Annotated in this window: 40 protein-coding genes and 2 pseudogenes (1 of these 42 running past the window's edge); 16 read left to right on the top strand and 26 right to left on the bottom strand. The window is 49.7% G+C overall.

Annotated features, from left to right (window positions below):
* Positions 1–71: 71 nt before the first annotated feature.
* Positions 72–308: pseudogene (locus D5398_RS12550) on the top strand (integrase); the annotation flags it as partial.
* Positions 309–390: 82 nt separating this feature from the next.
* Here D5398_RS12550 and D5398_RS12555 read toward each other — a convergent pair.
* From D5398_RS12555 to D5398_RS12575, 5 genes are all read right to left on the bottom strand, one after another.
* On the bottom strand, positions 391–1,350 hold the full coding sequence (locus D5398_RS12555; protein WP_119822454.1) for a 5'-nucleotidase: 960 nt from the start codon (positions 1,348–1,350) through the stop codon (positions 391–393).
* A gap of 300 nt (positions 1,351–1,650) precedes the next feature.
* Positions 1,651–4,779, bottom strand: coding sequence for a DEAD/DEAH box helicase (locus D5398_RS12560; RefSeq protein ID WP_120507942.1), 3,129 nt, complete (start codon positions 4,777–4,779; stop codon positions 1,651–1,653).
* Positions 4,776–6,104: an EH signature domain-containing protein gene (locus D5398_RS12565; protein WP_120507943.1), complete on the bottom strand. Its 1,329-nt coding sequence runs from the start codon at positions 6,102–6,104 to the stop codon at positions 4,776–4,778. The genes D5398_RS12560 and D5398_RS12565 overlap by 4 nt, the downstream gene beginning before the upstream one ends.
* A complete protein-coding gene (locus D5398_RS12570; protein ID WP_120507944.1) occupies positions 6,101–6,964 on the bottom strand; it encodes an OmpA family protein in 864 nt (287 codons plus the stop codon). The genes D5398_RS12565 and D5398_RS12570 overlap by 4 nt, the downstream gene beginning before the upstream one ends.
* Positions 6,964–8,997 carry a hypothetical protein gene (locus D5398_RS12575; RefSeq protein ID WP_120507945.1) on the bottom strand — a complete coding sequence of 678 codons (2,034 nt, stop codon included), beginning with the start codon at positions 8,995–8,997 and terminating at the stop codon, positions 6,964–6,966. The genes D5398_RS12570 and D5398_RS12575 overlap by 1 nt, the downstream gene beginning before the upstream one ends.
* Before the next feature lie 367 nt (positions 8,998–9,364).
* Here D5398_RS12575 and D5398_RS12580 point away from each other — a divergent pair, with 367 nt between their 5' ends.
* The 4 genes from D5398_RS12580 to D5398_RS12595 all read left to right on the top strand — a co-directional run bounded on the left by D5398_RS12580 (position 9,365) and on the right by D5398_RS12595 (position 18,549).
* Positions 9,365–11,728, top strand: coding sequence for a type I restriction-modification system subunit M (locus D5398_RS12580; RefSeq protein ID WP_120507946.1), 2,364 nt, complete (start codon positions 9,365–9,367; stop codon positions 11,726–11,728).
* A complete protein-coding gene (locus D5398_RS12585) occupies positions 11,728–13,077 on the top strand; it encodes a restriction endonuclease subunit S (protein WP_120507947.1) in 1,350 nt (449 codons plus the stop codon). Before D5398_RS12580 ends, D5398_RS12585 begins: the two co-directional genes overlap by 1 nt.
* On the top strand, positions 13,074–16,322 hold the full coding sequence (locus tag D5398_RS12590) for a type I restriction endonuclease subunit R (protein ID WP_120507948.1): 3,249 nt from the start codon (positions 13,074–13,076) through the stop codon (positions 16,320–16,322). The genes D5398_RS12585 and D5398_RS12590 overlap by 4 nt, the downstream gene beginning before the upstream one ends.
* 139 nt (positions 16,323–16,461) lie before the next feature.
* Entirely contained in the window at positions 16,462–18,549 is a 2,088-nt protein-coding gene (locus tag D5398_RS12595; protein WP_120507949.1) for a GmrSD restriction endonuclease domain-containing protein, read from the top strand.
* 151 nt (positions 18,550–18,700) lie between these two features.
* Here D5398_RS12595 and D5398_RS12600 read toward each other — a convergent pair whose 3' ends face one another.
* The 9 genes from D5398_RS12600 to D5398_RS12640 all read right to left on the bottom strand — a co-directional run bounded on the left by D5398_RS12600 (position 18,701) and on the right by D5398_RS12640 (position 30,408).
* Entirely contained in the window at positions 18,701–19,279 is a 579-nt protein-coding gene (locus tag D5398_RS12600; protein WP_120507950.1) for a type VI secretion system baseplate subunit TssG, read from the bottom strand.
* Positions 19,279–19,515, bottom strand: coding sequence for a type VI secretion system baseplate subunit TssG (locus D5398_RS12605; RefSeq protein ID WP_162940758.1), 237 nt, complete (start codon positions 19,513–19,515; stop codon positions 19,279–19,281). Before D5398_RS12605 ends, D5398_RS12600 begins: the two co-directional genes overlap by 1 nt.
* On the bottom strand, positions 19,515–21,290 hold the full coding sequence (gene tssF / locus D5398_RS12610; protein ID WP_120507952.1) for a type VI secretion system baseplate subunit TssF: 1,776 nt from the start codon (positions 21,288–21,290) through the stop codon (positions 19,515–19,517). The genes D5398_RS12605 and tssF overlap by 1 nt, the downstream gene beginning before the upstream one ends.
* Positions 21,291–21,303: 13 nt before the next feature.
* Positions 21,304–21,426 carry a hypothetical protein gene (locus D5398_RS25775; protein ID WP_279635006.1) on the bottom strand — a complete coding sequence of 41 codons (123 nt, stop codon included), beginning with the start codon at positions 21,424–21,426 and terminating at the stop codon, positions 21,304–21,306.
* A 3-nt stretch (positions 21,427–21,429) separates the two neighbouring features.
* A complete protein-coding gene (locus D5398_RS12615) occupies positions 21,430–24,399 on the bottom strand; it encodes an ImcF-related family protein (protein WP_120507953.1) in 2,970 nt (989 codons plus the stop codon).
* A gap of 6 nt (positions 24,400–24,405) precedes the next feature.
* Positions 24,406–25,437: a hypothetical protein gene (locus D5398_RS12620; protein WP_120507954.1), complete on the bottom strand. Its 1,032-nt coding sequence runs from the start codon at positions 25,435–25,437 to the stop codon at positions 24,406–24,408.
* Complete coding sequence (locus D5398_RS12625) at positions 25,430–25,669, bottom strand: PAAR domain-containing protein (protein WP_120507955.1); 240 nt, start codon at positions 25,667–25,669, stop codon at positions 25,430–25,432. The genes D5398_RS12620 and D5398_RS12625 overlap by 8 nt, the downstream gene beginning before the upstream one ends.
* Position 25,670: 1 nt before the next feature.
* The gene (locus D5398_RS12630; RefSeq protein ID WP_120507956.1) at positions 25,671–27,626 is read right to left on the bottom strand and encodes a T6SS effector phospholipase Tle3 domain-containing protein; all 1,956 of its coding nucleotides are present in this window, start codon (positions 27,624–27,626) and stop codon (positions 25,671–25,673) included.
* 280 nt (positions 27,627–27,906) lie between these two features.
* Entirely contained in the window at positions 27,907–30,408 is a 2,502-nt protein-coding gene (locus D5398_RS12640) for a type VI secretion system Vgr family protein (RefSeq protein WP_120507958.1), read from the bottom strand.
* A gap of 999 nt (positions 30,409–31,407) precedes the next feature.
* Here D5398_RS12640 and D5398_RS25635 point away from each other — a divergent pair.
* Positions 31,408–32,793: pseudogene (locus D5398_RS25635) on the top strand (IS3 family transposase); the annotation flags it as partial.
* Positions 32,794–32,811: 18 nt separating this feature from the next.
* Here the strand turns inward: D5398_RS25635 and D5398_RS12660 are convergent.
* Positions 32,812–33,147 carry a hypothetical protein gene (locus tag D5398_RS12660; protein WP_120507961.1) on the bottom strand — a complete coding sequence of 112 codons (336 nt, stop codon included), beginning with the start codon at positions 33,145–33,147 and terminating at the stop codon, positions 32,812–32,814.
* A gap of 628 nt (positions 33,148–33,775) precedes the next feature.
* Between D5398_RS12660 and D5398_RS12665 the strand changes: the two genes are divergently transcribed.
* Positions 33,776–34,912: a porin gene (locus tag D5398_RS12665; protein ID WP_120507962.1), complete on the top strand. Its 1,137-nt coding sequence runs from the start codon at positions 33,776–33,778 to the stop codon at positions 34,910–34,912.
* A gap of 66 nt (positions 34,913–34,978) precedes the next feature.
* On the opposite strand, the gene D5398_RS12670 is transcribed toward D5398_RS12665, so the two are convergent.
* Positions 34,979–35,200 (bottom strand): hypothetical protein, encoded by a 222-nt coding sequence (locus D5398_RS12670; RefSeq protein ID WP_120507963.1) that lies wholly within the window; start codon positions 35,198–35,200, stop codon positions 34,979–34,981.
* A 447-nt stretch (positions 35,201–35,647) separates the two neighbouring features.
* Here D5398_RS12670 and D5398_RS12675 point away from each other — a divergent pair, with 447 nt between their 5' ends.
* Positions 35,648–36,400: an HNH endonuclease gene (locus tag D5398_RS12675; protein ID WP_120507964.1), complete on the top strand. Its 753-nt coding sequence runs from the start codon at positions 35,648–35,650 to the stop codon at positions 36,398–36,400.
* Positions 36,401–36,756: 356 nt separating this feature from the next.
* Here D5398_RS12675 and yfiB read toward each other — a convergent pair whose 3' ends face one another.
* The 3 genes from yfiB to yfiR are packed head-to-tail and all read right to left on the bottom strand — an operon-like array spanning position 36,757 to position 39,140.
* On the bottom strand, positions 36,757–37,254 hold the full coding sequence (gene yfiB, locus D5398_RS12685; RefSeq protein WP_120507965.1) for an outer membrane lipoprotein YfiB: 498 nt from the start codon (positions 37,252–37,254) through the stop codon (positions 36,757–36,759).
* A 15-nt stretch (positions 37,255–37,269) separates the two neighbouring features.
* Complete coding sequence (dgcN, locus tag D5398_RS12690; RefSeq protein ID WP_120507966.1) at positions 37,270–38,550, bottom strand: diguanylate cyclase DgcN/YfiN; 1,281 nt, start codon at positions 38,548–38,550, stop codon at positions 37,270–37,272.
* Positions 38,551–38,552: 2 nt separating this feature from the next.
* Positions 38,553–39,140: a regulatory sequestration protein YfiR gene (gene yfiR, locus D5398_RS12695; RefSeq protein ID WP_244216759.1), complete on the bottom strand. Its 588-nt coding sequence runs from the start codon at positions 39,138–39,140 to the stop codon at positions 38,553–38,555.
* Between the two features lie 583 nt (positions 39,141–39,723).
* Between yfiR and D5398_RS12700 the strand changes: the two genes are divergently transcribed.
* From D5398_RS12700 to D5398_RS12715, 4 genes are all read left to right on the top strand, one after another.
* Positions 39,724–41,007 carry an HAAAP family serine/threonine permease gene (locus tag D5398_RS12700; RefSeq protein ID WP_120507967.1) on the top strand — a complete coding sequence of 428 codons (1,284 nt, stop codon included), beginning with the start codon at positions 39,724–39,726 and terminating at the stop codon, positions 41,005–41,007.
* A gap of 104 nt (positions 41,008–41,111) precedes the next feature.
* Positions 41,112–42,479, top strand: coding sequence for an L-serine ammonia-lyase (locus tag D5398_RS12705; RefSeq protein WP_120507968.1), 1,368 nt, complete (start codon positions 41,112–41,114; stop codon positions 42,477–42,479).
* A 225-nt stretch (positions 42,480–42,704) separates the two neighbouring features.
* Entirely contained in the window at positions 42,705–44,357 is a 1,653-nt protein-coding gene (locus D5398_RS12710) for a dihydroxyacetone kinase subunit DhaK (protein WP_120507969.1), read from the top strand.
* Between the two features lie 165 nt (positions 44,358–44,522).
* The gene (locus tag D5398_RS12715; protein WP_120507970.1) at positions 44,523–46,715 is read left to right on the top strand and encodes a YgiQ family radical SAM protein; all 2,193 of its coding nucleotides are present in this window, start codon (positions 44,523–44,525) and stop codon (positions 46,713–46,715) included.
* Here the strand turns inward: D5398_RS12715 and rhaM are convergent.
* The 5 genes from rhaM to rhaB form a co-directional block, all read right to left on the bottom strand.
* A complete protein-coding gene (gene rhaM / locus D5398_RS12720; protein WP_120507971.1) occupies positions 46,690–47,004 on the bottom strand; it encodes an L-rhamnose mutarotase in 315 nt (104 codons plus the stop codon). The two genes, D5398_RS12715 and rhaM, sit on opposite strands and share 26 nt — an antisense overlap.
* Before the next feature lie 96 nt (positions 47,005–47,100).
* Positions 47,101–48,249 carry a lactaldehyde reductase gene (gene fucO, locus D5398_RS12725; RefSeq protein ID WP_120507972.1) on the bottom strand — a complete coding sequence of 383 codons (1,149 nt, stop codon included), beginning with the start codon at positions 48,247–48,249 and terminating at the stop codon, positions 47,101–47,103.
* Between the two features lie 146 nt (positions 48,250–48,395).
* A complete protein-coding gene (gene rhaD / locus D5398_RS12730) occupies positions 48,396–49,220 on the bottom strand; it encodes a rhamnulose-1-phosphate aldolase (RefSeq protein WP_120507973.1) in 825 nt (274 codons plus the stop codon).
* Positions 49,221–49,308: 88 nt separating this feature from the next.
* Positions 49,309–50,565 (bottom strand): L-rhamnose isomerase, encoded by a 1,257-nt coding sequence (locus D5398_RS12735; RefSeq protein WP_120507974.1) that lies wholly within the window; start codon positions 50,563–50,565, stop codon positions 49,309–49,311.
* Positions 50,562–52,046 (bottom strand): rhamnulokinase, encoded by a 1,485-nt coding sequence (gene rhaB, locus D5398_RS12740; protein WP_120507975.1) that lies wholly within the window; start codon positions 52,044–52,046, stop codon positions 50,562–50,564. Before rhaB ends, D5398_RS12735 begins: the two co-directional genes overlap by 4 nt.
* 341 nt (positions 52,047–52,387) lie before the next feature.
* Here rhaB and rhaS point away from each other — a divergent pair, with 341 nt between their 5' ends.
* Both rhaS and rhaR read left to right on the top strand, forming a co-directional pair.
* A complete protein-coding gene (rhaS, locus tag D5398_RS12745; protein ID WP_120507976.1) occupies positions 52,388–53,215 on the top strand; it encodes an HTH-type transcriptional activator RhaS in 828 nt (275 codons plus the stop codon).
* An 82-nt stretch (positions 53,216–53,297) separates the two neighbouring features.
* A complete protein-coding gene (gene rhaR / locus D5398_RS12750; RefSeq protein ID WP_120507977.1) occupies positions 53,298–54,170 on the top strand; it encodes an HTH-type transcriptional activator RhaR in 873 nt (290 codons plus the stop codon).
* 44 nt (positions 54,171–54,214) lie between these two features.
* Here the strand turns inward: rhaR and rhaT are convergent, their stop codons facing one another.
* Together rhaT and D5398_RS12760 are read right to left on the bottom strand one after the other, a co-directional pair.
* Complete coding sequence (gene rhaT / locus D5398_RS12755) at positions 54,215–55,249, bottom strand: L-rhamnose/proton symporter RhaT (protein WP_120507978.1); 1,035 nt, start codon at positions 55,247–55,249, stop codon at positions 54,215–54,217.
* 595 nt (positions 55,250–55,844) lie between these two features.
* Complete coding sequence (locus D5398_RS12760) at positions 55,845–56,951, bottom strand: GGDEF domain-containing protein (protein WP_120507979.1); 1,107 nt, start codon at positions 56,949–56,951, stop codon at positions 55,845–55,847.
* 319 nt (positions 56,952–57,270) lie between these two features.
* Here D5398_RS12760 and D5398_RS12765 point away from each other — a divergent pair, with 319 nt between their 5' ends.
* Both D5398_RS12765 and D5398_RS25780 read left to right on the top strand, forming a co-directional pair.
* Complete coding sequence (locus D5398_RS12765) at positions 57,271–57,555, top strand: DUF1435 domain-containing protein (protein WP_120132563.1); 285 nt, start codon at positions 57,271–57,273, stop codon at positions 57,553–57,555.
* A gap of 29 nt (positions 57,556–57,584) precedes the next feature.
* A protein-coding gene (locus D5398_RS25780; protein WP_279635007.1) for a hypothetical protein crosses the window boundary here: on the top strand, positions 57,585–57,671 show its 5' portion. 48 nt of this gene lie beyond the right edge of the window; 87 of the gene's 135 nt are visible here — the first part of the coding sequence; the start codon lies at positions 57,585–57,587; its stop codon lies off the right edge, out of view.

Here is a 57,671-nt window from a genome sequence, read left to right on the forward strand (position 1 = left end):
ATCTCCTCAGGGGACATAATCAGTATGTCGGAAGATCTCTAAAAGTGAATGGGCCGTTTTGACGGGGTACTTACAGAACCATGGCGTGCAGTTCGTTAATTGAGTCGGGGATTTGGTCTAAGGATGCGGTAGAGCGGCAGATGAGCCATCAGGAACGTAACTCTGTGCGTGCGTCTTACATTCATAAGGCGGAGCACTTGGATGAACGCAGGCTAATGCTGCAATGGTGGGCTGATTTTCTGGATGCGAATCGGGAGAAGGGGGTTAGTCCGTTTGATTTTGGGAAAAAAATTTGGGGTCCGAAATAAACAGGATCTATGAGAACTTGAATCATTGACTATAAATATTATCAACCGGGAACCGTGATATGTTCCCGGGATTTTGTATCGATCATGAAGCGTTAAATAGCTCTGAATTGCTGGCATAAGGTACTTTGCCGGATGGGACAAGTTTCGCTGCGGCATTTAAATGTATATCTTGATCGTCAAAGAAAATGTGAGGCTTAAAGGCCTGAAGTACCTTGGTTTTTTCAACCCCGCCAAGGAAAAAGGCTTCGTCAACATACACACCCCAACTCCTGAGAGTTTTAATTACCCTCATTTCTGAGGGGCTGTTTCTAGCGGTAACTAAAGCAATACGCACAGGAGAATATTCCATTCGAGTAGGTAGACGGTCTTGAAGTTTCGCTAGTTTTTTTAGCAGAGTAGCGTAGGGGCCTTCGGCCATTGGGATATCTTGTTGAGCATCTTCTTGTGCGTGGAAAGCTGCCATACCCTGAGTTTTGTAGACCAGCTCACTTTCATCTGAGAAAAGGACTGCATCACCATCGAAAGCAATGCGAACTTGCCCTTCAGGGATTTCGGAAGAGCCTGAAGGTGGGTCTTTTAATATTGCAGCGGCACAAAATCGAGAGTCGATGACTTTTTGTGCATCATCTACACTAGTTGTTAAAAACAGATCAACATCGAAGGCGTCAAGATAGTCAGCGACCGTTTCACCGGCTGTGAAGGCAGAGCGGGTGATATCTAGCTTGTCGTGGCGAATTGTATTTAGAACTCGGATACCGGTGTCTGGGCTATTGCGCGACATAACGACGACTTCAACCAGAGATGATTTATCATTCGGTTGACGATACTGGTTCAGACCCAGAAGCGCCTTGATCAAAGGATAACCTGTTCCAGGTTGTAGAGGTTGATTCTCGTGTTCCAGCATGTAGGCTCGATACTTTTCAATGGCGCTGTCAGGGTCGGTCACATAGATGTTACGAAATATCTGATCAGATTCGCTCATATCAAAAAGAGCCGTGGCACTAATGCCAATTACAAGCGTATTACTCAAGTCTAGAGGCATTTTTTACTCCTGCTGGATGTGACATAGAATAATTAATTATTTGCCCAATGTTAAATGTTGAGAAGCAGTACTGTATATTTATTAGGTAAGCAAATTAAATATAGTTTGACTAACCGGTTCAAGCCTTTAAAAAGGCTGTGCGTGGGCCAAGAAACAGAAATTTAATCTCAGAGGCTCCCCTGCTTTAATTAGTGGCTTGCTTCTAATTCATAAGCGGAATTTAACATCTATTTTACTTGTTAATCATCGGTTAATGCCCCATTCTTATCACCCACTATCATGATTTAAAAATTATGGAAATTAGCTTATCCGATAGGAGCCATCTCTCATTGGCGCACCATCAGTTTCTGCATCTCTTTCAAACATCATTCTAATACTCGTTTCAAGAACATCTCCATTTGCCTCACTTTGTTCCTTTTTCAAGGCCGCTTGCAGTTGCGATATGTCACCTGCGCAGTCGCCCATTGGCCAGAGTGCTGCACGCGCTAAATTTCTCTTTCGTGACATGAGTCCTTGAAGCAAACAGTCAAAAGAATGCTCCTGATAACCTGCATGGATCGCCATGGGCATATGGATCTGAACTGGATACTTTTGTCCGATGCGGTGAACTCGGTCATTACATTGCTCTTCAACAGCAGGATTCCACCAGCGAGATAAGTGAATAACGTGAGTGGCGGCAGTTAATGTCAAACCTGTTCCTGCCGCTTTGGGACCGAGAACTAATAAGTCAAAGCCCCCATCCTGTTCAAGATGACGCTGGAATTTACGTACAATAGCCTGACGCTTTTGGATAGGTGTATCGCCATTTATGTGAGCAATTTCCTCAAGGCTAAACTCTTGTCTTGCTAACTCCATAAAGCGGAATTGCATCTTTCGATGCTCAATGAAAACCAGGACACGTTCACCTTTTGATCTAATTTGATGCAGAATTTTAAAGCATGCAGTCAGGCGAGCAGAAGCATCGATAAAACTCTGACTGTTCCCACTCATCTCCATCGCCGGGTGAACCGAAACGCCACGTATATGCTGGAGCATTTTCAATGCGGCGCCAGGACCACCTTGAGAAAGTTTGAGCCGGGCAGTTTCGTAGGCAATTGCCTGCCCTTCAGGCATTAAACGAGGATGCAGAAAACGTGTTTTAGAGGGCAGCTCTTTCGCAACATCTTCTTTTAAACGACGAAACGCTAAAGGCGGTAGCTGATTACGGGGTTCAAAAACCTGCTGATAAAGTTGAAGCATATTCCGTTCATCAGGTTCGCTGTAAAGGCTGTTGAAATTACGTAAGGTATCCAGAGACCCAGGGGCCAGTTGATCCATGATCGCCCATAAGTCACTTGTTGTATTCTCAATAGGTGTGCCTGTAAGGCCAATTCGATAATCAGCATTGATGGCTCGAGCGGCACGTGCGCGAAGCGAATCAGGATTTTTTATTGCCTGGATTTCATCAAAGACAACGGCTGAGAAATGAATTTTCGCAAGGGAATGCTGATAATTGGTGAGCGTTGTGTAAGTTGTTAATATCCAGAAACGGTGGCCTTTATCTTCTTCAATAGCTTCGTGAAGCTGCCGAAAATTCAGTAAGGGAGTACCATCTTTCGTTTCGATACCTTTAGCATCGAAATTTTTATACTGACTTAATGATGAACCATATAGTCGGAGCAAATGTCCGAGCCCTTCGCCATCGGTATGCTGTGCTACCTCTGCATTCCAATTTTCCAGCAGGGATGTGGGTGCCACAATTAATATCGGTCCGCGTTCTTTATTGCTGGCAGTATTGACTTGGTTGTTCTCTTTCAACCAGCGAAGAAATGCAATGGTTTGAAGCGTTTTACCTAATCCTTGTTCATCTGCGTTCAAGATGCCAGGCATCCCTGACTTCCAGGAAGTAAGTTGCAGGCTAAAGCTTTCTAGCTGATGCAATCGCAATGCGGTTTTAACGCCTGTAGGCAATTGTTCGTCGATAAATACAGGACGTTCTGTAAGGTCCGGTCTCCAGGATATTTCCTCAAAATTATCTTTGGTATCCAGGATAACCGTAGCAGCAAGTAGGTTATCAACTGTGGGCTTATCTTTTTTTTCTGTTATTTCTGTCGAGCCTTCCATCTCTTTAAGATCAGCCAATCGTTTTTCAAGTGCGCCTAACGTGTCTTCGGCAGCTTTGATTGGATAAGAAGCGACCTCAATTTCCTGTTGCGATGCATCTATGGCCATACGTATTTGCTCGCAGACATTTGCCAGCGCCTGGCTATCCATCGCATCAATAATTTTGGCCAGGGCGTCGGGAATTACCTCTGGTAACCAGGTTGTTTCGCCAGTCATGTGAGCAGAAACAGCGCCTTTTTGATAAAGCAAAATACCTTTAACGCGTTCGGAATATTCAACGGTTTCAATAAAAGCGGGACCTGAAGCGGCTTCAATAGCTTCTTCCTCGCCGACCTCATCGAGCCCGTCCAGCTTACCTGATTGCCTGAGATATTTTTCAACAGCATCGGTAATTGCAGGTCGTGGGTTTGCTATAAAAGCACGTCGTTCTTCAGGTGCAGACTTTTGTTTCTGTACCATGATGTCAAGAATAGGGCGTGCGCTTCGGTCAATGACCAGATAATTACCTTCACCAACACGATAAGCGGAAAGAGTCCCTTGAGTTCTGACACGCTGCTGGAAACGACGTAGAGTTTGTTCACGTAACTCACCTGCAGCTTCGCTGACAGCTTCTCCGTTATTTTCAAGTTCTTCTATGTTCCTGCCAGAAAAAGGGACTATCTCGAAATCGTCTGTGCCATTTGAGCTGGTGGAAATAGAAAAACGATCAGCAATGCAGACTTCTAAACCTTGCATAAAATCGGTCATCGATACCCTAACGGCATTGATCTCATTTCCCATCTGGATGCCGGGATCGAGAGATTGCCTGAAACGAGCCAGCGATTCCCAGTCGGATGCTTCACCGCCGCCTGGTGTAAATTTTTCCGCGACTTCAATGGCCTCCATCATCCACAATGGCAACCGGCGTAACCCCTGAGATGTAGCTAAAATTGCCCCTGTTCGTTGTGGTATTTGGCGAACACCGTTGCGTAGCCATTCATACTGTAAACGAAAAGTATCGCTACCTAATGAACCTTCAATGTCGGTTTTTAATGTCAGATCGACAAGAGGGGGTAAGCACAAATTCTGTGCTGTTTCTGAGTCAAGCAGGCCAGCCAGCCAATGACTCATTTGTATAGAGTCGTGACTTATGTACAAAGGTTCTTCAAATTCTTCCGCCAGGGCTTTCAGATCAGCTATAGCGAAAGCTAAGGCGCGATCGTTATGTGTGAGGCCAGATAATGTTGCGGATTGCTGCCGTTTAAACAGACGGCTGATTAAACTCTGTTTTTCTTCAGCGATATTCAGAGTGATCGTTTCTGCATTATGATTGAAGGTAAATGTCATGACAGATACTCAATTTGTTCACGCACTTTATCCTGCCAGCCGCTCAAATGTGGAATAGCAACTGAGTTCGGTAGCATACGGATTTGTTCGCAATTGTATTTTAATTGGTACAGTTCTGGGCTGTATTTATTAGCACTTCGGAAAATATGAACTTTATAACTGTGTGAACCTTCAATGACGATACATTTACCAATTTGTAAAATGAGCAATGAGGTTTTATCACGATTACCAAGTGCCGTTTGAATTCCGAAGTTCAGTGTTGAAGAGTCCCTCATAGAACCTTTCATTTCTTTTGCTTTTAAGGAGGCCATGCTGCTAAATGCCACCCACGCTGCAGTGATTTTCCCTTGGTTATAAAGCCCTAACCAAAATTCCCGCCGTGGTTCCCACATATGGCTGTCTTCAACTTTCGAGACCACATCCAGGAAGAACAAAATGTTCTCACGTGTCAGCCAATTGATGATGAGGTTACGGCATTGTTCATCTACGCTACCCCATACTCCACCGCGACTCAGGCGTGGATCTTGGTACAAAGCTACAAGTGTTTCAGTCAGAAAACGTGAAAGTTTTTCGTCGGGTTGCTTATACAGCCAATGTGATAACAACGCATTGATGGCCTCAGAAGCACCATCCATTAACGCGTTATTTTTGCCATCGGGTTTCAACCAGGAAAATAGCTTCTCAATAGCTGCTTTTTCATGTATTTCAGGCCTAAGCAATGCGATATACGCCAGATGAGCATGCGACATTAAACCCGGCTCGTGCGGGCGTGTGATGCCAAATTGTTTGAGCTCTTTCCACGGTGAGTCCATCATCACCATTTTTTCGGCCAGCGCTTGATGCGCCTGCTTAGCATCAAAGAATTGAGGCAATTGTTCGATAACATCTTTCCATTTATCGCTCATGTGCTCGCTGGCGATATCAAGACAGTTTTTAATTTTGGTTGTGTGCGCTGAACCAGGTTCGTAGCTGCGGATGTATGCCGAAATCATTGCGGAAATAAAGGATGATGAGTCCGTAACAATAGTTTCCCGCAGATAAAAATCTTGCAGCGCGGTAAAGTCGTCTTGAGTTCTGAATTCTTTATCAAAAACAATCGGTGCGCCGGAGCAGATGAATGACATTTTCACCTCATCCCATTGCCAGCTCTCTACATACGTAAGAAGCTTGCGTAAAACCTTTTCGCGATCGCGATCGGCAATATCTTTGACTACGTCTGGCCAGCGCTCATGAATTGCTTGAATCTTGGCCGCTAAACCTTTTGATACCGCTATTGCTGGCTTGAAAACGGCGACTGGCTTAAGAAAGATATCGCTCAATTTCATGGCATGCTCTTCTTCAACGGTTCAATCAGACGCTTACGAATGTCTTCAATCTCCGCAGCATTGGCTGGAGTATGCATAATAATGCGAAGATCGATGCGGCGATTCATGGCCATATTCTGTTGTGTGTCGTTAGGGCGAACAGGGCGCATTTTACCGTACCCCGCAACCGAAAGAACTGGCTGATGCCGCATATTGAAATGTGCGACCAAATCCGGTGCAGCCGCAAGCATGCTGGTAAATGTCGTTATTGCACGATTAGTCGAAAGATTCAGGTTATAAACATCATCACCTTTCGAGTCAGTATGGCCTTCAATCTGGACTGCCTCAATGATGGCGAATGAAGGATTACAGCTTTTATTCCAACCCGCATTCTGGTTAAAGGTATAGCAGGGCAGGAGTGAGTCGAGGGTTTTTGCCAGCGCTTCGACAATCTTTCGCTTGTCATCGCTTAAGGCAAAACTATTGCTGATAAATAGCCCTTCGCCCTGGAAGCGCAGAGTTCCTTCCTCAGGAATCACATCAACTGGCAACAATGGGAAAGACTGTTTGAGATTATCGCGTAGCTGATAAAGCAGGTTAAGGCGAGCTGTTGCTGCGCGAGACATATACTGTTCCAAAGGATCGACTCGCTTCAAAACTGCTATTTCAGAGCGGAGATCTTCAATCGTTTTATCGCGTGATTGAACCGCTCGTTCATATTCGTCGCGGGGAACAGTATTTTTATCGTTATAACGGCTGGCAAAGAATGCGAGCAGCACCATAACAATAAACAGGAAGCTCACCGTCATGTCCGTCATTGAAACAAAGACGGATTCTTCTTCCTCTTCATTTGAACGCTTACGGTTGGCGTTCCCTCTCATCACATGCGTCCCTGTTTAGGTGCAAAGTTTTCCGCCTGGTCGACAATACTTTGCATGGTATCCAGTGCTGGCATTAACGCGGACTGCATAGTTTTAACGTGATCGAAAAGTGTTTCTACAGACGTTGCAACTTGCTCCTGATAAGAGTCGAACGCCTTGCCGAGCTTCTCATCAATGCTATCCAGTCGTTCGCCCTGACCACGTAATGCAGTGATCAGAGACTGAAGGTTCGTCAGTGTGGATTCAACCGCACGCTGTTGTCCACCCAACGTCTCTTGCGCTGCCGACAGAGTCATAGCGGATTGCTCTGCATTCGTTTTCGCTGCGGTGGCAATAGCTGAAAGGCTATTCTCGCTGCTCTCACGCAGTTGACGCGTACTGACTTCAATGCGTTCCATCATCGAGCGGATCGGATCGGCTGCGTCAGTAAGCGATTGAGCCGACGAGCGGAAGCTACCTGATGCATTTTCAGAGGCAATGGCTCCCTCTTTAATACCCTCTGAAGCACGACGTAAAGCGGTACTTGTTTCGTCAAGCATGCCCATGACGCCTTCCAGTTTTTCCGCAATGGTGGAAAGAGGGGAAAGAAGTTGGTTGCTGGCGTTCTGAGTCATCGTTTCTGTCGCTTTGGTAATTTCTCCGGCTGTATTACCAAATGCGCTCAGAATGTGTGTCGCAGCCTGGCCGATGGCATCGCTCGCTTGTGAAGCTGATTCTGACATGCGAGCTTGCGCGGCTTCTGAGCCCTGTTTTGCTGCGGTTTCCAGTTCTGTACGGATCCCAAGAGCGGCGGCCTTCATATCGGCAGCTGCTTCGCCCATCGCTCTTGCGCCATCACCCGTATTGTCTTTAATCCCTTGTAGCGTTGAGTTCATGGTGGCGAGTAGATTTTCGGCACCTTGATTGAATGCAGACGTTGCCGTTTCCGCTGTTTGTGACATGCCTTCCCGCAGCGTTTCAACCGCCAGACCTAAGCGTCCAATAGCGCTTTCCATTTCGTTGCCCATTTTCCCTGAGCTTTGATCCATTCTTTCCGCGAGCAATTTGATTTGATCGCCTGCCAGCGAAATGCGTTCACTGGCTTGCGTTAAGGCCCGGCCAACATCTTCAGAAAAACGCGACGAGAGGCTTTGTACCATTTCGCCGACACCATCATTGCCTAAGCGGCTAACTTGTTCGATGACGGGGGTAATTGCAGAGCTGATGGATTCTGATATCGCTCTTGGCAGATCTTCGCGAAGTGGGCGACCAATTTCTGCCACCATCTCAAGTCCCAGCTTGCGGAAATGTTCTCGACTTTCAATCGTAGCCTTTAGCTGACGAATGGATAAATCTTCCAGACTGATAAATGTTAGGCGTTTTTCAATCAAACTATTTAGGCTATGAACCCTTTTTTCCAGCTGTGACGTGCCGCTACGCAAGCCTATGGTAAAAACTATTGAGCAGCACAGGCCCGTCAGCGACATGATGAACTTCGCTGAGGCGATGGTAAGTAAACCTTCTAATGCCGCGCTGCCGCCATCGTCTAGCGAGGTGCTCATCGAATTAAGTGCAGAAATCAAGCCGAGGAAGGTCAGAGACAGACCAATAGTCACAAACAAGCCCGGAACGATGCGCCAGAAGCCCTGTGTGAAATGCAAATCATCCAAATTAAAAAACTGACTAGGGCGAACGGCATTGCGCACCACAAGGGTACCGTCCTGATCGTCGACAATATGGGTTTCCCGATATTCCTTCCATGCCTCGGCTACATTTTGCTGTTCTTCGGTCACGTTTAAGTCGGCGATAGCGGCATCGATATTGGTAACATGCAGACTAAATTCATCTTCGGGGGTTTTGGCAATAATGGAATGGATGCTGCCAAGCGCAGTAAGGCGACGTTTAACCAGTTTTCGCCAGCGTACAACGGTAATACAAAGTGCGACGACTAAAAAGATAGTCACATAGCCGGGAGCCGCATCATTCTTCAATATTGAAGCAAAATACAAAATGCCATTACGCACCAGCACGCCGGGGGCCAGCAAGATGTCCATTTTTTACACCATAAGTAACAAGGAGGGGAGAATATTCTTTTATGAGATTACTCTAATTGATTTTTTGGATCTTATCTATGCTTCAGCGGCGCGCGGTAGTTAGGCTTATTTGAAAATTTAGTTCTAAAAATCAGAGGATTGCGTTGGTTAGGGTATTCTCTAAGAAAATTGGTCCGATATAACTCATAAGCGTTCTCAATGTTAATGACATTTTCTCAGTCATTTATCTAAGGCATTTGGTGCTTGTACTCATTCACGTGCGCTGTATGATTTTGCCCATCTCATTATTCCATCTGGCGTTTGCCGTATCGATAAGGTTGTCGATCGCAGACGGTAGATCATTCATGAAAGCTTTCTTGGAAACACTATGTCTAACACTAACTTCTCTCAAACGGCCGCCTTTATCTGGTCGGTCGCCGACTTGCTTCGTGGGGATTTTAAGCAGTCCCAGTATGGGCGCGTGATTCTGCCGTTTACGCTGTTACGCCGTCTTGAGTGTGTGTTAGCACCCACCAAAGAGGCTGTGGTTGCGGAAGCGGAGAAGCTGAAGGCCAGCCCGTTGCCGGAAGAAGGCCGAGAGAAGTTTCTGTTGCGAGCTACCAAAGGCCTGTCGTTCTTCAATACCTCGTCGATGGATTTGGGCAAGATGGGGCAGAACGACATTAAGGCCAACCTCGAGAACTACGTGCAGTCTTTCTCAAAGGATGCGCGTGAAATCTTTGAACATTTCAAATTCAGTGAGTTTGTTGGCCTGCTAGATGATGCGAACCTACTGTTTAAAATCGTTAAGAAATTCGCCACTACTGACCTGAGCCCGAAAGCCATTTCTAATCATGAAATGGGGCTGGTGTTTGAAGAGTTAATCCGCCGTTTTGCGGAGAGCTCAAACGAGACTGCCGGGGAGCACTTTACTCCACGCGATATCGTGCGCTTAACCACTTCGCTGGTGTTTATGGAAGATGATGAAGCGTTGTCGAAAGACGGCATCATCCGCACCATTTACGACCCGACGGCGGGTACGGGTGGTTTCCTCTCTTCTGGTATGGAATACGTGCACGAACTGAACCCAAAAGCGGTGATGCGCGCATTTGGCCAGGAGCTGAACCCGGAGTCTTACGCCATCTGTAAAGCCGATATGCTGATCAAAGGTCAGGATGTCAGCCGCATCAAGCTGGGCAACACGCTTTCCAACGACCAGTTACCGCAAGACCAGTTCGACTACATGCTCTCTAACCCACCGTTTGGTGTGGACTGGAAGAAGATTGAGGGTGAGATTAACGACGAACATACGCAGAAAGGCTTTAATGGTCGCTTTGGCCCGGGCCTGCCGCGTGTTTCCGACGGCTCGCTGCTGTTCCTGATGCACCTGATCAGCAAAATGCGCGATAACCACAATGTGGATGGTACCGTGAGCAACGGCGGGCGTATCGGGATTATCCTTAACGGTTCGCCACTGTTTACCGGCGGTGCGGGCAGCGGTGAGAGCGAAATCCGCCGCTACATTCTGGAAGCCGATTTGCTGGAAGGCATTGTCGCGCTGCCAACGGACATGTTCTATAACACCGGCATTGCCACCTACGTCTGGATTCTGTCGAACAAGAAAGCACCGGAGCGTAAGGGCAAAGTCCAGCTGATTGACGGCACCAACCTGTGCGGCAAGATGCGTAAGTCTTTAGGTTCTAAACGTAACCTGATGGGCGAGGAAGACATCAAGCTTATCACCCGTACCTTTGGTGAGTTTGAGGTGGTGGATGCGACTTCTCTTGAAGAGTTGGGTCTTGAAAAAGCACCTGAACAAAAATCTAACCGTGGTCGCCAGTCTGCTACCGCCAAAACCGAAGCACCGAAAACCTTCGCCAGCAAAATCTTTAACAGCACTGATTTTGGCTACCGCCGCCTGACCATCGAGCGTCCGCTGCGTTTGTCTGCACAGGTGACCGATGAAGCTATTGCCACTCTGCGCTTTGCCACCAAACCACTGAATGCACCGATGGAACGCCTGTTTGAAGAGTTTGGTGCAAAGTGGAATGACGATAACTACGGCGACTTTACCGATATCGAAGTGGAAGCCCGCGCGATTATCAAAGCTGAATTTGCCGAGCTGAAAGAGAAGCAAATTAAAGACTTGCTGGACAGCAAACTTTGGATGGCTCAACGTGCATTGATGAATAAGGCACAGCAAATCCAGACGGCGTTGGGTACTAAAGCGGGTGGCAAAGAGCGGGTGAGTAATGACTTTAATGAGTTCCAACTCACGCTCAAAGGCGCAATTAAAACCGCAGGCGTTAAGCTGGATACCAAAGAGAATAAACAATTTATCGACGCCATCACCACTAAAAACCCTGCCGCTGAACCGGTAGTGAAAAAGGTACTGAAAGAAGCCGCCCAACCGTTGTACGGTGCATTTGAATACCAAGGCAAAGTAGTGGAATTCGAGCAGGACGGCGATCTGCGTGATAACGAGAATGTGCCGCTAAACCCAGCCATTGCCACCAGTGACCTGATTGAAAACTACTTTAAAGCCGAAGTCCTGCCGCACGTTAACGATGCCTGGATTAATGCCGATAAGCGCGATGCTAAGGACAATGAAGTGGGGATTGTTGGTTATGAAATTCCATTTAATCGTCATTTCTATGAATACCTGCCACCACGCCCGCTCGAAGAAATTGATGCCGACCTGGATGCGGTCAGTGCCGAGATTATGAAATTGCTACAGGAGGTACATTCCTGATGGCAAAATATAAGGCTTATCCGGAGTACAAGGATTCTGGGGTTGAGTGGCTGGGGGCGATTCCTGATCATTGGAATATCCTCACTGGCAAGCGCATATTTCAAAGTGTTCGTACGCCTGCGCTCAATAATGATGAGCAACTTGCTGCGAGTCAAAAGTACGGGGTGATTCCTCAGTCCTTAATGATGAAATTGAATGACTCGAAAGTAATGCTGGCATTAAAAGGTACTGACTCATTTCGACATGTGGACGAAAATAATTTCGTTATAAGTCTGCGTAGCTTTGAAGGTGGCATTGAACATAGCAAATATTCTGGATGTGTTTCCCCTGCATACACGGTACTTAAAAATACCAAACCGATTAGTTATAACTATTATCGATATCTTTTGAAATGTGCACCTTTTATTGCTGCTTTACAGTCATCAACAGATAGTTTGAGAGACGGTAAATCAATCAACTATGAGCAATTTGGTGCCCTTAATTTGCCGTTGACCTCTATTTCTGAACAATCTCATATTGCTTCCTTCCTAGATTACGAAACTGCAAAAATCGATAATCTGATCGAGAAGCAGCAGCAACTGATTGAACTGCTAAAAGAAAAACGTCAGGCAGTAATTAGCCATGCTGTAACCAAAGGGCTAAACCCTGATGTACCGATGAAAGATTCTGGTGTTGAGTGGTTGGGGGAAGTGCCAGAGCATTGGGATGTTTCTAGTTTGGGTTATTACAGCACTCTCAATACAGGAGCAACACCTGACCGATCAAACCCTAAATATTGGAATGGAGATATTGCCTGGATTAAAACCGGAGAGGTTAATTATGATAATATATCTTCTTCCGAAGAAAAAATAACCTACGAGGCTGTGAAAAATACTTCTGTTCGCGTATCTCCGCCTGGGACGTTATTAATGGCAATGTATGGACAGGGAATTACACGAGGAAGGGTGGCAATATTAGACATTAGTGCTGCTTATAATCAAGCGTGTGTGGCAATTTCTCCAAGTAATACATTATATAATGCATATTTAAGATTGTTTTTTATTGCTGGCTATCATGCCATTCGTGATGGCGGTAATGAAACAAGTCAAATGAATCTGAATGCAGATATTGTTAGAAAGTTTATGGTACTGATTCCTCCAGTTTCTGAGCAAAAAGAAATCGTCAGTTATTTAGGTTGTAATCTGCCGCAAATAGATACTCTTCTAGAACGAGCAGATTCTGTTATTGCCTTGTTGCAAGAACGCCGCACCGCCCTTATCTCCGCCGCCGTCACCGGTAAAATCGACGTACGCGATTGGGTTGCATCAGACACCAGTCATATCGAGGTATCACAGGAGGTCACCGCATGAGTATGGATACCACCAAAGAGCTGATTTTCCAGGATGAAATGATTGCTCAGATGGAAGATAAAGGTTGGATTCGTGGCAAGTCTGACGGCTATGACCGCGAACGCGCTCTGTTCTCGCAGGATGCCATCGCCTTTGTGCAAAACACGCAGCCGCTGGAGTGGGAAAAATTCGCTAAGATTTACCCCACCGATACTGAGCGCCATTTCCTCGATTTGCTGGTGGCCCAACTTAAAAAAGCCGATAACAACGCCACAGACCAGCTGTCGCGCACTTACGGCACGTTGGGTGTATTGCGCCACGGTATCAAAAGCCATAATGCGCGTTTTTCGCTGTGCCAGTTTAAGCCTGAGCACAATCTCAACCCGGAAACTTTGGCGCGTTATAAACAGAATATCTGCCGTGTGGTGCCAGAACTGGTTTACAGCCCTTATGCCACCAAAGCGGCATTGGATGAAACGGGTTCAGTAGCCAAGAAATGGCGCATCGATCTGGTACTGTTTATCAATGGCTTGCCGATTGCCTCACTTGAGCTGAAATCTGAGTTCAAGCAAGCGGTACATAACGCGATCAAACAATATAAAAAAACGCGTTTGCCGAAAGACCCGGTAACCAACAAACCTGAGCCTTTGCTCACCTTCAAACGTGGCGCACTGGTGCATTTTGCCGTCAGCCAGTATGAAGTGTTTATGGCCACCAAACTGGCGGGGGATGACACCTTCTTCCTGCCGTTTAACAAAGGCACCCAAGAAGGCGGCGCGGGTAATGAAATCCCCGAGAATGAAAATGAATACGCCACCAGCTATTTGTGGAATGAAGTCCTGCTTCCGGACAACTTGCTGAAGATCCTTGCCAGTTTTGTGCATCTGCAAATCGAAGAGAAAGAGGACTGGAACGGGCTGAAAGTTAAAAAAGAGAGCCTGATCTTCCCGCGTTACCATCAGTGGGATGTGGTGAATAAACTGATTAGCGCTGCCGCAGATGAAGGCACTGGCCATAAATATCTGATTCAGCACAGCGCCGGTTCCGGTAAATCTAACTCTATCGCCTGGACCGCCCACCAGCTTTCCCGTCTCTATGATGAGAAAGGCGAGAAACAATTCCATTCAGTGATTGTAGTTACGGACCGTACCGTGCTGGACGATCAGCTTCAGGACACGATTTACCAGTTTGAACATGCAGATGGTGTGGTCGGGCGCATTAACAATAAAGAAGGCGATGGCTCAAAATCAGAAAAACTCGCCAGTGCGCTGGAGAACTCACAGCCAATTATTATTGTTACCATCCAGACCTTCCCGTTCGTACTAAAAGCTATCGAAAACAGTGTCAGCCTCAAACAGCGCAAATATGCGGTTATCGCTGATGAAGCGCACTCCTCGCAAAGCGGCTCTACGGCACGTCAGCTCAAAGAAGTGCTGATGAAAGACGAAGCGGATGAGGAAGTGGAGTTGTCTTCGGAAGATATCCTCGATGCCACCATCGCGGCGCGTAAAAACAGCAGTAATCTTAACTACTATGCGTTTACCGCCACGCCAAAAGCCAAAACGCTGGAGCTGTTTGGCCGCCGTCCTAATCCTCTGGAACCCGCATCAAAAACCAACAAGCCGGAAGCCTTCCACGCTTACTCCATGCGCCAGGCCATCGAAGAAGGCTTTATTCTTGATGTGCTGAAGAACTACACCAACTACAAAGTGGCGTATAAGCTGCTGCAAAAACTGGACGACCCTGACCGGGAAGTGGACAGCAAGAAAGCCAAAATCAAACTGAACCAGTGGGTCGTGCTGCACGAACACAACGTCTCGCAAAAAGTAAAAGTGATTGTTGAGCACTACCGCAAACATGTAATGCATTTACTGGGCGGGCAGGCCAAGGCGATGGTCGTCACCAGTTCTCGCAAAGCGGCTGTGCGCTACAAACTGGCGTTTGATAAATACATTGCGGAGAACAACTACCAGAAGATTAACGCCATGGTCGCGTTTTCTGGTGAAGTGGAATTTGTGGAGAGTGACCACAATAGCCTCGCACTGCTGAATCAGAAGTTTACCGAAACCAATATGAACCCAGGGCTGAAAGGCCGGGATATGCGCAAAGCCTTCGATAGCGATGATTATCAGGTAATGCTGGTGGCGAATAAGTTCCAGACCGGTTTTGACCAACCGAAGTTGTGTGCCATGTATGTGGATAAAAAACTGGGTGGCGTGGAGTGCGTACAGACGTTATCTCGTCTGAACCGGACTTATCCGGGCAAGGCGCAGTCGGGTACTTTCGTTCTCGATTTCTACAACGAACCCGAAGAAATTCTTGGGGCCTTCCAGCCTTACTATCAAACGGCTGAACTGACGGATGTCAGCGATCCGCAAAAAGTCTTCGAGTTGTTCCAGAAACTCCGTACCAGCGGTATTTTCCAGTGGAATGAAGTCGAGCAATTCTGTGACGCCTTCTTCACCAAAAACAAATCAAACGCCGCGATTAGCAATATCTGCAAGCCCGCCGTTGAGCGCTGGAAGAAGCGCTATAGCTCTGCGGTTGAGGCTTATAAACTGGCAAAAGAGATCTTTGAACGCACCAAAAAAACCAATGATGTGGTGCTGATCACCAATGCGGAAAACAGCTTCAAAGACTGCAAACAAGAGAAAGACAAGCTGGATATCTTCAAGAAAGATCTCGGCAGCTTTGTCCGTTTCTACGAGTTTATGTCGCAAATCGTTGAGTACGATGACAAGGAGCTGGAGAAACTCAGCCTTTTTGCCCGCCATCTGCGTCCGTTACTACACGAGCAGCGCATTGAAGAAGACGAGATTGATTTAAGCAACGTGGAGATGAGTCATTACCGCTTATCAAAACTCCACGAGCAGCATCTCAAGCTTCAGGAAGATGCCGAAGAGTACAAAATCGAGCCGGGCAATGACATTGGCACAGCCAAGCCGAAGGATAAGAAAGAAGAGTTCCTGTCGAATATTTTGGCGCGCCTGAACGACCTGTTTATTACAGATAACCTTAGCGACAAAGACATGATCAACTATGCCTTTACCGTGCGCGACAAGTTATCGGAAAACCAGGCAGTGATGACGCAGATTGCCAATAACACCCGTGAGCAAGCCATGCTGGGGGATTTCCCAAAAGCGATTGATGATGCAGTGATGGACAGCAGTGATGCTCAACAAGAGATGATGATGCAGTACCTCTCAAATCCAGAACTTGCGAAAGGTTTTGCGCGAGTTGTGTTTGATATGTTGAAAGGGGCTTGAGTTTTTGGACCGACGGGCAGCAGGGCGTTTAGGCGATAATCAGGAAGGTATCTCCCTTATCATTTTTCGCGTCATCTGTCGCAATGGATAAATGATGGCCATCGTTCGTAATTCAGATAGTTAACAAGGAAATTAAAGGATGAAGGCTAAAGAAGCCAAGTTGCTCAACTTTCTGCAGACTGCACCTCAGTTGGTCATCCCGATCTACCAGCGTATTTACTCCTGGAGCCTGAAAGAGTGTGAACAGCTGTGGGATGATATTCTCCGTTGTGGATTGGATGAGAACAATCAAGGGCACTTTATTGGTTCCGTGGTTTATATCGAAAATGGGCTTTACTCGGTTACGTCTCAATCACCCTTGTTGATCATTGATGGCCAACAGCGCGTCACGACAGTGTCATTGTTGATCGCTGCTTTAGCCGAAGCCGTGGGCGAGCAAGAGATTATTGAAGGGTTCAGTCAAGCCCAGTTACGTGGTTTCTATTTGACTAACCCCTTATTGTCAGGCGAGAAGCGATATAAACTTATTCTGTCGCAGACGGATAACGAGACGTTACGTGCAATTATCGATGGAAAATCTCAGCCTGAGAATTACTCTTTACGAGTTACGGAAAACTTTGAATACTTTAAAGATAAACTAAAAAATGAAAAATTGTTGGAGACTGTCTGTAAAGGGCTCAGCAAATTAATCGTGGTGGATATCTCTCTCCAGCGCGACCATGATAATCCTCAGCTTATATTTGAAAGCATGAACTCAACGGGTAAAAAATTAAGCCAGGCCGATCTTATTCGCAATTACATTCTCATGGGGCTGGAAAATGAGCGCCAAACGACGTTGTATAATGATCACTGGCGTAAAATGGAACTTCTGTTTGGTCAGGAGGCTTACTCCGAACAATTCGATGCTTTCATGCGTCACTACCTGACAGTAAAAACCGGTGACATCCCTAAGATTGATGACATTTATGAGGCGTTTAAACAGTACTTTCGTCGCAATAGTCAATCTGTTGAATCTGCTGTTGCTGATATACATAAATATGCCATCTACTATTGTGCCATTGCGTTAGGTATTGAAAAAAATAAACACCTTAAGGATATATTTCATAATATTCGCGAATTGAGAATGGATGTTGCATATCCGCTGATGCTGGAGCTGTATGATGACTACCAGCTGGATATTCTGAAACTAAGCGACTTCGCCGAAGCCCTGCGCCTGATGGAAAGCTATGTATTTCGTCGCGCAGTATGTGCCATACCAACCAACTCAATGAATAAAACCTTTGCCGGGTTGAGTAAAAGTTTTGATAAGAACCAATATTTGGAGAGCCTTAAAGCTGCGTTTACGTTGCTGCCATCTTATCGTCGTTTCCCGACAGATGAGGAGTTTAAGAGGGATATTCAGACCCGCGATCTTTACAACTTCAGAAGTCGTAGCTATTGGCTCAGAAGGCTTGAAAATCATAAGCATAAAGAACCGATCCCGTTAGATGAATACACTATCGAACACATCATGCCGCAGTGCGATAATCAAACAGAGAAAGTGCCCGCGGCATGGAGAGCTGAGCTAGGAGATGAATGGCAGCGGGTATGGGAAACATGGCGTCATTCGCTGGGTAACCTGACATTGACGGGCTATAACTCGGAGTATAGCAATCGCTCATTTGCTGATAAGCGCGACATGGAAGGTGGTTTCAAATACAGTCATTTACGCCTGAATGACGGGCTTTCGTCTCTTGATAAATGGAGTGAAGAAGCCATTATAGCCCGAGCAAAAAAAATGGCAGAGCAGGCAAGCAGTGTCTGGCCAAGTGCCAATCTTCCCGATGATATTCTAAAAAATTACCAGCCTAAGAGTGAAAGTAACCTCACTTATGGCTTTGAAGACCATCCCTATCTGGCTAAAGAACATGTTCAGGTGTTGTTTGAAGCGTTCCGTAAAGCAACGTTGGCCCTTGACCCTTGTGTCACAGAGGTCTTCCTGAAGCTTTATATTGCTTATAAAGCTGAGGTGAATTTTGTGGATGTTGTACCGCAAGCAAAGCGGCTGCGTCTTTCACTGAATATTCCATTTTCTGAAATTAATGATCCGCGTGGATTATGCAAAGATGTCACCAGTTTGGGTCGATGGGGAAATGGTGATGTTGAGATCGGATTCGAGAAGCTAGAAGATTTACCTTACGTTATGTCATTAGTCACACAAGCATTTGAGCGACAAATGGATAATTAGTCTTTAATAAATGCAAGGGCTGAAAATAGCCCTTGTATTTATTATATTCGAGGAAATAAAGGCTACTGTATAAACTCGTCGAAAATACTCGGTACAGATAGTCAATAATACCTATCCGGATTTTCTTGCTCTTGGATGTCATTCACTCTATTTAACGATGATCACCGGCTTTTTTATCCATTTTTTTGCCCCTTATCCGCCCCAACTTCATCGTCACCTTCTCAGGCATGTCATCCAGATTATCTTCCCTTAATCCCATTACGACGTTATACCCCATCAGCAACGAACGATCCCCCAGGCGTGGCAGTGGAGCCAATTCTATCGGGATGGTCAACTTCAGGCTGGCGTCGTAATCACAGCCCAGATAGACGCGCAGTAGGGTAAACATGTCCTCCCGCAGTTGGCCGCCGGGCAGCCAGCCTTTGGCTTCTGCCGTGTCTTCGGTAAACATTTCCACACCGATGCAGTAGTTGGCGTCCTCCGTATGACTGCCAAGAACCAGATGGTCGCCCAACCTTTGTTGTTCTGAAAACGAGAATCTTGCCCGTTTTCCAGCGGGCATCCGCGTGACCTTGTGCGGTTTTACGGTGACCTGCGTGTTGGGTGCCTGCGTGCGGATCACGCTGACAATACCTTCCGCCGTGCGGGTGGTTCTGACCAGCGGCTGCAATAAGGCCAGTAAACGCGAGGCGGGCACGTCGCCGCTGTCGGTGATACCGGTCAGGGCCATCAGGCTGCGCGACGTTTTGTCGGCATCCCCGGATGCGGACGAAAACGCACCACATCATCTTTCGGCGAGAAGGTACTGCCGACCGGTTTGTTATCCGAGAGCTGTTTTTCCAGCAGCTGGCAGAACCGGTAGAAGTTAAACGCATGCGCACGGTCGTTCCCCTCCTTGTCCCGCCAGAATGCCTTCAGGACGTTCTCTTTCTTTTTTGCATCGTCATCAAAATCATCTGGCATCATCAGAACAGCACCCGCGTCAGGCGGCGTTCCGGCCATGTCCATTGTGTCCCGGACTGACTGAGCGTCACCGTCAGCTGAATGAACCGGCGAATATCGGCGTACTGGGTGTAGAACTGCTCCAGGATCTCGCAAAACAGCAGGGCGTCGCCCTGGCCACAGAACTGATGTTCATCAAGCGTTACGCGGATAGCCACGCCGTGCCAGCCTTCTGCGGGGTAATGCGACGGTGCGTATTCAATAAGCGTAATACCCGCATTGCGGCGCGCGTTGTCCGGGTCATGCGTCCAGTCCAGCAGGCTGAGCGCGTGACGCAGCGTGTCGATTTCCATCAGACCGGCAATGGCCTGCGGATGCAGCAGTGACAGCACCTGCCACTGATAAAGTTCAGCGGTCGGCGGGTAATGCGGCATAGTGGGACGCAAGCGGGTGGCACACTTCAGCTCAAGATTACCCAGGGAGGTCTCACCGTCGAATACGCTCTCCTGCAACGCCATGCGCGGGTAGGCGCCGTTAGTACAGGTCATGTTCAGGCGCATTTTCAGGCCGTTCTGCGCCTCGTGCGTACGGCCTCCGAGCATTAAAATAGTCTCGTTCAGTCCGGACGTTCCGCGGTACATGCGGGTGTGGTAATAGCGGTCGGGCCAGTTTTTGGCGTATTTCAGCATGCCCCCTTTCTGGCGGAACTGGCTGTAGGGCACGTAGCTGAACTCAGTGTTGTCCTCAGTCACTTCCATGACGTCATTGACTGCGTAGATTTCGGTGTGGCCGTCGCTGAGGCGGTGTGGCCGCAGGCGGTAATCACTGACCGCGGTGGTCACGGACAGCGGCTGGGCCAGCAGGCGGAACAGGTTGATCACCGGCACGCAGTGCATGCGGATGGCGTCCGGCGACACGTCTAAATCGTACGGCCAGCGTTCGCTGAGCGTTACCTCGATATCAAAGGAGGTGGTGTCAGGTGGAAAGGTCAGGGTTTCCAGCCCGCGCAGTTGCATAAAGAAATAGCGTTCGGGGGAAGTGAAATACTCAAGCCACGGGCGCACTTCGCCGCACAGGGCCGGACTGTCGCTTTCCGGCCAGATTGAGACGTCGTTTTCTGCCTGCCAGCGCGGCAAAAACTGCACGTCCACCGGCGTCAGCTCTGTCGACGCCTGCCAGAAGCGCACGTTCACCCGCTTCACCTGGCGGCTGAGGGCCAGATACAGCGCCGACTGCAGCACGCGGTCGCCGTTGAGATACAGGCTGATGTTCTGCCAGTCGGCGCGGCGGATTTCAGTGAGGGCGGGCAGGGTAAAGCGCAGTTTCAGCGCCTGCTGGCCTTCGGGCAGGGTGATTAATGAGACGCTATCAAGGGCAAAAGGATGCACCGTCAGGTCGCGGGTCGTGCGGTAGACGCAGCGCTGACGATCATTGCCCAGTGGCTGGGTTAACAGATCGCTCTCCGCGGGCAACACCTCTTCGCGCACGTGCAGCTCCGGCGCGACCGGTGTCAGTTCGACCACTGCCGTGGAGGGCAGCGTGCGGTTGATCACCGGCAGCAGGTGCGAGAGCAGAGGCTCAGTGAGCTCGGGAATATCGTCATCAATCTTCTGTCGCAGCTTGGCCATCATCAGCGAAAAGCCCTGAAACAGCCGTTCGACGGAGTCATCGCGCGGTACCGGAGTGCCGTCCAGGCCTAAAGCACGTCCCAGCTCCGGGAACTCTTTGGCAAACTCCAGCCCGGCTTCCTTCAGATAGCGCATTTCGCCGTCAAAATATTTTAAGAAATCGTCTTCCATGTCGGTGCCTGCGTTATCGGAAAATCGTGGTAGGTAATCTGAAACCATCAAGTTTCAGCAGGCTGACCGGATCGTTACCGGCGATAAAGGCCAGGCGGTAATTGAGCGGCAGGCCGTCACCGGCGGTCCAGACCACCTGTTAATGCGTGTCGTCCACCTGCGTAATTTTGGCCTTCTTCAGCAGCCGGTAAAATGCCCAGGTGCCCGGCGTATCAAAATACAGTCGCGCACCGGCGCGAACGCTGGTCCACAGCAGCGAGGCACCGGGGGCATAGGTATCACCCGGCCACTGAATGTCCTGCCAGAATGGTATCTGGTTAAAGTACAGCAGCTTCTGGCCGTCTATACTCAGTTCGGTCTGCACCACATCACGCGCTGTACCCGCCTGAAGACGGAAGCGAAAACCCCAGCCCGTGTCGTTAAGCGCGTGACCTACGCGGTCGAGCTGGTTCAGCTTGCTGAGAAACGTGGCGTTCACCGTCAGCCCCGGCGGCATTTTGTCGGCCTTCTGCCAGCGGTTGTCTTTGTATTCCAGCACGCCGTTCAGATGCTGGCGGATGAAACCGGCAATCAGGCCGGTCTGCGGATTGATAAAATCGTTCAGCGCGGCCAGCGACGCGTCTTTCGGACTGTCGCTGAACGGGAAGGTGTTATCGAATTCTTTGTGCCAGACCGCGACAATCTCCTGCTGCCACTGTGCATCCATCCCTTTTACGCCGGTGGTCATCACGCCTTTCCATGTCTGGCTGAGCGGCGCCAAAAACAGCGCCTGTGCCATCGGTTGCCAGCCGCTGCCCAGCTGGACACGCAGACGGGCGGGTAACTCTGAAACCGCGTTATCAATCTGTGTCCCGCGAAATACCGACTGCGAAAGTGCCGCCGTGCCGCCGGTAGCCGCTGACAGGTTACGCATCTTGTCGCGCAGCCCTGCGGTTTGTGACCTCCAGGCAGACAGTGTAATACCGTTCCCTTTACTGGCACCGGTCGCCATTGAGACGATGCCGCCAAACACCGGCTGCAGGGCCGGGTTCAGCGCATTGCGTCGTTCGTTCGGGCTGCCTGCCAGTCCCTGCCAGGCAAGCTGTTTCATCAGTGCTATCTGTGGCGACCGGCTGACGTCAGAAGCCAGTGCCAGCTGCTCTGCCGGATTCGCCGCCGTATGCGCCTTCAGCTGGTTGAGCGTTTTTTGCCACGCGGTGCCGTACTCGGCAAAATAGCGCGCCGTTAAGCGTTCACCCAGTGCGGCGGGGGAGAGTGAGACTTCCACCGGATGCCCCGGCTCTGCCAGTACCCAACCGACCTGTTCCTGCCGCTGGGTGACCAGTGCGGCAATCTCCGGCGCGATTGCGCCTTCATACGCCTGACGGGTAAAGCTGCCCGGTACTTCAGCCTCAAGGGTGAACATTCCGCCGGTCTCCTGACCGTCGAGCAACTGCGTCAGCGACAAATCCGCGAAGTTACGGGAGGTGCGGTAAATCAGGGAACCATAAAGTTTTTGCTCTGCGTCCGCGCCACTCATGGCATTCAGCAAGGCCGCCCGCGCCTGCGTGACAGCCGCGCTGTCTGGGGCAATTTTCAAGTCAGGATGCCGGGCAAACTGCGCGGCTATAAAAGCGATATCCTGCGGCGCAACGTTTTTCAGCAACGGCGTCAGGTTATGCGTTAAATAGCGCTGCGCCTCTGCGCCGGTGGTTTTGTCGGGCTGGGCCAGCATCAGGTAGGTTTTCAGGGCATCGTAGGACGGCGTGGGTGATACCAGCGCCGCAATAAGCTGCCGCTGCGCCGGTTGAACGATAAGCCTGTGGGCCAGCGTCGAGTATTCCGGCCAGAGGGCAGGAAGCAGCGAATCCGTCACGTCGAGACCAAACCGGCGATACAGCGGCGTGCCCTGTTCCTGCTGAGCCAGTAAGGATTGCACCCTCTGTTGCAACGAAGACAAAACGGCAGGCGAGGGCGAGGTTTTCGCCTGTTGTACCTGCTCCGCACTGCCGGTCACCAGCCGGTAATTACTGATGCCGGACACAATTGTACCGATGGCCAATACCAGCATCGCGGTCGCGGCGCTCCACTTCGCCACTGTTCGCGCCGTTACCCCAACCGGACGACCGGCGCGGCGGTGAAAACCGGCAGACAATTCCCGCCAGACCGGAGAATCCGCGCGTTCATGCGGGCTGTACGCCCGTAACGTCAGCGCAGGTGAAAACGCCACGCCGTAAAGAGGCACCGACCGGTAGCTGTTTAGCAGGGGTTTAAAGGCGTCTGTCCAGCAGGTCAGGCGGGCTTTTAAATCACTGGCCAGTTGCAGCAAAAACGCATGGCTCAGGTTTCCGCTGATTTGTGCCATGCCCTGCGCGCGAAGTTCGGGGAGCAGTGAATCGACAGAAGAGGATAAAGACTCCGGCGCCAGCCTTTTGTTCCCGAACACACCGACCAGCTGCACCGGCCGTTCGGGTTGCGGCCAGGTCAGTTCGCGCCGGTCCAGCAGATACACCGGCAGTTCCCAGCGCAGCCGTTGGCGGACGATTTCATAACCACGAAGCACGGAATCTGCCTGCGCCACCTGAGTGTATTGCGCCTCATGACTGACCCAGATCAGCGCATCAGCAGGGGCGTGAGGACGCAGACGGCGCAACGCCTGAAGGTCTGCCAGGTTACCGCCCGCCGCCAGCGACCCGCCCCATAACAGCAGGGTATTGCCGACCGTCATCCAGCCAGATTGAGTCAGTCCCGGCGCAACCGCTTCAACATCGGTCACTTTGCCCATCACCAGCAGCCAGGGGAGTTTGCGTTTCCAGCGCAGGCCGTAGCGTTTTCTCAGACTTGCTCTGAGCCGCGGGAAGTCAATGACCGGGTGCTGCTTCGGTGTTTCATTCTGCTCAACAGGGTTTGGTTTTAACGGCGCAATATATTCGGCAGATGAGCCTGAAAAGGATATTGCTGAAAGCAGTATTGCCGTTACCGCCAGCAGGCTAAATGCGATCACCAAAAAGAGCGGGGTTTCGGTTTTAGGTGACAGAGGACTGCCTTGCCCGATGATCACAAACATGATCACCCCGAATATCAATAACAGAAGCACAATGCCGGTAGTGCGCAAAATCCCTTTGAACATTATTCGCTAATCCCTGAGTGACGCATTTGCGTCCTGTATAAATTGAGGCTTCTGGATATTGCTGACCAATGTCCGCAGCGCAATAACGCTTCCGGGCAACGTGATAAACAGTGAAAAGACAATGGTGGCGAATCCCCACCCGGAAAATAGCCAGTGTGGCCATGCATCCCCAACACACCAAAACAGCACGAAATTAAACAGCAAACTCAGTGCGACACATCCCGCGGGATACGGGGCCGGTGGCAAATTCTCTGCTGGCTGGCTGATGACCGGCTCCTGAGCACCCACGACCATCGCCCAGGCATTTTTTCCGTCATGGTGGATAATCCACTGACCTCCCTGACCCTGTTCAACCATCTGCGCGGCCGCCCCCATCAATAACCCACCCGTAAGCGCACCGTACTGGTCAATGTCTTTATCAAAGTCCAGCAGGCCGCCCATGGGGGCAGATGCGCGCAGTGGTAGCCTGAGTTCATAAACCAGGGTGCTGAGCTTTTGGCGCACGCTGTCTGTCAGCCCGCTGAACCAGACAAGGCGTATCGATTCTGTCGGTTGCTGCTGCATATCCCGCTGTTCCGTCAGTTCGGTAGCTAACCGGTCGGTTTTGACCGGCATTGCCCGGAACAAACGCGTCGCCGTTTTGCTCTCTGCGGCATTGAGCAGTGATGGAGGGACGAGTAATAGCGCTGTGGCAATTTCCGACAGCGCTTCATCAGGTTTTCGGTAATGCATCGCGAGCAGCAAAACGGGATGGCGGGAGACAATGACTGACTCATTCCAGATGGTAAAAAGCGAAGAGTCAGGCAGCAGGTCTACAGTGAATTTTTTAGCGGGGAAACGTTCAGCTAAAACGGAGTACAGCTTATCCTGTTCGGCCTCATCCATCTCGCCAGAAGTTTGCAGATAAACCGACACGTCTTCATTTTTAAGCGTGGTATTCAGCGTCGGGGCGATTTCATCAAGCAGGGCATGACATAAGCGTTCAAAGCGATTTATTCCCGGTATCAGGGTTTCTTCAGGAAACAGAACCTTAGGCATATCGGCCGCATCCGCATTCAGTTTTGAAACCGTGCAAGACGATCCCGCGTCCATTTTCTACATAAGCGGAAGCATCACATTCAGTGATACGGTTAGTGCCGTGCTCCGGACAGGTCACCGTGTCGTTAAGTAACGCGGCTTTCTTGCCTGCTAATTCAAAACTGGATGAGGCCGAGGAAACTTTGCCTCCATGTGAAGTGGGATCCCCCAGTACAACTGCAACTTTGCCCATTCTAATATCCATATTCCTTGGCTTTGACGCGGATAATCTCTTCAAGATCCGTTTCTCTGCTTATGATGCCAGGCTCAGGGACTGAATCAGGAACTCCTGTTTTTAGGTAATTATCATTGCCTTGGGTCCAATCTGCATTACGGCGAAGATCTGCCATAAAAGATTTGTCCCAAGAGGCTTCGCAATATCCTACCGGCAAATCATAAGCTACAACGCGAGACATAAATTTGCCGTTACCTGGCAAGGTACTATGGTCTGTGGGTTGCGCTACATATGAGCGTAAACGGGCATCTTTTTGTTCAAAAGTTTCTTTCTTAGTGACTGGGACCCTGACCATTCCGCTGGATTCGTATCCAATGACAACATCTGCGTTAGGATATAGGTCCACATAATTGTCATAGGTATTATCGTTTTTCTTGCCCGTTTTCGGATTGATTTCACCCCATCCGTCTTTTTGAGTTGGTCCGTGCTCAAGCCCAACTCGAGTTTCATCAAAATGGGCAAGCTCGCTGGGTTGCAAAGGGTTGGGTACCAGTTCGGCGTTGATCGAAACTGTCTGCCATTTAGGTGGATTAGGGTAAGTGGCACTGCCGCTTTGATATTTATCGCCCTCATCGTCCCAGAAGGGTTTTCCATCAGGTAAATGGGCAAAGGCGGTGTGAGTGTCAGGATCAATACCGCAGGGAGTACTGCGAGCTAGCATCCTCTGGAATAGATGTCCTGAATGTTTCGTCAGCAATGGATGCTGATTTCCTTTTTCATCATTAGGCAACCCTTGCCAGCCAACAGAACGTAATGGCAATGAGCCCATGACTCGGTCGTGAGGGCAGAAATAGATATAAGTACGTCCGTGATTGTCCCGTTCCGCTATTTTTCCAGGCCTCCCTTCATTTTCTGAAGATATTTCTACATCAGGCCGCCAATTTTTCTTATCACTTGTCTGGCCTACACATAAACCTTCATATCCCAAAGAGAAAAGATGAGTCGCCTGTTTCGCCACTTTATCGACGATAGCTGAAAGCGTGCTGGTACGCCCCGAAGGAGAAATACATTCCTCAGGAGGTAAGGAAATAGCATTTGCTTGAGCATTATGCATTGCATATGGTGAGTTAAGAATAAATAAAGTATCTGGAGCTTTGTCTGCTAGTGCCGTACCTGCAAGAGCAATCATCGTTCCCTGGCTATGGGAGATAATACTCACGGTATCTTTTGGATATTTTTTACGGATAGAATCTAGCAGATCAGCTAATCGTTTTGCCGCATGTGCATAATACTCTCGAGGAGGAGCATTAGTTAATAAACGGTCTTCATCACCGTTAACATACTGCAATTTAGCACCTGGTATCTTGGCAAAATTTTCGTTAAATCCAGTTTTCCCCCAAAGTGAATGTAGGTTATTTGTCCCGTTTTGAAATGGTCCCCCCCCAAAAAAGTAAGGTGCTATTTTATTTAACTCATCTCTAGTTATTCCAGAGCGTTTCATTTGGTGATAATCTTTTCCTTCAAGGTTGGCTAAAGGAATGACATATTGATCTTCTTTTCCTGGTTCTGAAGCATACCCCCAATAAAATCGGATAACAGGTGAGTTTCCGAGTGTTTTTGGTGTGGAGTTCCTCTTAATCAGAGGGGAGAGTGAAGAAATAGTAGCATTACCGTTACCATCTATCCCGATACTGCCATCAGTATCATAAATATTCTCCTTTAGCTCGAAACCCGTACCATCTAATTTTAGTCTATTATTCAAGCCATTACATATTTCGATTTCAGCATTTTGATACCACTCACCCGTAGAGTTCACACCATGAACAAAGATGATCAGCCCAGGTAAATGAGGAGGGAGATCACAGGCTCCCCTCACCTGCACATTTTTGTGTGATGGGAAGGATGTCCAAGATGGATGACCATTGTCATCATATTTCAATTCCAAGTCCCTGGTCGGTTCATTTTTATCTTTCATGATAACTCCCTATTGTTTGTATTATTTCCATACTGACTGTTATCTGATTATTGGGATGCTATATGATTGAAGAATGTACATAATGAAATATGTGATAATAACTGCTGTTCCCCATATCAGAAATGCCATCCCGAAGGATTGGATTTTCTTTATACATAGCCAAAGCGTCAAGGTAACTACGCTACCTATTAATATCGCATACAGGCCTAATAAAAAATAAACAAAACCACCCATTCTCTATCCTTATAAAAAATTATCCACATATTCGATTGCTAAACACTCACCGGCCTTTTATTAAAGTGACGACCATCTTGTCAATAATTTCGGAGCTATTTAAAGAGGTACAACCAAAATCGTCCGTAATTCCAGAAATAGTGGACCCATCTGGCATTGAAATTGAGTAATTTTTATTTGCAATAGGTTCTTTAGTTAATGCGTTTCGTATTATAAATTTCTCGTCAAAGCTCTCCGGCTCGAACGATTTCATCGCACTCTGCATGCTGGCTGAGCCTTGCTTGACGATGCCGCCATTTTTAACCAGCAGTTTCCCCGGCCCGCCAATTTCAACGTTACCGCCTTTCAGTTTGATGTAGGCTCCGCCGCAGATCAGAACCAGCTCGTCCTGTGCTGTCACCGTCATTTTTTTCCCACTGGCAATATGCGTATCGTCCGTTGACCAGGTGGTGAATTTCCCGCCCTGCGCCTGAACGTCGATGTCGCCTTTGGCGGCAAACATTTTGGTTCCCTGACGGCTGTAGAGGCTGATTTGATCACCGGCGGCGACGGTGAATTTCTTCGTCGCGCCGATATCCACCTGCTTACCGGCGGTCAGCGTCAGGCTGTCTTCCGCGTACAGCTGCATGCTGTCACCGCTGACAATACCTACGCCTTTTGGTGCGCTTAAAAGCAAAACGGCCTGCTGAAGTTTGTCGAGTTTCTGCTGTAACAGCGTCTGTTGTCGATCGATGTCGGCGGCTAATGCCTGGGCCTGCTGAGCACTGGTCGACAGGCTCTGCATTTCTACCATCGCACTGGAAAGAAGTGCTTTGGCCTGTTGCATATCAAGTTGCTGACCTCCGGCGGAGGCCTGTACATCGGCGGAAATAAACACACCCTTGCCGCCACGAACGGCCACCCAGTCATCGGTACGCAGTTCTGCTCCATGTCCGCGGTCTTTACGCTTATCGTCGACCAGCGCACCGAGGTTCAGCTGACTTTTGCCGCTGGCCGGTGTGGAAAGCTTGATGTGTTCTTTGCCACGCGTATCGTCTAATCGAAGTTTGTTATTAGCCGGAGTGCGGATGACGTTTCGCTTGTAATTCGGTAACGCTACATGATCCGGATGCGTTGAATCATGCAGCGCATAGGCGATATAAGGCCGGTCAACGTCACCGTTCTCGAAGGCAATCGCCACGCCGGTGGAATCCAGCAGCGGCATATGGAAGCCGTAGGTATCACCGGAATACGGTTTGGCCAGACGCAGCCAGCAGCTCTCAAAGCCTTTCTGCCATTCGGTGCGATCGAAGCCAAACTGCGCACGGTACAAACCGTCGGCGTTGATGTGCGCGTAAGGTTCATCCGGATGTGCGCTGGAGATACGGGCAGGCAGCGTGCCGGTGACGGTTGGCCACGGCAGCAGAGCAGGGCGATACGGATGCTGGGTATTGCGCGGAACCGCGGTAAAGGTGACGAAGTACGCCGTGTCGCGGGCGACGTTTTTAGAGTTCGTGGAGACAATAAGCAAGCCGTCCGGCGCTTCCGGCCAGTCTTTGCCGGGCGTGGTGATGACCATCCCCGGACGCAGCGTCATGCAGTTGGACTTACCCTCAAAGACGATCTGTTCACTGAGGTAACGTTCCTGACGGCGTCTGGCGTACCACATGCCCTGTCCGGGTTCGCTGCTGTATTCTTTGCCCGGCTCAGGATAGTACTCACCCCAGCGGTAATCTTCGCCAACCAGCGCCGGATAGTCAGGATTGGTGTCTGTCGTACCGGTCATATCGCTTTGCGCAGCGGGGTAATAGTCGTCGTTAACCGTGACAGATTTCGGGATAGATTTACGGCTGACCGACATGTCCCAGACTGATTCCAGGCCGCCGTCGAACATGCCCGCCGGGTTACGGAATGGGATAGCCACCGGTTCCGGCCAGGCGTAAGAATGGTCGGCCAGGACCATCACGTCGCAGTTGTTCTCTTCGTCATATTCGAAGAAGTACGAGATGCCGCTGTCGGCCAGGCGGCGCGCAATGTGGACGTACTCACTTTCACCGAACTGCATCATGAATTTTTTCAGCGGATACTGATCATTGAGCGCAAACCGAAAATCCAGCCGGTCCATGTTGTAACGCAGGAAAGTGTTTTCGGTCATGCTGATGATGCTGTCGTTCTGGTAAATCGCGTTATTGCTGCCCTGATTTAACCGGGTGACGCGGTGTTCCAGCGTGGCGACGTAGCGGGTTTCATCGGCAGAAGTGCTGCACTGGCGGAACTGCGTGATCACACCGGGGATGATGCGCGGCTTAACCGATTCCCATGGCTTGCCGTCGGGGTACATCAGGAACAGGGCGGTATAGTTGATGATATGCTGAGCGGGAATGTCTTTCAACGCGCTGGTAAACTCAATCTCATAGCGCAGAATATCGCTGATGGCCTCGCTGCCGCTGAATTTGAGCACCGAAATATCAACGCCCGGCTGCTGAGATTCCAGCCGTTTAAGTCTTAACTGGTAGTGGTTATGGATCGGTAATTTACTGCCTGCAAGAATGTAATCCTGAATGCTCATCGTTTAAGTCCTTTTAACGCTCATGGGCGTGAATACCAAAACTGAAACCAAATAACGGGAAATCACGTTATATAAACAGCAATGACTACCTAAAGCTCTTCCTGCTTATCAATCCATAGTGCAGCAGTGGAAGGCGATGATAATTGATGGTCATAATTCAATAATAAAGTATTTATGGTGTGAATATATCAATGAGTTTAAGTTTTCTGCATCAACAGAATACTTACAGCGCACCATTGTCTTAAATCTTCCGTTCCCGAAATGAGAAAGTAGCATAAGTCAGTGATGCACTAAAGCAAACTAGGTCACGGAAAAATGTAACGAAATTATTAATGAGGGAGGGTGTGGAGATTTATTAGGATGATTCTCGCTAATCACTCAGAGTTTTCTTTAGTGAAAAGTCTGAGTGATTAGATGCTTGCTAATTAATGGAATGATCGCGCCTTCACTAAAGCCAGATTTTTCTCATCAACTTAATAAAGAACAATGCATCACTAATGTTACTTATTCCTTTAAATAAACAATGCAGCGATATCTGAGTTATGAAATTAGCTTTCATGCCAGAGGTGTTCGGAACCCATTTCCGGTAAAGTCCCAAAAAGTGACGCGCTTCCACGAGCGCATGCCTGTACAAAAACACCTTAATTTTTTTTTGTTCCTTTTCTGCAAATCTGATGATTTCCTCAATCACTTCGATATAGCTCAACGCCCGAACATCGTAGTAATCAGGCCGGTGCGTGATAGAGGCTGTGTTGCTGATGTAGATATAATCCTTAACATCCGACACGTAAAACCGACCATTGCAAGCGGCGAGGTGTATCGTCCAGAGAAGGTCTTTATGACTTTTACCGGGCTGAAAGCTCAGCGAATACTGTCTGATATACGAAGATCTGACAATCTGCAGCCAAAGGTAGTGCGGTCATTCGCGATGCGTCACGCAGTGGCGTATCCACTCATGTCCGGGTAAGGTTTTTCCGTAGAGCTGTTTGTAGTGGCACACTGAATTTGGCCTCCTGGTTTGGGGTTCGTCGCAGCAGTTATAAATACTGGCGGCAGCCTAGGAAGCCTGACGTCACGAGAGTGGCATTACTGAGCCTTGTGCGTGAAGTTTATCGCGAAAGTAACGGCTCAGCAGGAGCGCGAAGCATTGCCGCGATGGTCACCACCAAAGGTATAAAACTGAGCCGCTGGCGGGCGACAAAGCTGATGAAAGCGCTCAATATGATCAGCTGTCAGCAACCTGGCCATCGTTATAAGAAGGCGTCAAAGGAACACATTGAGATCCCTAATTATCAGGATCGCCAGTTTGCTGTTACCGAGCCTAATCAGGTCTGGTGCGGTGCTGTGACTTATATCTGGACGGGAAAACGCTGGGCTTATCTGGCTGTTGTACCCGATTTGTTTTCCCGTAAACCGGTTGGCTGGGCGATGTCATTTTCCCCGGACTCTGCAATTACAGCGAAAGCGCTCTCCATGGCCTGGGAAGCGCGAGGAAAGCCCGCTAATTTACTGTATCACTGGGATCAACGTAGCCATTATATCAGCACGAATTTCAGACATTTACTGTGGAGATATCAGTTAAAGCAAAGCCTGAGTCTCCGGGGGAATTACTGGGATAACAGCCCGATGGAACGTTTTTTTAGAAGTCTGAAAACAGAATAGCTGCCGGATAATGGATACACTAATTTTAGCGAAGCCAGCACAGCGATAACGAATTACATAACGGGATATTCCAGCCAGCTAAGACCTCATCAATATAACGGTGGATTTGCCACGCATGATAATCAGCTGCGTCAGCTCGCCTTTTATAGTGATTGTCGGGTGATAGCGGTTCAGTATCGTCTGGCACCTGAACACATCTATCCAGCTGCGCATGACGATGCCGGACAGGCGGCAAACCTTATCCGGCATTACGCTGTTAGGCTTAGCATTGAGCCCGAACGGATAACGCTGATGGGCGACAGCGCTGGCGGAGATATTGCACTGATCACTGCTCTGCGTTTAAGAAATGCCAGGCAGTGGTTACCGCAGCAACTAGTTCTGATATATCCGATGCAGGATGCGACGGCTGCATCTGACAGCCATAATCGCAATGGTGAGGATTACGTGCTCACCGGCGACACTTTGCTTAACGGTTTTGAAACCTATTTTCCGCAAACAGACTTCATGCATCCTGAAGTTAGCCCTTTGTTACGCGATGACTTTGCCGGAATGCCGCCGGTTCATATTATCACTGCGGAATACGATCCTTTATGTGACGAAGGCGAGGCGCTATTCTCCCGGCTGACGGAACAGGGCGTTGAGTGCACCGTGCAGCGCTATCTGGGTGTAATCCACGGATTTTTCCAGCTGGCGGGGATCAGCCAGACAGCGCGGTGGTCATGAGGGATATCGCGGCATACGTCAGTTCATCGGATAAGCCGTAATTTTTTTCATACGCATCAGGCCGCTGTTGGCCTGTTCGCATAATTCAAAGAGCACGGGGATCAGATGCGCTGAAGCTTTGAGATAGCCGCTGACCTGTGCAATCCCTTCAGGCGGTAAAACCTCGCAGTTCTCAAGCCCTTCACTCAGACACAGTAATCCCTGACATAATCCGCCAGCGGACTCCGATGCCAGCGCGCTGAGGTCATAAAGCTGCGCTTCCCCGAAGTGGCTGAGATCCAGCCCCTCAATCAGTGAACGAAAAACGGTAACAGAGTTTGCTGTGAAGGCCGTGCTGTTTTCAGTATTAGTCATGAAGATCATTCCATTGTCAGTGAGTCGAGGCCCCCATTACTGGCGGGGTGATTGCCGCTGCCAGATAACTCTATGCCTGTTTTTGCAGCAATGAAATAACCTGTGTTTATTTACAGTGGTTTGTTGTCGGAACTGGAAGATACCTCGCAAATCTATGTCACAGAAACGGAGATTTTGTGCGCCAGAATCGAATTTAGGAGATAATGAAATAAATTGGTTAGTTAATAACAGCATTTTCCAGATATTATTCTGACGATTTTTAATTAACTCAAATTACTTATAATTATATTCAGTGGTTGTCACGTGATGCAATAGTCACACTGGTATGATTTACTTATTGATGCTATTTTACAATGCAATTGTTATGAAATATTTCAATTACTCCTTCATAAAAGTCGACCATTGCTTATATTATTATCGTATTGTTTTTTATTTGAGCGTTAATACACAAAATATTTCGCGTAGTTACATATCAAAATGTTATTGCCTGCTAATTATCCAGTATATATAATTTCCTTATAAGGAACCTTCTGAATTTTCACTTTGTAGCTCGTCATACCTATGTTAATTATTTATACGCGGCGTAAGACCGCACACACATCACATAAATAATAAAGACAGGGTAATAATGAGCAATTTAAAGGCGTCAATATTCATTGGCGGCGTCGTGCTGTCCGCGTTATCGGGCAGTGCGCAAGCCGAGATTACTGTTTTAGATAAAAATCCTCAGAGTAATGCTTTGCTGGCACCATTAAGTTTACAGGTGGGTGGTAGCATTCGTCCGGAGTGGATTTTTAATAACGGCGAAGAGCCTGGTTATTATAAAAATGGTCACGATGGCGGCACTCGCTTTCGCTTCCGTGGTGATTATAAACTGACGCAAGACACCTCCGTCATTGCCTACTATGAGTTGGGTGTGGACATGGCACACCTGCTGGGGATGGATGGCCACTATGAAGAAGGTTCCCGCCGCGACACGCAGCGTCAGTTATATGCAGGCTTTAAAGATGACCGCTATGGGACATTAACCTATGGCCATCAGTATGGTATTTATTATTCTGTCGTCGGGATTAAAAGCGACGTATGGGATAACGATGGTCATGCAGGCGGCACAGGTATTGGTATTAATGGCAATTACGATGGTGCGAATAAGCCAAAAAACAGCATTAAATATACCAATGACTTTGGTCCTGTGACGTTATATGCCAACTACTTATTACCTGAGGATGAGATTCAGGCGGGTGAGGATCAACATTATCGCCGTAATAATGGGGGCGGTTTAGGTTTTGATTACAAAATCACCAAAGATTTAGTCTGGAGTGCAGCGTATAGCCTGACTGATGCCACGGTGAAAGATAATCAATATAACGAAAAAGATTATCACCAGCAGCTTTCTGGTACCGCATTAACCTGGCAGCCGAATAACTGGTACATCGTCGGTACCGGCAGTTATTACAAAGATTTTGTGCCGAGCACGCGTGAAAATCCTGTCGATCATTACTTTGCCGGCAGCGGCTATGGTGTGGAAGGCTTCGCCGGTTATACCTTTAATATCGACAAACCGTTCCTGAAATCTATTCAGCCATACGTTGCAGCCGATTCCCTGCAACTGAAAGGCGGCGAAGAATATCACGCAAACCACGTCTATCTGGGCGCAGGCACTACCATCGGTTACGGCTTGTCTGTCTATGTGGAACGCACACTGGCGCATTCTACCGACAACGAACCGGACCAGACCTGGGTCACCGTCTTCTACGATTTCTAATTCACACACCTTGTGGATCATCAGGCCAGCGCATTTGCGCTGGCTATTTTACATCAGCACACCCGCTTAGTGCGTCAACGTTTCCGCCACTTCTATAGCCATCACGTCGTCATCACTGAACGGCATCTCCAACGTCTGATACAGAACTTCCAGCCGTTCACACAGAATATAACCGCGCAGGTCTTTCGCCTGCGGATTATCCAACGAGACAATGGCATAAGACAACGCACGACAGTGATCGACGATTTCTTCCAGTTCTAGCGGGGTATTGCCGTAAAGGTTAGACATTTTAGTTCTCCAGCTGATAGTTGATTAACTACCTTCAGAGACGCTAATCCCGATGGTGGTAGCTCAAACAGCGTTAGCGTTCCGGCCAGTCTGGAATCCGGTGCTTCGTGAGAAGCCACTGTCTGAGCCACCATAATTTGGGTGAGTGCAGACCGTACCATATTTGCTCTATTTTCATAGAGTTGATAGCACCAAACTGGGACAGAACGCTAATTCTGGCTGCGGATTTGGCCGCAGCGAAGAGAGTCTAATACGTGGAAATTTATACAGTAAGAGGAATTTTTAAGCCGTTTTAAGCTTTGCGAGATGTCTTGGAAAAGGAGGCGTAATGAGATGAAACGCTATAATTCACCTTTCTAATATTCATACGGGTGATCAATCGATAAAATAATTCCTAGAACTTATTAGGAATAATTATTTATAGCGCGCAGTCGCTAAGGATTGAACATGCCGACTTACGATTTCAAAGTAGGAGAAAAGTACACAAGGGCAGATGTTTATCGGATTTGTGAAGTACCAGTAGAGAAGCAAAAAGGGGAATGGCTTACCGGGTATCGCGTATATGAAGGACGGTATTTTATTTTTTGTACCGTCGGCGGCGCAGGGAGAACTGGCGATGATCATGGCAATCATTTTATCGACGAAGATTTGTTATGGCATGGAAAATCAAAATCTCATATTGGTCAAAAATCCATTATTAACTTGCTTGCAACGGGCAGTGAAGTTTTTGTGTTCTATCGTTCACATGATAGAGAACCCTTTTCCTTTGCAGGGCTAGGAACACCGAAGGTCATCAAAGAGACTCAACCTGTTGAAGTTGTGTGGTCATTTTCAAAAACACCAATGACCACATCTCTACCAGAAGAAATTTCAGAGCCAGAGAGGTTTATTGAAGGCGCGGTCAAAACTATCACGGTTAATGCCTACGAACGTGACCCGCATGCTCGGCAGAAATGTGTCGAATATTACGGATTCGAATGTGTAGTTTGCGGATTTGAGTTTGAGAAATTTTACGGTGCTTTAGGTAAAAACTTCATCCATGTGCATCATCTCAAACCATTGGGTGAAATTGGGAAAGCCTATGAGGTCGATCCCGTGAAAGACTTACGGCCAGTTTGTCCCAATTGTCACTCTATGTTGCACAAGCAAAAACCTGCCTTATCAATTGAAGAACTCAAAACGCATCTTAAAAATCAATAATGCCAATATTAAGAGGCGCTTTCTTGCGCCTCAGTATCCCCTCTCAAAAAAATCCTTCCCATCTTCAGTTGTCCCATCAGCAGCGTAGTATCACTGTAATTCGCCGGTACGGCGACGGGGCTTATGCTGATGTTTAAACGCTGTCGCATTAAGGGCAGCAGTGTCCGCAAATTACCTCGGCACTGAATATCGTGACGACAGGATTGGGTTACGCGCCAGCGTCACTGAGTAAGATTGATGAAACCAATGTGAGGTGTCTGCCCTGGCAGGGCAGACATTAACGACGCAAATCGCGCTGGCCTGGCGCAATACAGATAATTGCGAGGCCGCGCTGCATCTGGTGGGATTGTTGTCGGTTAAACCACAATAATCACAGACACGCGGCGGTTCTGAGCGCGTCCTGCCTGGGTTTTATTGCTGGCGACCGGTTGGCTCTGGCCTAATCCGCGGGTATGGATATTGGCGCGCGGCATGCCAGCATCGGCAAAGGCGTCAGCAACGGTATTCGCACGGCGCAGCGAAAGATCGTTGTTGTAGCTGGCGTCGCCGTAATTATCGGTATGGCCGTCGAGATTGACCTTATTCAGACCAACGTGCAGAAGTTCGCCCGCCAGTTTTTCTACCGACTGCTTACTTTCGGCGGAAAGCGTGTCCTGATTATTGCCAAACAGAACTTTGGCATCCAGCCCCAGTTCCCAGCCCGCATCAGTCTGTGAGAAGCCATTTTTTTGCAGCACCGCGATTTGTTCCGGGGTCAATCCAGCAGGTTTGGCCTGACAGGCGGCGAGGAGCAGAATGCAAAGTCCCATAGCGGCGAACTGATACCAGGTTTTAAAAGTATTGCAGGTCTTCATCGTTATTAATTCCTTTTAGTCTTTCATTGCAGCGGAAAGTGGCATTCCTGTAGAAACATGCCAGCAACTGCCAGAGATTTTCTTCGAGCGATACATGGCCTCATCGGCCTTTTCCAGAATTTCTTTTGTACTGTTTGCCTGTGAGGGCGAAAGTGCAATGCCAATACTGAGTGAGATATCCAGCGTTTTGTTGTTAAGCAAAATGACCGGCGTTTTCATGATCTCGACAATCCGCTCGGCAAATGCCACCGCTTCGGCGGTAGAAATCATCGGCTCAAGCAGGATGGCAAACTCATCGCCGCCCAGACGTGCCAGCACATCACCTTTGCGCAGCGTTTTCGCCAGCCGTTCGCCAATCACCATCAGTACCCGATCGCCGGCAGCATGTCCGAGTGAGTCATTGATTTCCTTAAAATTATCAACATCGATGAACAGCAACGCCAGCGAAAGCGGCGGGCGCATCGGATTGAAACACTGATTAAGGGTATCAATGAAAAACGCGCGATTATGCAGACCGGTCAGACCGTCGTGCAACGCTTTTTTCGTCAGCGAGACGTTCTCATTCCTCATGTGGTTCTCCCAGGCTTCCAGCTCAGTCAGCAGGCTGTTGAAGTCCTGGCTCAGTGTATGCAGCTCCGCAATCGGCGCAGAAGGAACGCGCAGGTTAAACGAGCGGTTAGCACTGACTTCATGGGTAACATGCGTAATGTGACCAAGGGCATCGACGATGCCTTTTTGCATCCGGCGGGAAAAATACAGCGCAACCAACGCGGTCAGTACCAGACAGCCGAGCAGGCTAAGAACGGTTTCCAGCAGGAAACCAATCAGGCTGCTGCCGTTTCCCGCCAGCCATACAGTACCGATGACTGAGCCCGAATGCACCACCGGTATCGTGACGGGTTCCGGAAACGCCACATGACCGACTATCTGACCAAGTTTTTCCCAGTTGCTGTTCACCGGACGTAGCCACTCGGTGAAGGTCGCGCCCGCCGGAGTCAGAATTTTTGCCTGCGCGAAATCGCCGCGGCGGGCGATAAATTCCAGCGAGTCATGCGCCGCCGCCGGGTCATTAAAGACCAGCGCGGCTTCTGTGGTGTACCCGATAGCGCGCGCGGTCAGTTGCAGATTGCTTTCCGCGTGCGAGCGCAGGGCGATTAATGCCAGCAGCGTCAGCAGAAAACCGGCGAGTCCGATCGCCGTTAAAATCACAATTACATGAATTCGGTTCAGTGCAGCGCTCAGCGTCAGGCGCTGGCCAGACTGTTCAACGTCAGGAACAGGAATTTTATTTTCCATGGTCACTCCTTTTCCCTGGCAAGTTGTAATACGGCGGGATTAACCCGCACGCCGCTGCGGGACAGCGTGTCCAGATTCAGTTTGAATCCGGTATGAAGTGGCGTCATCACCAGACAAAATGCGTTCAGTAATGCACAGGCATCATCCTGTTCACCGATAGTTAAAATGGCATGGCCTTCCAGACGCTGATGTAAATCCGCCTGCTGATCCGCTGTCGTGCTGCCGGAATAAATGGCGTCGCACTCTGAGATGAGCAACGGGCTGTCGAAAGGAAGCGTCATGACTTTGAGTGGTCTTCCGGTGAATGCGCTGCCATCGGGGGTGAGTTGCGCGGCATATTTCACGGGAGGGATGATGCAAAGCGTCAAGGCGGAAGAAGGCGTGGCACCCGGCCAGCGTGAGTAGCTCAGAATACCGTTGACGGTCTGTGCCACAGCCGCATCCGCCTGCGGATCGCTTGCCTGAGCAACACCTGATGTCAGCGGAGCGACCAGCAGCATCATCAGCAGGGCAACACCATACGCAGCCTTAACAAAACGGCGCAGGGATGTCCTTGCTGGTGGGTAAAAAGTTGATCGGGCTTTTCCCATTGAGTCGCTCTGTGTTGCTTCCGGTTGAAATTATTACAGCGGCGTAAGAATAACTTTATCGGCAATAGTTCCGAAAGTGTAAGTGGAAAAATTTTCGTGCTGCAATGTGGCTCTCTTTGTGCCGTATTTTTTACACAAGGAAGAAAAACGGCACATTATGAAGGAATGCTAAAGTATTTCATTTCTTATGTGATTAATAATTGAGCGACCAGGCATGGGCAATGAGTCTATAAATAAAACATCTTGCTGGTATTTCAACCGTTATTTAAATAATAGTCACGGGCATAACAAAATATCACAAAAAATAAATGTTACCGTAATCACTATTTGATGAATTTAAATTAGAGAAAATGTTAATAGTTTGGAATTTAAAGGAATATCAGACCGCGTTTTAGAGATATTCGTGACCATGATCTCAAAGCTATGCTGTTACCCAGATTTTTATGCTGCCAATAGGTATCATGCCCGCATTAATGGTATGTTTTATCCGTCAGGGTGGTTTTTTTGATGACGGGTGCAGTAAAAAAACATCAACCATTCCTGGGGAAACGGAATTATTTTTATAATTAGGTACTGAGGAATCATGGATAATACAACAATCGGGACACTGTCTAAAAAATCGGTAAGCTCCTGGCGTAAAACAGACACCATGTGGATGTTAGGTTTATATGGAACGGCAATTGGTGCAGGCGTTCTTTTCCTCCCTATTAATGCTGGTATCGGTGGTTTAATTCCATTAATCATCATGGCTATCCTCGCCTTTCCAATGACATTCTTCGCTCACCGCGGATTAACCCGGTTTGTATTATCCGGAAAGAACGCCGGTGAAGATATTACGGAAGTCGTGGAAGAGCATTTCGGTATTTCAGCCGGTAAATTAATTACTCTGCTTTATTTCTTCGCCATCTATCCTATTCTGCTGGTTTACAGCGTGGCGATCACCAATACGGTTGAAAGCTTTATTACTCACCAGATGCATATGAATGCGCCACCTCGCGCATTGCTGTCATTGATCCTCATTCTGGGCTTAATGACGCTGGTGCATTTTGGTCAGGATATGATCGTAAAAGCGATGAGTATTCTGGTGTTCCCGTTTGTCGCAGTGCTGATGGCGCTGGCGCTGTACCTTATTCCTAACTGGAATACGTCAGTCTTTGAAAATGTTTCGCTGTCCGGCAATGGCGTGGGCCACGGCATGCTGATGACGTTGTGGCTGGTCATCCCGGTGATGGTCTTCTCCTTCAACCATTCACCGATTATCTCCTCTTTTGCTGTCGCAAAACGCAAAGAGTACGGCGATGACGCTGAAAAAAAATGTTCACGTATTCTGGCGTTTAGCCACATCATGATGGTTATCACCGTGATGTTCTTCGTCTTCAGCTGCGTGCTGAGCCTGTCTCCGGCAGACCTGATGGAAGCCAAATCTCAGAACGTGTCTATTCTGTCTTATTTAGCCAACCACTTCTCTAACCCGGTCATTGAATATATCGCACCGTTTATTGCCTTTATTGCGATTACCAAATCTTTCCTCGGGCATTATCTGGGGGCGCGCGAAGGTTTCAACGGTATGGTGATTAAATCCCTGCGCGGAAAAGGCAAAACGATTGCCCTGCCAACGCTGAACCGTTATACCGGCATCTTCATGTTATTAACCACCTGGTTAGTCGCTACTCTGAATCCAAGTATTCTGGGTATGATTGAAACTCTGGGTGGCCCGATTATTGCGATGTTGTTATTCCTGATGCCTATGTATGCAATTCGCAAAGTGCCGGCGATGAAGAAATACAGCGGCCACATCAGCAACGTGTTTGTGGTTATTATGGGCCTGATTGCAATGTCAGCCATCGTATTTAGCCTGATTGGTTAATTATTAAAACGTTAAAATAAAATGTAATAAAGTGAGTGGGAATATTCCTGCTCACTTTTATCCTGTGTTTTTGCCCGTCATATTATTCACATGGAGTGTCCACCGTGATCAGCGTCTTCGATATTTTCAAAATTGGTATTGGTCCTTCCAGTTCGCATACTGTTGGCCCGATGAAAGCCGGGAAAATATTCACTGATGAACTTATCTCTTCTGGCCATATTACTGATACCACCCGCGTGGCTGTCGATGTCTATGGCTCTTTATCGTTAACCGGTAAAGGTCACCATACCGATCTGGCGATCATTATGGGGCTGGCTGGCAATATGCCGGATGATGTGGATATCGATGCGATCCCGGGGTTTATCCGCCAGGTGGAAACGTCCGGGCGACTGATGTTGGGCAAGGGCGCCAAAGAAGTGGATTTTCCGGCGGGTTCCGGCATGAATTTCCATTTCAATAATCTGCCGCTGCACGAAAACGGCATGACCATCCGCGCATTCAACGGCGACGAGCTGTTGTACACGCAAACCTACTATTCCATTGGTGGCGGCTTTATTGTCGAAGCCAGCAAATTCGGTATGCAGGATGAAAACCCGGTGGTGCGTCCGTATCCGTTCCGGTCTGCCAGTGATTTGCAAAAACACTGTACCGACACCGGCCTTTCATTGTCGGCTCTTATGCTGCAAAACGAGCTGGCGGACCATACCCGCACAGAAATCAGCGATCACTTTGCGGCAATCTGGAACGTGATGAGCGAAGGCATCACGCGCGGTATCCATACCGAAGGTCTGCTGCCGGGGCCGATGAAAATCAACCGTCGTGCAGCGGCGCTGCGCCGTATTCTGGTCACACAGGATAAAAACAACGTCGATCCGATGGGCGTCGTGGACTGGATAAATATGTTCGCCATGGCGGTAAATGAAGAAAACGCGGCAGGCGGACGTGTTGTGACGGCACCCACTAACGGCGCATGCGGAATCATTCCTGCAGTTCTGACGTATTACGATCAGTTTATCCGTCCGATCAGCCCGGACTCTTACAGCCGTTTCTTCCTGGCGTCCGGCGCGGTCGGCATTTTGTTTAAAATGAACGCTTCGATTTCCGGTGCAGAAGTCGGTTGTCAGGGCGAAGTGGGCGTGGCGTGTTCTATGGCGGCAGCGGGTCTGACTGAACTGCTGGGCGGCAGCACCGCGCAGGTGTTTATGGCAGCGGAAATTGCGATGGAACATCACCTCGGGCTGACCTGTGATCCGCTGGCCGGACAGGTTCAGGTGCCATGCATCGAGCGAAATGCCATTTCAGCGGTGAAAGCAGTGAATGCTTCACGTATGGCGCTGCGTCGTACCAGTGAGCCGCGCGTGTGTCTCGATAAAGTTATCGAAACCATGTACGAAACTGGCAAAGACATGAACTCGAAATACCGTGAAACCTCGACGGGCGGGCTGGCAATTAAAGTTCTCGCCTGTAACTAATACCCGGCACCCTTCAGGCTGCCTCCGCATTAGCCGCTTTCATTCAGCCCGAAGGGTTCAGGATATTCCAGTGATGCCGTATATGACTAAAAAGGCGGGAAATCGCCTTTCTCGTCTCCTTCCTGATTTTTGTCCTGTGCTATGTTTTCAGATACCTGCATTACGCTGAGGTATGTTTTTGCTGCCTCACAACACCTGGAAAACAGTTAAAAGGAAAGATCCGGCATGTCTAAATTCTTTATGAATGACCGTAAGTCTCTGATTAACGATGTTATAGAAGGGGTGATCCTGACCTCTCCCTACAAAAATCTGGCAAAACTGGACGTCGATCCGGCCATTCGCGTGGTGGTTCGCCGCGACTGGGATAAGAAAAAAGTTGCCCTGATTTCCGGCGGTGGCTCCGGCCACGAACCGGCGCACGTCGGTTTTGTCGGTAAGGGTATGCTCACCGCTGCGGTGTGCGGCGAAGTATTTGCCTCACCGAGCGTGGATGCAGTGCTGAATGCCATTGTGGCGGTCACCGGTAAAGCGGGCTGTCTGCTGATCGTGAAAAACTACACCGGCGACCGCCTGAACTTTGGTCTGGCTGCCGAGAAAGCCAAAGGCATGGGTTATGACGTTGAGCTGGTGATGGTATCAGACGACATTTCTCTGCCGGATAACAAGCAGCCACGTGGTATCGCAGGTACGGCGCTGGTGCATAAAATTGCCGGTTATGCGGCGGAGCAGGGGAAATCCCTCAAAGATGTGACCAAAATCGCGCAGCAGGCCATTGATGCCACCGCCAGCATCGGTGTGGCAGCCGCGGGATGCAGCCTGCCGGGTGGCGGTGAAGATGAAGAAGAACAGCGTATCGAATCTGGTCATGTTGAGCTGGGCTTAGGTATTCACGGCGAGCCGGGCGTCTCGACGATGAAAACCCAGAACAGTAAAAAAGTGGTGGATACGCTGGTCGAAAAGCTCCAGCAACACGTGAAAAAGAGCGACAAGCTGGCTGTGCTTATCAACAACCTCGGCGGCGTTTCACCGCTTGAGATGAACCAGATCACCAAAGAAGTCGTGCATTCGGCGCTGGGCAGTTCGGTGCGTTATCTCATCGGCCCGGCATCGCTGGTCAGTGCGCTGGATATGAAAGGATTTTCGCTTTCTGTGATCGCGCTGAAGGGCGGAATTGAGGAGGCACTGCTGGCCGAAGTAGAGGCCGCCGGCTGGCATCCGCTGGTTAAGCTGGAAAAACTGGCGACCAAAAAAGGGAAAGCCATCAGCGATAAAAAATCCGTGAAAGCGTCGTCAAATGCTGAAGTCGGGAAGATTGTAGAAACAATTACGCAGACACTTTCTGGTCTGGAAGATGAGCTGAACAAACTGGATGCCAAAGTGGGTGACGGCGATACCGGGTCGACATTTGCGACCGGCGCGCGCGACATTCAGAAGCAAAACAAGGGCAAAAAGCTGCCGCTGAACAATGTTGCGGATCTTCTTGGCGTGGTGGGCGATCGTCTGGCGACCGTGATGGGGGGATCGAGCGGCGTGTTGATGTCGATCTTCTTCACGGCTGCCGGTAAGAAAGTCGCCGAAGGGGAGAAATTACCGAAAGCACTGTTGTTCGGCCTGGAGCGCATGAAGCATTACGGCGGTGCCGATCTCGGCGATCGCACGATGATCGACGCACTTCAGCCTGCACTGGAAGCCCTAGGTAAGAAAGATGCGCTGAAAGGTGCCGCGAAAGCCGCTGCTAAAGGCGCAAAAGATACGGCAGGCATGAAGAAAGCCAATGCCGGGCGCTCATCCTATCTCAGCAGCGACAGCCTGAAAGGTGTTAAAGATCCGGGTGCCGTCGCAGTCGAAAAAGTGTTTGAGGCGCTGGCTAAGAAATAAGTCATCCCGTAGTAATCGAAAAGGCCTGCCGGGAAACCGGTGGGCCTTTTTATTGCAAACAGCAAAATTGATCTAAAACAAGTTTTGGTCATTTGTCCGCCCCCAGCTTACTTCCCACCCGTATAATTTGCGGCCAATTATTTGCCGCCGATGAAGAACCTCTTTATGCCAATCAGCCTGATCCAACCCGATCGCACCCTGTTTTCTTACCCTCGCTACTGGGCCGAATGTTACGGCACTGCGCCGTTTTTCCCGATGAGCCGGGCGGAAATGGATGAACTGGGCTGGGACAGTTGTGATGTGATCGTAGTGACTGGCGATGCGTATGTTGATCATCCGAGTTTCGGTATGGCGATCATTGGCAGAATGCTGGAAGCGCAGGGGTTTCGTGTCGGGATCATCGCGCAGCCGGACTGGACCAACAAAGACGATTTCATGCGGCTTGGCAAACCGAATCTGTTTTATGGCGTGACCGCCGGCAATATGGATTCGATGATCAACCGTTATACCGCAGACCGTAAACTGCGCCATGACGATGCCTATACGCCGGGTAACGTTGGCGGAAAACGTCCGGATCGCGCCACGCTGGTCTATACGCAACGCTGCAAGGAAGCCTTCAGTGATGTGCCAGTTGTACTCGGCGGAATCGAAGCCAGTCTGCGGCGTATCGCGCATTACGATTACTGGTCTGATACCGTGCGGCGTTCGGTGCTGGTAGATTCCAAGGCCGATATGCTGATTTACGGCAACGGTGAAAGGCCGCTGGTGGAAGTGGCGCACCGTCTGGCGGCGGGCGAATCTATTACTGATATTCACGACGTGCGCAATACCGCAGTCATGCGCAGAACGGCGCTGATCGGCTGGAGTGGTGTCGATTCCACGCGCCTGGATAAGCCGGGTCGCATTGAGCCGATCATGAATCCTTATGGCGAAGACTTGCCGTGTTCAGAAGGCGAATTGCCAGCACCGGATGCTCCGCAACCGGTAACCGTGCGTGCGCCAAAGCTTAAGCCGTGGGAAAAAACGTACGTATTGCTGCCGTCATTTGAAAAAGTGAAAGGCGACAAAGTGCTGTACGCCCATACCTCGCGTATTTTGCATCACGAAACCAATCCCGGCTGCGCGCGCGCCCTGATGCAAAAGCATGGTGATCGCTATGTGTGGATTAATCCACCGGCGATCCCGTTATCGACTGAAGAGATGGACGAGGTTTTTGGCCTGCCATTCCAGCGCGTACCGCATCCTTCCTACGGCAAAGCAACTATTCCGGCGTATGACATGATCCGTTTTTCGATCAATATCATGCGTGGCTGTTACGGCGGGTGTGCGTTCTGTTCGATCACCGAGCACGAAGGGCGGATCATTCAGAGCCGTTCGGAAGAGTCGATCGTTCGGGAAATCGAAGAGATCCGCGACAGCGTGCCGGGATTCACTGGCGTGATTTCCGATCTCGGGGGACCGACCGCCAACATGTATATGCTGCGCTGTCAGTCGCCAAAAGCGGAACAAAGCTGTCGCCGCGCATCCTGCGTGTATCCCGAAATATGTACGCACATGGACACTAACCATGAGCCGACGATCAATCTTTACCGCCGCACGCGCAGCCTGAAAGGTATCAAGAAAATCCTGATCGCTTCGGGTGTAAGGTATGATCTGGCGGTAGAAGATCCGCGTTATATCAAAGAGCTGGCCGAACATCATGTTGGCGGTTATCTGAAGATCGCGCCGGAACACACCGAAACCGGCCCGCTTTCTAAAATGATGAAGCCGGGCATGAGCAGTTATTACCGGTTCAAGGAACTGTTTGACAGTTACTCAAAACAAGCCGGAAAAGAGCAGTATCTGATCCCGTATTTCATCTCCGCGCACCCTGGCACGCGCACCGAAGATATGATCAATCTGGCGCTGTGGTTGAAGAAAAACCGCTTCCGTCTGGATCAGGTGCAGAACTTCTATCCGTCACCGCTCGCCAGTGCGACCACGATGTATTACAGCGGGAAAAACCCGCTCAGTAAGGTCGATTATAAAAGCGAAGACGTGGTGGTGCCGAAAGGCGATCGTCAGCGGCGGTTGCATAAAGCGCTGCTGCGCTATCATGATCCGGTGAACTGGCCGGTGATCCGCGAGGCACTGACGGCAATGGGAATGCGTCGTCTCATTGGGATCCGCCCGGACTGTCTGGTGCCGCCAGACGGCTTTGATCCGAAGTTTACGCCGTCGCGCTCAGCCAGAGATAAACCGGCAACGACGCGTTTTACCGCGTCCAGAGCACAAAATCCTGCTGCGGGAAAAGGCAAACCGGCCGCGCAAGTAAAAGGCAGCCAGCAGAGAACTAATCGAGGTAAAAAACCGGTTTAAGTTCACTGCTCACCGGGCTGTTATCGGCATTGGCAGGCATTACGTCTGCCATATGCTTCCACCATTGCTGGCAGATATCCGTTTTTGCCACCGCGTTCCACCTTTCTTCCGATTCGATCTCGACATAAGCGAACAGCAGATTGCGTTTTTCATCGAGAAAAATGCTGTAGTGATGCGCACCATGTGCTTTCAGGGTTTCTTCCAGTTCCGGCCAGATAGGCGTATGGCGGCGCTGATATTCCGCGTGCGCATCGGGATTGACCTGCATTACGAAGGATTTACGGATCATATTTTCTCCTGTTGGTTTTGCTCCCACCCCTTCGCAGGGGGAGGAGTAAAGAAATTACACCGGCTTATTCTCTTCACAAAGGCGGAAGCTTAAAAACTACATCGCTTTCAGATACAGCTCGCGCACTTCTTCACGCGTTGGCGTGCGCGGATTACAGGGTGCACACGGGTCAGCCAGCGCTTTATCCAGCCATCCTTCAATATCGGCTTCTTTAATCCCCAACTCTTTGAAACCAGAAGGGATCCCCACGCGGGCGGATAATTTTCGGATAGCATCAATCGCCGCGATGCTGGCCTGCGTTTCGCTGATGCTCTGTGTATGTACGCCCATTGCGCGGGCGATATCAGCAAAACGATGCGGGGTGCAAGCGCGGTTAAACTCTTCGACGACAGGCAGCAAAATCGCATTACAGACGCCGTGCGGCAGGTTGTGTGTTGCGCCCGGCTGATGCGCCATTGCATGAACCAGTCCCAGACCGGCGCTGTTAAACGCCATGCCTGCCAGATATTGTCCCTGCGCCATTTTTTCGCGTGCTTCCAGATTATCCCCGTGATCAACGGCTTTTGGCAGCCACTGGGTGATCATGGAAATCGCGGCCAGCGCGGTCGGATCAGTCAGCGGATGCGCGCCGACAGAAACATAGGCTTCAATAGCGTGCGTCAGGGCATCCATACCGGTCGCAGCGGTAATGCCTGCCGGGATCTTAAGCATAATCGACGGATCGTCGACGGCAATATCCGGGATCAGATTGGTATCAATGATCACTTCTTTTACATGACGCTGGCTGTCGATGATCACCGCATTGCTGGTGAGTTCAGCGGCGGTGCCTGCGGTAGTGTTTATCGCCACCAGAAAGACGCCAGGTTTCGTCACTTTGCCGACACCGGAATAGTTTGTTGCGGGTCCCGGATTCGCGGTCAGAATTTTGATGCCTTTGGCGGTATCAATCGGGCTGCCGCCACCGAAGGCGATCAGGTAATCGCAGTGATTTTCCTGATACTGACGAAAACCTTCATCGACATGGGCTGAGGTTGGATTCGGCACCACGCCGCCGTAGAGAGCGTAGGGCAATCCGGCTTGTTTGAGTGCAGAGAATAAACCGTCGAGCAGGCCGAGTTCGACTAACTGGCCGTCGGTGACGATGAGTGCTTTGCCGTGCTGATGGGTTGCCAGCATCGCGACCATATCTTCGATAGCGCCCTGACCGTGAAGGCTGATTTTAGGTAAGGCCAACATAAAACTCATAAAAAAATCCCTCTCAATTTCCCGTTGTACTCCGGAAAAGGTTATGTGATCCGTGCCCTGCGATGTTCTGTATGTGGTCTTCGCCGATCTTAAGCGGGGAGCATCCGTTGCTCCCCGTTAAAAAATTATCAGACAGTTTTTTTATATCAGGCTTTCAGTGCTGCCTCGAAAGGCGTGACCTCAAAACGTTTGCCGAGGGCAATCAGTTCGTCGGTCTGGATGGTCTGTTTCATGCCACCCATGGAAATGACTTTGACCAGGATCTCTGCCGATTTTTCAGCGGTGTCAATCAGGCCGAAGGCGTCATCCAGCGTCGGGCCGCAGCCAAAAATGCCGTGGAATGCCCACAGCACCAGGCTGTGATGTTGCATCTGATCAGAAGTCGCGGCGCCAATGCCGTCGGTGCCTGGCACCATCCACGGTACGATACCGACACCGTCCGGGAAGACCACCAGACATTCGGTGCTGCATTCCCACAGCTTGCGGGTGATCTTGGCGCTGTCGAGTTCCAGCACATAGGTCAGCGCAATCAGGTTAGTGGCGTGGCAATGCATGATCACGCGATCCTGACCGTTTGTGACGCGTTTACGCACGGCATGTGATAGCAGATGCGATGCCAGTTCTGACGTCGGCAGACCGCCAGCGGTCAGGCCCCACAGAATTTTGTAGCTGGCGCCTTTATCATCGAGCTGAATAACGGTCAGTGCTTCTGACGGTGCCAGTTGCACGTTACGGAAGAACTTACCGGAGCCGGTGACGATGAAGTATTCGTTGGCCAGATCCGGCGCGTGCTGCGTCAGTTCGACCTGACGCGGCTGGGCATAGAAATCATTTTTGTAGGGCGCCACGTCTTCGGGTAACAGACGCATGCTGACGTTTCCGCCGTTGCGCTCATCCCAGCCTTTCAGCCACATATCGGTTGTCGCTTTGACCATGCCCTGCACAAACCACGAGCTAAATAATGTTTTCATCAGTTCTTTCCTGCAAATAGAGTGAATGCGTTTCTTCCGTGCTGTCAGCCCACCTAAAGGTTATAAAAACCTAAGCGTTTGTCTGACCTTAGCGTTTGGCTAACACGCTGGTTTCGTAATGGCGCACGGTGTCGAGCCACTGGCCGCCGACTGGTACGTCGTGGCGCTGGCAATACATATCCCATACCGCCTGCCACGGCAGGGATTTCTGCTCTTCCAGCATTGCCAGACGGGCGGTGTAATCCCCTTCGACTTCCAGCTTTTTCAGTAAGTCTGTCGGTTCCAGCAGGGCTTTAAGGAGCGCTTTTTTCATGTTGCGGGTGCCGATCACCCACGCAGCGATGCGGTTGATCGAAGCATCAAAGAAATCCAACCCGATATGAACGCGGTTAAACAGGTTGTGACGCACGATTTCGCTGGCAATGGCCTGCGTTTCATCGTCCAGCAGTACCACATGATCGCTGTCCCAGCGCACCGGACGGCTGACGTGCAGCAGCAGGCGTGGCACATACAACATGGCGGCCGAGATTTTGTCGGAAATCACTTCAGTCGGGTGGAAGTGTCCGGCATCAAGGCACAGTGCGGTACCACGGCTGGCGGCGTAACCCAGATAGAACTCGTTGGAGCCGACGGTATAGCTCTCTGAGCCGATGCCGAACAGTTTGCTTTCGACCGCATCGATGTGTTCAGAAAGGTCGAATTTCTCCGAAATCACTTCGTCCAGCGCACTCATCAGGCGCTCACGCGGAGCCAGACGATCGACGGTGACGTCTTTCATGCCGTCCGGCACCCAGATGTTCATTACGGATGGCGTGCCCAGCGCGCGACCAAATGAAGCAGATACGCGGCGACTTGCCTGGCAATGCTCAATCCAGAACTGACGTACTTCCGGGTTCGCGCTGGAAAGCGTGAAGCCGTCGGCACTCATCGGGTGGGAGAAGCAGGACGGATTGAAATCCAGCCCCAGTTTGTTTTTCTTCGCCCAGTCTACCCAGCCGGTGAAATGCTTAGGTTCGATTTCATTACGCGGCACCGGTTTATCGGATTCCAGATAAATAGCATGCAGGTTCAGACGGTTAGGGCCGGGGATCATCGAAATGGCCAGTTCTAAGTCCGCTCGCAGCTGCTGTGCATTTCGCGCTTTACCGGGATAATTACCGGTCGCCTGAATGCCACCGGTCAGACCGCCTTCCGGATTTTCAAAGCCCGCGACGTCATCCCCCTGCCAGCAATGAATAGAAACGGGCAGGGTATCGAGTTGTTTGATTGCGGCTTCGGCATCAATGCCCAACTGTGCAAAGCGTTCTTTGGCAAGCGTCCATGCGTGGTCGATAGATGAAGTCATACTGCGAGCTCCTCATTGGCGTGACATAGCGCCTGAAAACGGCGCCAGTGAATAGCGAAATCCGCGTGGTTACGGGGAATGTAATGGTGTTGCTCGAAGTTCGTGGCGACGATGCGACGAAATTCAGCGGTATCTTTTACGGCGTTCAGGGCCATCAGCTGGCAGCCGATATTGCCGAGCGTCGATGCTTCAACCGGTCCGGCGCTGACGTTGATCTGGCAGACGTCCGCGCAAAGCTGGTTCAGGAACTGGTTCTGGCTACCGCCGCCCACGATGTGAATATCTTCGAGTGGTGCGCCTTGTAAACCGGCCAGTTGCAGGGCGATTCTGCGATAAAGCATCGCGAGGCTGTCGAAAATGCACCGCGCCAGTTCGGCGGCTGATTCAGGCACGGGCCCGCCAGCCTGCTGACAGGCTTCCCGGATGGCATCCACCATTGAAGCCGGATTGATAAAGCGGTCTTCGTTCGGGTTGATTAGGTAGGTAAATGGCTCAATATTTTTAGCCAGCGTTATTAATGACGGCAGGTTCTGAATATTCAGCTCTCGGCACACCCGCTGGAAAAGCCACATCCCCATGATATTTCGCAGGACGCGATAGCTGCCGTTGATGCCGCCTTCATTGGTAATGTTGTCTTGTAAGGCCTGCGCGTGATTGAACGCTTTCGGGCTTTCGATGCCCATTAATGACCAGGTGCCGGAACTGAGATAGGCGCTGTTCGGGCCGGTCAGCGGAGCGGCGACAACTGCGCTGGCAGTGTCGTGCGTGGCGACGCTGAAAACCGGTACACTGCGGCCCCGCGGGCTTTGCCACAAGCCCGGTGAATTGCCTGGTTGTGTAGGTTTTTGCAGCCACCGGCGGGGAACGCCTGCCAGTTTCAGCAGATCTTCATCCCAGTTCCCGGTAGAGATATTGAGCATTTGCGTGGTGCTGGCGTTGGTATATTCCCAGTTCAGCTTTCCGGTCAGGCGGTACATAAAGTAGTCCGGAATCATCAGCATATGCGCGGCCTGGCTGACGATCTCAGGTTGTTGTTCACTCAGCGCCCGTAACTGATAAAGGGTGTTAAACGGCATAAACTGAATGCCGGTTTTCTGATAGAGACTCTCGCGGCCAAACTGCTGTTCCATCCGCGCCATCACGCCTTCAGTGCGGTTGTCGCGATAGGCCACCGGTAAACCCACCCGCTGGCCCTGTTCATCGAGCAATACGTAATCCACGCCCCAGGTATCAATACCGATCCCATCCAGTTCAATACCTGAAGCATCAAGGCGATTCAGCCCTTCGAGAATGTGCTGCTCCAGCGCATCCAGATCCCAGGTGTCATGGCCGTCAATGCGGGTCAGATTATTAGGAAAACGGTGGATTTCTTTCAGCGTCAGTGTCGCTTCCGGCTGCGGATCCTGACGGGTAAACGTCGCCAGCATCACCCGTCCGCTGGAAGCGCCGAGGTCAATAGCGGCAAGATGGTGAGTTCTCATAGCGGCCATTCCTTGTTGAGTATGCGGCCAGTGTAGGGGAGGTGTTGCGGGGGCACCTTCCGGTGATTGCCACCGGTTTTGGCGGGATGGCAGCATCAAAAAGGTAGATGCGAGGCAGATCACAGATCGGCTCAAAGCTGGTCTGAACGAATTTTGCAACGCAGAGGTAACGAGGGATAAGTGACTGTGATCTTTGCCGCAGATCCGAATGATGGTGGCGGCAATCTTGAAAAAATGACCGTTTATGACGTTTTTCATGCCGTGGTTTGAAGGTAAGAACGTCGGGCACAGGGTAGGGTTGTTTCCCGAAGTATGATGATTTTTTGAACCGGAGGCGATAAATGACGTTACTTAAGGGTGATGATTATTTTGCGGCACCTGAGCTGACTGTGACGGTTGAGCGGCGTCTTCCGCAAGACGTATTCCCGGAGCATTACCATGATTTTCACGAGATTATGCTGGTGGAGAGCGGATCAGGGGTTCATATCTTTAATGACAATCCTTACACGCTGACGGCGGGGACCGTTTGTTTTGTCCGCGCCAGCGATCACCATTTATTTGAAAATGTGGATAATTTGCGCCTGACCAATGTGTTATTCCGCTCGCCTAAGGCATTCAGGTTTATTCAGGACGTCGGCCATTTTTTGCCGCAGGAACATCACTATCAGTCGCAGATCCACTGGCAGCTCAGTCCCTGCGTCATGCAACAGGTTCTGAACTGCATCACGCAACTTGAAGCCTTGCCTGCCAGTGTGGAAATGGAGCATATCGCCACGCGCGAAAGTTTGTTTTTACAACTGCTGATCCTGCTCTATCAGGATTGTTTCCAGCCACAATTGCGAGATACCTCCGAAAACAGGGTCAATCAACTTTTGCAATGGCTCCAGTCACATTACAGTGAGGATGTTAACTGGACCGAAGCCGCAGAACGTTTTTCGCTGGCGCTGCGAACCCTGCACCGTCAGATGAAGCATTACACCGGCATGACACCGCAGCGTTATCTCAACCGGTTGCGTTTACTTGAGGCGCGCCGTCGTTTACATCATAGCGATCAAAGTATTACGGATATCGCTTACGCCTGTGGATTCAGTGACAGTAACCACTTCTCGACGCAGTTCCGTCGGGAATTTTCGGTGTCGCCAAAACTCATGCGTGATCAGTTACGTTAAGCGGCACCTCTTGCGGTTTCGGGGTTTTCCTGCCTGATCCGCCTCGTTTATTTTGTCGTCAAACGGGTATGAGATTGTTGCTATGTCGCTAAGACTTTTTAAAAATGACTTCTTTCTGACGGGAATGAATTCGGTGGTGGTGGCGGAGCGCCACCCGCAGGCGGATTTTCCCAGTCACGATCATGATTTTGACGAGCTGGTGATTGTCTGGCGCGGCAACGGCCTGCATATCTGGAACGACATTCCTTATCCCATCACCTGCGGCGACCTGTTCTATATTAATTCGCGGGATCGCCACAGTTACGAATCGGTCAACGAACTGGCGCTGGATAATGTGCTGTTTTGTCGTGAGCGTTTTGGGCTGACGGCTGACTGGTCACAATTACTGCCGGGGGAAGGCGTCAGCCAGGAGCAACGTTACTGGCGGCTGAGTACCCTCGGAATGTCTGTTCTGCGCGACAAAGTCGATGAGCTTGCCAAAGAATGTATGAAATCCGAGCCACTTTCCGTTCAGCTGAGTGAGGCGTTGCTGATGCAGCTGGCGTTGCTGTTGCTGCGTTTTCGCCAGCGGCCTGACAGCGGGGCTTTACCCGATGCCCATCAGCTGGACCTTTTGCTGATGGCGCTGCGGGCAAATATCGCTGAACCTTTCCATCTGGAGACTTTTTGCCAACAGCACCAGCTAAATCCCCGCACTTTACGCTCGATCTTCAAACAACATACCGGCATGAATGTGAACCATTATTTGCGACAGCTAAGGCTGTGCCGGGCAATGAGTTTATTGCGCTATGGCAGCATGACGATCAGTGATGTGGCGGCAGAGTGCGGATTTGATGACAGTAACTATTTCTCTGTGGTGTTCAGTCGCGCCTGTGGTGTATCGCCGCGTGATTACCGGCATCGTTTCGTCGGACAGGGAGGAAAAACATCCTTGTCACTGATGACGGCAGAATAATTTCTGCCGTCTTTTAAGGACTGTCTTTTAAAGCGTTTTACGCGTTACAGCGCTAATCCCAGACCGACGATATTGGCCGCCAGAATGATAACCAAACCGCCAATGATCAGGATCCTGACCGGCTTTTTGCCAACGCCGGTCCATTCTTTCAATATCAGCCCGACAATCCCGCCGCACAATACGTAGAAGCTCATATGCAGCATCCAGCTCATGTAGTCATATTTGATCGGAATGCTGGCGTGGCCCCATGCGTAGAAGAAGAATTGCAAATACCACATCACACCGGCAATTATCGAGAACATGATGTTGGTGAGCAGCAGAGATTTCGTGACCGACATATCTGCCCTGAGCGAGATGCTTTTACGCGTAGCGAGGCGGATAAAACAGAAGCCAAGGTTGACGATGGCACCGCCACCCATAATAACCACATAGCTTGGCAGCGCGACGTACAGCGGGTCGATACCCAACGCCCGTGCAGCCTCATGCATCGGTACTGCGGCACTCATGGCGAAAGACATCCCGGCAGAGAAAACGCCGCACATGACGGCCAGGATCAGCCCTTTTTTCAGGTTGAATTCTTCTGCCTTAATACCGAGAGCTTTCTCTTTCAGATAACCGGCGTAACTGACCACGCCTACCCCAATCACGGCGACAAAGACGCCGAGCAACGTCAGCTGACCGCCGGCAGTGCCGAACAGCATGTCAATTTTCCCTTGCAGGATGGGCGTCATCAGCGTGCCGATGATCAGGGTGATGCCGATGGCAATCCCTATTCCTAAAGACATGCCGAGATAGCGCATGGTCAGGCCGTAGTTGATGTTACCGATGCCCCACATTGCGCCGAACAGGAAGATGGGAAGGAGCGTCGCAAAACTGAATGAACCGTAATATGCCCAGAAATCAGGGAGTAAAATGTAGCTGACGACCCAGGGAAGAATAATCCACGAGAAGAAACCGCCCAGCGACCACATGGTTTCCCATGACCATTTTTTGACTTGTTTGAAAGGTGCATAGAAGCAAGCTGCGCTGGCCGCTCCTATCAGATGCCAGATAATCCCTAAAACTATCGAATTGTTCATACACCGGACCTTTTTATGTAGATAAACGTACTGGTGAAGAGATAAGTAAAAACGCCGCGCCCTGCTGATCCGTCAGAAGTCAGGGCTGCGGCTGGGCGTTAGTGTAAGAAGTGTCCGGAGGAGCAACCTTCCGGTCAGTGCCACGTGAAAATAAGTGCTGGCACTCGCCGAAAGGTCGGGGTGAGTCAGTTCACAAATTAAGAAATGGAAAGAATAATCATGTTAAAACAAGAGAGTAGCGTGTTTTGCTGGCGCAGGGAATGAGCGAGTAGGTGCAGCAGACAGGAAGTTCAAAACATTTAAAAATGGAGTTTAGGATTATCTTTATTCAAATTTATTAAGATGGGGTCGTTCGACGGTTTTAGATTATTTAAGCAAATTCGTGAAATCAAAAGGTAACATCGTTCAGTAACATTCAATATGATAAATAAGCGATTATCTTTCAGCCAGAATCGTTAATCTGGCTGAAAGTTGAATGGTTATGCAGCAGAAATGAATGTACGGCACTAATAATGACTATCTGACCGTGATAAATATGTAAGCGGGAAATAAATACAATAAAAACGCTGTTATCAATGTTACTTTCAGCAATTCCTCAGGCCATTCTTTCCCCGATGACTTCCTCGATAGTGTCATCCGTGTCTCTGTCTTCTTCCCAGGCATAGAATATCTTATTACGTCCGCTGTTTTTGGCGTTATACAGTGAGGAATCAGCTTTACCCAGAGCCCGAATAAAATCGCCTTCTTCAAGTGCGGCGAGTCCGGCACTGACCGTGACATGCGTGGAGACTTCCGCATTAAACAAATGCTGAATATTCAGCCCGAGAACTTTATTCTGGATGCGTTCCGCCATGCGAACCGCATGCTCCTGCTTGACGTTAGACATCAGCACCAGAAATTCCTCGCCGCCATAGCGGACAACCACATCCCGGGAACGGACGGCATCGCGTATAGCGGCTGAAACGCGCACCAGCGCCTGGTCGCCCATATGATGGCCGTAGTTGTCGTTGTAGGCTTTGAAATGGTCGATATCCAGCAGCATGACGTAGTGCCCGGAAGCCTGATTAAACAAGGTTTCCAGCTTGTTTTGCAGCCCGCGACGGTTATACAGGCCGGTGAGCGGATCCAGCATACTCAGGTCGCTGAATTTCTCCCGCTCGCTGTACAGATTGGACACCATTCTGCGCGTAAATTCATCGCTGCGTTTGAGCATCAGATGGTGTAACCACAGACCTATCAGCGGCAGGGAAATGGTAAATAAGATACGCCCGACGTGTTGAAAATCGTCTAAAAAGATGACGCAAATAGTCGAAGGTACTGCATGAAGACAAAAAGCCAGAAAATTATCTGATAAAGCGATAGCACTGATAAAGAATATACTGAGTAAACTGACCAGAAGATAATTTTTATCTGTCTGACCAATTTCAGCAAAACGAAAGGCTATTTGCCATCCCCATAACAGCCCGACGATGACGGAGCACATATTCAGATGAGCAGAATAATTTTTCTTGCTGAAAAATGAAAATATTAATCCCGCGCAGCATAGGCCACAAATCAGGACCAGTGGAAAAGGCATTGAGGACGAGCCTTCTGGCGGATAAACCATAGAAAATAGCGCAGTGGCACTATTTAAAAAAAAGAATAGCAACATCGCCAGCCGATGTTTGCTTTTCAGCAGCTCATCATAGGAATGAGATATCATCAAATTTACTCTATTTAGCGTGTGTTGGTCTGAATAGAAAAAGTGTCATATCGCCTTATACTGCGTGCTTATTCGGTTAAGCAAGATTGCATGCAGACAGGCTAATAGTTCTAATAGGTAATTATTAGAATTCAATAAATGTCGTTATTAGCGTAACTATTTTAATATAGGTGCTTGAGCTAATTTGTTTTACCGCTTCAAAATTAGCACTTTTGTCGTCAGGTGTCACCCTAACGGAGGGGACGACTGCAAATAGGTGGTAAATGAGAAAAAATCCTATATGATATTGGTTCTCATTATCAACGTTTGGAGCAGGGTTATGATACCGGCGATTGTCATAGCATGTGGGATCTGGGCGGTTGTCTGGATATTGGGTAAGCGTCTCACCAGTGGCTGGGGTGTGTTGCTGCCCTGTGCACTAATGCCTTTGCTGGCGCTGACGCATATGACGCTCGACCAGCTGCGGATGCTGGTGGTGGTCGCAATGCTGGCAACATTGGTCATGCTGTTTCACCGCACTTTGCGTCATTACATGCTGCTGCCGTCGTTTATGGCGCTGGCAGGCGGACTGGCTGCGGTAACGTTGAATTTTAGTTTGCTTTAAGAAGTCGTCATAAATAAAAGGAAATCAGGATGAAAAATAAAAAACACAGCAAGGCTGTAGGGCTTTTTTACTTTTTGAAATCGAAAGAGGTCATACAGGAGTGTAAAGCTGAGGAG

Origin of the sequence: Rahnella bruchi (genome assembly GCF_003614975.1) — a bacterium.
GTDB classification, from domain to species: domain Bacteria; phylum Pseudomonadota; class Gammaproteobacteria; order Enterobacterales; family Enterobacteriaceae; genus Rahnella; species Rahnella bruchi.

Coding starts and splice junctions, on each gene's coding strand:
- D5398_RS12675 (WP_120507964.1), top strand. CDS start 35,648: ATGCCGACTTACGATTTCAAAGTAGGAGAAAAGTACACAAGGGCAGAT.
- D5398_RS12605 (WP_162940758.1), bottom strand. CDS start 19,515: ATGATGCCAGATGATTTTGATGACGATGCAAAAAAGAAAGAGAACGTC.
- yfiR (WP_244216759.1), bottom strand. CDS start 39,140: ATGGGAAAAGCCCGATCAACTTTTTACCCACCAGCAAGGACATCCCTG.
- fucO (WP_120507972.1), bottom strand. CDS start 48,249: ATGAGTTTTATGTTGGCCTTACCTAAAATCAGCCTTCACGGTCAGGGC.
- D5398_RS12565 (WP_120507943.1), bottom strand. CDS start 6,104: ATGAAATTGAGCGATATCTTTCTTAAGCCAGTCGCCGTTTTCAAGCCA.
- D5398_RS12630 (WP_120507956.1), bottom strand. CDS start 27,626: ATGAAAGATAAAAATGAACCGACCAGGGACTTGGAATTGAAATATGAT.
- tssF (WP_120507952.1), bottom strand. CDS start 21,290: ATGGAAGACGATTTCTTAAAATATTTTGACGGCGAAATGCGCTATCTG.
- D5398_RS12615 (WP_120507953.1), bottom strand. CDS start 24,399: ATGTTCAAAGGGATTTTGCGCACTACCGGCATTGTGCTTCTGTTATTG.
- D5398_RS12580 (WP_120507946.1), top strand. CDS start 9,365: ATGTCTAACACTAACTTCTCTCAAACGGCCGCCTTTATCTGGTCGGTC.
- D5398_RS12585 (WP_120507947.1), top strand. CDS start 11,728: ATGGCAAAATATAAGGCTTATCCGGAGTACAAGGATTCTGGGGTTGAG.
- D5398_RS12590 (WP_120507948.1), top strand. CDS start 13,074: ATGAGTATGGATACCACCAAAGAGCTGATTTTCCAGGATGAAATGATT.
- D5398_RS12760 (WP_120507979.1), bottom strand. CDS start 56,951: ATGATATCTCATTCCTATGATGAGCTGCTGAAAAGCAAACATCGGCTG.
- D5398_RS12665 (WP_120507962.1), top strand. CDS start 33,776: ATGAGCAATTTAAAGGCGTCAATATTCATTGGCGGCGTCGTGCTGTCC.
- D5398_RS12700 (WP_120507967.1), top strand. CDS start 39,724: ATGGATAATACAACAATCGGGACACTGTCTAAAAAATCGGTAAGCTCC.
- D5398_RS12570 (WP_120507944.1), bottom strand. CDS start 6,964: ATGAGAGGGAACGCCAACCGTAAGCGTTCAAATGAAGAGGAAGAAGAA.
- D5398_RS12715 (WP_120507970.1), top strand. CDS start 44,523: ATGCCAATCAGCCTGATCCAACCCGATCGCACCCTGTTTTCTTACCCT.
- D5398_RS12620 (WP_120507954.1), bottom strand. CDS start 25,437: ATGCCTAAGGTTCTGTTTCCTGAAGAAACCCTGATACCGGGAATAAAT.
- D5398_RS12765 (WP_120132563.1), top strand. CDS start 57,271: ATGATACCGGCGATTGTCATAGCATGTGGGATCTGGGCGGTTGTCTGG.
- D5398_RS12575 (WP_120507945.1), bottom strand. CDS start 8,997: ATGGACATCTTGCTGGCCCCCGGCGTGCTGGTGCGTAATGGCATTTTG.
- D5398_RS12710 (WP_120507969.1), top strand. CDS start 42,705: ATGTCTAAATTCTTTATGAATGACCGTAAGTCTCTGATTAACGATGTT.
- D5398_RS12555 (WP_119822454.1), bottom strand. CDS start 1,350: ATGCCTCTAGACTTGAGTAATACGCTTGTAATTGGCATTAGTGCCACG.
- D5398_RS12560 (WP_120507942.1), bottom strand. CDS start 4,779: ATGACATTTACCTTCAATCATAATGCAGAAACGATCACTCTGAATATC.
- D5398_RS12660 (WP_120507961.1), bottom strand. CDS start 33,147: ATGACTAATACTGAAAACAGCACGGCCTTCACAGCAAACTCTGTTACC.
- D5398_RS12640 (WP_120507958.1), bottom strand. CDS start 30,408: ATGAGCATTCAGGATTACATTCTTGCAGGCAGTAAATTACCGATCCAT.
- D5398_RS12600 (WP_120507950.1), bottom strand. CDS start 19,279: ATGGCCCTGACCGGTATCACCGACAGCGGCGACGTGCCCGCCTCGCGT.
- rhaM (WP_120507971.1), bottom strand. CDS start 47,004: ATGATCCGTAAATCCTTCGTAATGCAGGTCAATCCCGATGCGCACGCG.
- rhaR (WP_120507977.1), top strand. CDS start 53,298: ATGTCGCTAAGACTTTTTAAAAATGACTTCTTTCTGACGGGAATGAAT.
- rhaT (WP_120507978.1), bottom strand. CDS start 55,249: ATGAACAATTCGATAGTTTTAGGGATTATCTGGCATCTGATAGGAGCG.
- D5398_RS12670 (WP_120507963.1), bottom strand. CDS start 35,200: ATGTCTAACCTTTACGGCAATACCCCGCTAGAACTGGAAGAAATCGTC.
- D5398_RS12595 (WP_120507949.1), top strand. CDS start 16,462: ATGAAGGCTAAAGAAGCCAAGTTGCTCAACTTTCTGCAGACTGCACCT.
- yfiB (WP_120507965.1), bottom strand. CDS start 37,254: ATGAAGACCTGCAATACTTTTAAAACCTGGTATCAGTTCGCCGCTATG.
- rhaB (WP_120507975.1), bottom strand. CDS start 52,046: ATGAGAACTCACCATCTTGCCGCTATTGACCTCGGCGCTTCCAGCGGA.
- dgcN (WP_120507966.1), bottom strand. CDS start 38,550: ATGGAAAATAAAATTCCTGTTCCTGACGTTGAACAGTCTGGCCAGCGC.
- rhaD (WP_120507973.1), bottom strand. CDS start 49,220: ATGAAAACATTATTTAGCTCGTGGTTTGTGCAGGGCATGGTCAAAGCG.
- D5398_RS12625 (WP_120507955.1), bottom strand. CDS start 25,669: ATGGGCAAAGTTGCAGTTGTACTGGGGGATCCCACTTCACATGGAGGC.
- D5398_RS12735 (WP_120507974.1), bottom strand. CDS start 50,565: ATGACTTCATCTATCGACCACGCATGGACGCTTGCCAAAGAACGCTTT.
- rhaS (WP_120507976.1), top strand. CDS start 52,388: ATGACGTTACTTAAGGGTGATGATTATTTTGCGGCACCTGAGCTGACT.